The following is a 56,339-nucleotide window of genomic DNA, read 5'->3' as shown; positions in this document are numbered from 1 at the left end:
ATGACGCTTAGGCTCAGCTGGCGCTGGGTATCCAGGTTGAACGGCCCCTGCGGCGTCAGGCAGGGCTCTCCGGCCTGTTTGGCCACCACGCGCTGCAGCAGATCCGGCAGCCAGGTTTTCAGGTCGCCGAAGATGCGTTCCAGATCGCTGCTGCGCATGCCCGGTTCGTACAGGTTGAGCAGGGCGTCGTAGCGGCTGGTGCCGGCGGCCTGGGCGCGGATCTGCGCTTCCTGCCGGCTCAATTTGACCACTTCGCGCAGGTTCTCGGCGAAGCCATCCCAGTCGTTGGCCGGGCGTTGGGCACGCCAGGCGTGTTCGCAGCGGGCGCCGGCCAGTGACTTGGCTTCGACCAGCGATTCCGGCACCATCGCCGCGTTGTCGTACTGGCGGCGCATTTCGCGCAGGTTGGCGCGGTCGAGTTCATCCAGGGGTTCCTGCTGCGCGCGATCGAGCAACGCGCCGGTTTTTTCCGCCGTCAGGATCTGGTGCTGCAGTACGCTGAGCTCGGCCAGCGCTTCCGAACGCGCCTTGCTGCCGCCCGGCGGCATCATGGTTTGCATGTCCCAGCCGGCGATGGCGGAGAGGTGGCCGAAACGCGACAGCCTGGTGAACAGGGCGCGCAGCTCGCCGTAGGCGGAGGATGGGGAATGTGCAGATGTCATTGTTCAGCTCCATAGGATAGTGATCCGGACTCGATTACGCCGGGTCCGCTTTTAAATTGAAGGTGGGCTTCAGCGGCCAACAGAAGCGGAAGCCGGCGCCGCCGAGGGGGCTGCCTTCGACAAAAACCTGGCCCTGATAGGCCACGGCGATGGAATGGACGATCGCCAGCCCCAGGCCGCAGCCGCCGGTCGCGCGGTCGCGGCTCGGATCGAGGCGCACGAACGGCTCGAACACTCTCAGGCGCTCTTCCGGCGGAATGCCCGGGCCGTCGTCTTCCACCTGCAGGCAGGCCAGGTCGCCGTCGAACCACAGGCCCACGCGCAGGCGTTGCCGTGAATAACGCAGCGCGTTGTTGACCAGGTTGTCCAGCACTCGCTCCATCAGGCGCAGATCCACGCCGCCGAAGTCGCCGGCGTGCGGGATATCGAGCTGGATCTCGCGCTCCGGGTGGATCAGGCGCATATCCTCGACCTTGTCCTGCAGCCAGGTCGGCAGATCGAGCGGCTCGATGTTCAGCGCGACCTGCGGGCGGTCCAGACGCGCATAGGTCAGCAGCTCATCAATCAGCGATTCCAGCTGGCCGATGTCGCGGTTCAACGCCTGCTGTTCGCTTTCGGCCAGGTTATCGCTCATCGCCAGCCGATAGCGCAGGCGCACCAGCGGGGTGCGCAGCTCGTGGGCGATGCCGTCGATCAGCTGTTTCTTGCTGGCGATCAGCGTATTGACGTTGTCGGCCATTTGGTTGAACGCCACCCCGAGCCGGCTCAGGCTGGAAGTGGGATCGAAATGGGTGCGCTCGTCAAGGTGCCCGGCGCCCAGCCGCTGGGCGGCGTTTTCCAGCTTGAGCAAGTCCTGCCAGTGCGGGCGCATCCACAGAAACACCGGCAGCGCCAGCGACATGCCGATAAACACCAGCAACGCCAGGTCCAGCAGCCGCATCTGGTGCAGGTAGAACAGATAAGGGATCGGACCGACCACCAGCACGTAGTGGCTGCGCGGGATGCGCTGCATGAAGGTGTACTGATCGTCGAGCGCGATGATTTCGCCCAGCCGCAGCCTTTTCTTCAGATCCTCGCTCAGATCCTGCTTGCCGAGCGGCTCGATATGCAGCTTGAACGACAGATTCAAATCCAGCGTGGCGATGGTCTTGTTCCAGTCTTTCAGCGGGATTTCGCGCAGTTCGCTGCGCATCAGGTACAGCGAGCTTTTCATCAGGTCGTCCATCGACTGGCGGCCGGCGCGTTCGGCGGTAACCTTGTACACCAGGCCGACCAGCATCGCCATCACCAGAAAACAGACGAACAGCAGCAGGAAGAACTGCACGAAAAGCTTTCTCATTGCTGCACCGATTCCCAGGCGTTAGGGGCGAACAAATAGCCCTTGTTACGCACGGTTTTGATGCGGAACGGCTCCAGCGCGCTGTCGTACAGTTTGCGGCGCAGGCGCGAAATGGCCACGTCGATGCTGCGGTCGAGGCCGTCGTAGCTCACGCCGCGCAGGTTCTGCAGCAGGGCTTCGCGATCCATGATCTGCCCGGCGTGGGTCGCCAGCTCCCACAGCAAATCAAAGTCGGAGGTGGACAGGGTGACGGTTTCTTCTCCCAGCGTCACCTGGCGGTTGACCGGATCGATGCACAGCAGGCCGAAATGCAAGGCGTTGTGCTGGGTGAGCGGCTGGGAGGACTCTTCCTTCGGCTGCTGGCTGTGCTGGCGAAGATGCAGGCGCAGCCGCGCCAGCAGCACCGCCGGCGGGGTGGTTTTCAGAATGTAGTCGTTGGCGCCCATTTCCAGCGAAAGAATATGGTTCATATCGCTGTCGAGCGAGGTGAGCAGCACGATGGGGCCGGGAAAGGTCGGCCGCAGATCGCGGCACAGCGTCATGCCGTCCTTGCCGGGCAGCATGATGTCCAGCAGCACCAGATCGGGCTGTTCCTGTTCGATGCGCGCCTGCGCGCTGTCGCCGCGCGGCTCGATCAGCACGTCGATATCGTGCTTGCCCAGGTAGGCGGCAATCAGCTTGCCGACCTCTGGGTCGTCTTCTACAAAAACAATTTTATGCATAGGCCAGCGGTTTTATGAGAAAAGCGGAATTCAGCATAGCGCGGCGCCAAGGGATACGCCACGCACATCTGTTCTAGCGCAGCGGGCGCCCGCCGTCTACGCCATGGGTGCGGCCGGTGACGTAGCGGCTTTCCAGCAGATAATCCACCAGATTCACCACTTCGCTCTCGCCGGGGGCGACCTGCATCAGCGATTTCGCCAGCGCCTGCTGGCGGTAGGCCTCGTCGTCGCCGGGATTAAAGATAATCAGCGCCGGCGCGATGGCGTTCACCTTGACCTCCGGCGCCAGCTTGCGGGCGAAGGAGCGGGTCATGTTGTCCAGCGCCGCCTTGCTGGCGGCGTAGGCGATATGTTTGTCGCTGCCTTTTTCCACCACGTAATCGGTCAGGTGGATAATGTCGGCGCCGGCCTGGCCCTGGCCCCGCAGGCAGGGCTCAAGCAACTGATTCAGCAGGTAAGGGGTGTAAACATGGATTTGCAGCATTGCCGCCATAACCTGCTCCGGCGGCACCGCCGGCGATTCCGCCTGCCAGGCGCTGGCGTTGTGGATCACCGCGCGCAGCTTGGGTGCAGTCTGCCGCACCTGTTCGGCAAAGCGGTAGATCCCTTCATGGGTCGAAAAGTCCCCTTGAATGCAACATGCCCCCAGCCCTTTCAGCTCGGCCAGCGCCGGATAATCGCTGCGGTAGGCGATGATCACCGGCACGCCGCGCTGCAAAAATGACCTGGCGAGCGCCAGCCCGATCCGCCGCGCGCCGCCGGTGATCAGCACCGGGGCTGAGTTGTGATGTTCCATCGATTAAAGCTCCTGGACAGACTGGCAAACAATAGGGGAATTATGCCATTATACGGCGGAAAGTCGTTAAGGCTTCGCATCGATTATCCATTTCCGGATGTAAGATCCCCAATGAATTTCAGGTTGCCGGGCATCGGCAGGTTGAAATACCACGGGTTAACACTGGCCATGAGAGGAATGAGGGGATGAACAGCAGTCACCTTGCATCCATCGCGCGCAGTGAGAAAATCTGTTTCGATTACATGGATTTTCTGTCCGCATCGTGCAGAAAGCACTGGCGCTTTGTAGATGCTATTTATGGTGTGATGCCGATCTTCGGCATGGTGTTGAAATCACGGGTGACCACGTCACAAACGCGCAAAGAGCAGTTGAAGGAGTTGGCGCTGCAGGTGGTGTCTACCCAGGTCAGCGACGAAACCAATATTGTGCGCCTGATCGACCTGGCGCAGCAGCAGGGATTGGCGGTGTTCGACATTCAGCTGCCGTACGCGCTGGATGCGGAACAGCTGGCGGCGATCCGAAAAGAGTGTGTAGAAGGTGTGGAGATCGCACTGGAGGGAGAACGCATGACCATCACTCTCCCGCACGGAAACTGACCGGGTGTTTCCACCCGGCCGTCTCTCAATTACTGCAACATAAACCATCCGGCCGGCACCGTGGCCGCCAGCAGCAGAAAGATGCTGCCTTTCTCCAGTCGGTTCAGCAGCGCGATGTCCTGATGCCCGTGACGGGCGTAGATAAACACCAGCAGGCCCGGCGCATACAGCAGCACCGACATCAGCAGGTGCATCAAACCTGACGCATACAGCAGCCAAATCCCATACAGGCAGGCGCCGGTGGCGGCGAAGATCAGCCGTTTGTCCCGGCGGCGTAGCGCCACCTTGAACAGGAAAGCGCCGACCAGGAAGTAAGGCACCAGGATCATTTCCGAGGCGATGGTCAGCAGCGAATTGTAGTTGCTGCCGGTCAGCCAAATCAGCACCAGCGCCAGCTGCACCGCAATATTGGTCAGCCACAGCGAAGCCGAAGGGGCGTGATGCCGGTTCTGTTTGCGGAACATGCGCGGGAAGGCGCCGTGCTGGGCGGCCAATAGCGGCACTTCGGCCGCCATGATGGTCCAGCTCAGGTAGGCGCCGCAGACGGAAATAATCAGGCCGGCGGCGATGATCACGTCGCCCCAGGGGCCGATCAGATCCACCATCAGCACCGCCATCGACGGGTTGCGCATCTCGGCCAGCTCGGTGCGCGGTACCACGCCCAATGACAACAGCGTAACCAGCAGATACACCGCCAGCGCCGACAGCACCGCCAGCATGGTGGCGCGCCCCACGTCTTTCTTGTTGCGCGCGCGGGCCGAAACCACCACCGCGCCCTCTACGCCGATAAACACCCACAGGGTGATCAGCATGGTGTCTTTCACCTGCTCCCACACCGGTTTGCCGAGCGCGATGCCCTGGAAATCGAGGGTGAACACTTCCATTTTAAAGGCGATGGCCGCCAGCACGGCGAACAGCCCGAGCGGCAGCAGCTTGGCCAGCGTGGCCGCCAGATTGATGCTGGCGGCGGTTTGCACGCCGCGCAGCACCAGCGCGTGCACCACCCACAGCAGCAGCGATTCGGCGATCAGGGCCTGCCAGGTGTTGCCGTCACCCAGAATGACCTGGCCGCCGCGGTCGGTGAAGATGCTCAGCGCGGCAAAGACGATCACCAGATAAGAGACGTTGGCGATCACCGCGCACAGCCAATAGCCCCAGGCCGAGCAGAAGCCCACCAGCTCGCCGAAGCCTTCCTTGGCGTAGGTGAATATGCCGCCGTCCAGATCGGGACGCAGGCGGGTCAGCAGCAGCATGGCGAAGGCCAGAAACAAAATGCCGACGCCGGTAATCGCCCAGCCCAGCAGCAGCGCGGCGGGGCTGGCCACCTGCGCCATGTTTTGCGGCAGGCTGAAAACCCCGGCGCCCAGCATCGAGCTCAGCACCAATGCGGTTAACGCGGTAAGACCTAGTTTTTTTTCCAATGACGGGTCCTGAACACAGAATAAACAACTGGAAGGGAACTGCTTGGCAGCAACAACGTGGCGACAATCACCGCGCGTATAGACAATAGCCCTAAAAATTGGCGCAAATTCTACGGAGGGATGATTGCAGATGCAATGATTGAATATGCGGTATTTACAAAAAACTATTCAACCGGCGGGCGCGGCGGGGCAAATAAAAACGGGCAGCTCAAAGGCTGCCCGATGGTAAACCCTTTTGGGGCAAATACGATTATTTGAACAGGTCGGCGCTGACGGTCAGGTTGCCGCCGCTTTTGTTCTGCCACTGACGGGTCACGTGGTAGTACTTGGCGCCTTTCTCTGCCGCGCGTTTCGCCACTTCGCTGGAAACGTCGGTCATGCTGTTGAAGTGGCCGGTGAAGGTCACAGAATCGAACGGCACCATCTGCGCGGCGGTCACGTTGTTCACTTCCTGGATCTTGGTGCCGTTAGGCAGCGTGACGGTATAGCGTTGGCCGGTGGAGGACTGGGTTTCGAAGAAACGGCCAACCTCGCGGCTTGGCGAACCGGAAGAGGCGACGCCAGGAATTTCCACTTTAGCGGCGGCGGCGCCGCCGGCGGCCAGCGCGGCCTTACCGGCTTCGGAGTCGGCCGGAATGGCGTCTGGGCTCTGCACGCGGCGTTTTGGCGCATCGGCTTTGTAGACGTAAGCGGTGATGAACTGGTTGCCGCCCTGGTTGGCATCAACCTGACGCACGATAAAGAACGAGGCGGCGCCTTTCTTCTTCGCTTCTTTGGAGATGGCGTCGTTGATGTCCGGCTGGCTGCGGTAGAACCCGCTGACGCTGACGGTATCGTAAGGCTCAAGCAGGTAAGCCTGGTCTTTTGGCAGTTCGTTCACGCCGTTAAATACGCGGTATTTTTGCTCTTTGCTCACTTCCGGCGCATCTTTATGGTAAAGGTCTGCGGTGACGCGCCAGTTGCCGCCGTTGTTGCTGTTATTGCTGTCCTGGATGTAGAAGGAATCTGCGCCCAGTTTGTCTGCACGGCGGGATACGGCATCGACGGCTTCATTGATGGCATTAAAGCGGCCGGTAATCGTGATGCGATCAAACGGCTTCAGCGCCGCCGCTTTTTCAGGAGTTAACTCTTGCGCCGCATGAGCAGACAGCGCAGTGAGTGATAACAAGGCTGATGCGATGATCGTGGTCTTCAGCTTCATAAAAAATCCTTTCGCCTAGCGCATTAACGTTTATAACGTGCTGAACTGTTTAAGTGTAATTCAGCCGTCGATTATTACATGTAATCCCGGAAACTGTCTCAGCATTTTATGTTATCCCTGACGACAAATCGCCTGAGGAAACGCTCAGCGCCCGCCGGGTTCAAACGCCATAAGTTTCAATAATAAAGGCTTTGGTGTCATTAGTGTTAATTATTCACAATTTACTAACTTTTATTCCCGTTCGCCGCATGGCTGCAGAAAATGCCGCGAGGGCGAAAAACGTAATGTTGCGAAGAAAGCGATGTTCTATATGACTTTTTTCACTGAAAATTGCGTTCTGTCATATCGCCGCCTGCGTTTTTATGTAAAAACTGAGATGAATGCGTAAGCAGTTATGGATCATCGACCTTATTTTCAGTAGGTTATAGATGGCGCCCGAAATTCGGACGGGTAAGCATAAGTAAAAGACCGCCCGAGGGCGCCGGTGCTATGGGCAGGAAGATAATAAACATCATCCAAGACAGGTGAGAAGGGAACATTATGCGTATTGGTGTACCAAGAGAGCGGTTGGCCAATGAAGCCCGGGTCGCAGCAACGCCGAAAACGGTGGAGCAACTGCTGAAACTGGGCTTTACCGTCGCGATTGAAAGCGAGGCGGGCAAACTGGCAAGTTTTGAGGATGTCGCTTATGAAGCCGCTGGGGCGACGATCGCCGACGCCGCCGACGTTTGGCAGTCGGATCTGATATTGAAAGTTAACGCGCCGCAGGACGACGAGATCGCGTTAATGCGCGAGGGCAGCACCCTGGTCAGCTTTATCTGGCCGGCGCAGAACCCCGAGCTGATGGCAAAGCTGGCGGCGCGCAACGTCACCGCGCTGGCGATGGACTCGGTGCCGCGCATTTCCCGCGCCCAGTCGATGGACGCCTTGAGTTCGATGGCCAACATCGCCGGTTATCGGGCGATCGTCGAAGCGGCGCATGAGTTCGGCCGCTTCTTTACCGGCCAGATCACCGCCGCAGGCAAAGTGCCGCCGGCCAAGGTGATGATCATCGGCGCCGGCGTGGCCGGCCTGGCGGCGATTGGCGCCGCCGGCAGCCTGGGCGCCATCGTGCGCGCCTTCGACACCCGCCCCGAAGTGAAGGAGCAGGTGCAGAGCATGGGCGCCGAATTCCTGGAGCTGGACTTCGAGGAAGAGGCGGGCAGCGGCGACGGCTACGCCAAGGTGATGTCCGAAGCCTTCATCAAGGCGGAGATGGCGCTGTTCGCCGCCCAGGCGGCCGAGGTGGACATTATCGTCACCACCGCGCTGATCCCGGGCAAACCTGCGCCGGTGCTGATCACCAAAGAGATGGTGGCGTCGATGAAGCCGGGCAGCGTGATCGTCGATCTGGCGGCGCAAACCGGCGGCAACTGCGAGCTGACCGTGGCCGATCGCATTACGCTGACCGACAACGGCGTGAAAATTATCGGCTATACCGATCTGCCCAGCCGTTTGCCGACCCAGTCCTCGCAGCTGTACGGCACCAACCTGGTCAACCTGCTGAAGCTGCTGTCGAAAGAGAAAAACGGCGAAATCGACATCGATTTCGAGGACGCGGTGATCCGCGGCGTGACCGTGGTGCGCAGCGGCGAAGTCACCTGGCCGGCACCGCCGATCCAGGTCTCCGCGCAGCCAAAACCGGCGCAGTCGGCGGCCCCGGTCGCCAAGCCGGCGGCCAAACCGGTGTCGCCGTGGCTGAAATACGGCCTGATAGCGCTGGCGATCCTGCTGTTCGGCTGGCTGGCCGATGCGGCGCCGAAAGAGTTCCTGTCACACTTTACCGTCTTTGCGCTGGCCTGCGTGGTGGGTTACTACGTGGTGTGGAACGTCAGCCATGCGCTGCATACCCCGTTGATGTCGGTGACCAATGCGATCTCAGGGATTATCGTGGTCGGTGCGTTACTGCAGATTGGCCACGGCGGCTGGGTGAGCTTCCTCTCCTTTATCGCCGTGCTGATCGCCAGCATCAACATTTTTGGTGGATTCACCGTCACTCAGCGCATGCTGAAGATGTTCCGCAAGAACTAAGGGGTAACACATGTCTGGAGGATTAGTTACAGCTGCATACATTGTTGCCGCTATTCTGTTTATTTTCAGCCTGGCGGGCCTGTCGCGCCACGAAACGTCGAAGCAGGGCAACCTGTTCGGCGTCGCGGGGATGGCGATTGCGCTGATCGCCACCATCCTGGGGCCGGATTCCGGCAACGTGGGCTGGATCATCATCGCCATGATCATCGGCGGCTCGATCGGCATCTATCTGGCGAAAAAGGTCGAAATGACCGAGATGCCGGAGCTGGTGGCGGTGCTGCACAGCTTCGTCGGCCTGGCCGCGGTGCTGGTGGGCTTCAACAGCTACCTGGACCACGGCGCGCCGATGGAACCGGTGATGGAGAACATCCATCTGACCGAAGTGTTCCTCGGCATCTTTATCGGTGCGGTGACCTTCACCGGGTCGATCGTCGCCTTCGGCAAGCTGCGCGGCATCATCTCGTCCAAACCGCTGATGCTGCCGAACCGCCACAAGCTGAATCTGGCGGCGCTGGTGGTTTCCTTCCTGCTGCTGGTGGTGTTCGTGCGCGCCGACAGCCTGGGCTGGCAGGCGGTGGCGCTGCTGCTGATGACGCTGATTGCGCTGGCCTTCGGCTGGCACCTGGTGGCTTCTATCGGCGGCGCCGACATGCCGGTGGTGGTGTCGATGCTCAACTCTTATTCGGGCTGGGCGGCGGCGGCGGCGGGCTTTATGCTGAGCAACGATTTGCTGATCGTCACCGGCGCGCTGGTCGGCTCTTCGGGCGCCATTCTGTCCTACATCATGTGCAAGGCGATGAACCGTTCGTTCATCAGCGTGATCGCCGGCGGCTTCGGCACCGACGGGTCTTCCACCGGTGACGCCGAAGAGATGGGCGAGTACCGCGAAACCACCGCGGAAGAGGTGGCCGAACAGCTGAAGAACTCCACGTCGGTGATCATCACCCCGGGCTACGGCATGGCGGTGGCGCAGGCGCAGTATCCGGTGGCGGAAATCACCGAGAAGCTGCGCGCGCGCGGCATCAAGGTGCGTTTCGGCATTCACCCGGTCGCCGGGCGCCTGCCGGGCCATATGAACGTGCTGTTGGCGGAGGCCAAGGTGCCGTACGACGTGGTGTTGGAGATGGACGAAATCAACGAAGATTTCCCGGACACCGACACCGTGCTGGTGATTGGCGCCAACGACACGGTAAACCCGGCGGCGCTGGAGGATCCGCGCAGCCCGATCGCCGGCATGCCGGTGCTGGAGGTATGGAAAGCGCAGAACGTGATCGCCTTCAAGCGTTCGATGAATACCGGCTACGCCGGCGTGCAGAACCCGCTGTTCTTCAAGGAGAACACCCAGATGCTGTTTGGCGACGCCAAAGAGAGTGTGGAAGCGATCCTGCGGGCGTTGCAGCAGTAACGCCGCCAGATGAAAACACGGGCCAATCGGCCCGTGTTTTTTTATGCGCGGAGCTTAATCTTCGTCGTCGTGCTCATCGTCTTCGTCCGCTTCGATCGGGCAGTTGAAGTTCTCCGGCTTAATCACCAGCAGATCGCATTTCAGATGATCGATCACATGTTCGGCGGTATTGCCGATAAAGGCCGCCGAAATGCCGGTACGGCCGAGGGTGCCCAGCACCACCACGCCGGCCTGCAGATGCTCGGCCAAATCCGGGATCACTTCTTCCGGCAGGCCTTTCTCCACGTGGGTGAACTCTTCTTTAATGCAGAATTTCTGCCTTAACGCCTTCATGGCGATCAGATGCTGCCCGCGGATGGCGTCGTTATAGACGCTGGGGTCAAAATCGGGCAGTTCGATGGCGATGTTGATCGGGGTGACGGGATAGGCGCCCACCAGGTGCACTTCGGTCTGGTTGACGTTTTCCGCCAGCTCGACGGTTTCCTGCACCAGCTTCAGGTTGAGCGGATCGTGATAGGGTTCTTCGCTGGCCAGGTTGACCGCCACCAGCGCCTTGCCGCCTTCCGGCCACGGCTGGTCCTTGACCATCCAGACCGGGCAAGGGCATTTGCGCAGCAGATGCCAGTCGGTCGGGGTGAAAATGACGGATTCCAGACGGTCGTGCTGGTGCGCCATCTTCAGCAGCAGGTCGTGTTGCCCGGTCAGCACTTCCTGGATGATGGCCTCGAAGGGGCGGTTGTGCCAGACCACTTTGATTTCAATAGGCACGCCTTCGTCGAGGTAAAAACGGCATTGCTCGTTGATCCACGCGGCGCGTTGGCTGATAACGCCTTGCCGCATCGCCGTCCGTTCGTCCGGGGAAAGCAGGGTCGTCATCTCGTAAGAGAAGTCATAGATAGGAAGGAAGGCCTTGATGCGCCCGCCGTTCCGCTTTACCAGGTACACCGCCCGGCGCAGCGCCGGTTGATCGTCCTGATTGGGGTCAATAGCCACCAGAAGATTCTGATACTTCGCCATAGGGCCTCCTTACAGCTGAAATCAACAGTCTGTTAATTTACAGAGTAACCCAACATTGAAAAACAGAACAGCGACAGAAGCGTGCCGGATCAACAATTTCGCGAATTGTCGATCCGGCGGGGGATCAGGCATTGACGCTGACGTTGATGCGCGGCGTGCCGGCCAGCGCCGACAGGGCGTCGGCGTTTTCGATGGTGATGTATTTGCCTTTTACGCTGAGGATCTCGCTTTTCTGGAAGCGGCCCAGCAGGCGGCTGATGGTTTCCACCGTCAGGCCGAGGTAGTTGCCGATGTCGCCGCGGGTCATGGTCAGGCGGAACTCGCGCGGCGAAAAGCCGCGTTCGGCGAAGCGGCGCGACAGGTTGTAAACGAACGCCGCCAGGCGTTCTTCGGCGTTTTTCTTCGACAGCAGCAGGATCATGTCCTGATCGCCCTTAATCTCGCCGCTCATCAGGCGCATGATTTGCTGGCGCAGGTTCGGCATTTTGCCGGACAGATCGTCGAGGGTTTCGAACGGGATCTCGCACACCATCGCGGTTTCCAGCGCCTGAGCGAAGCTGGGGTGCTTCAGGCCGCCGATGGCGTCGAAGCCGACCAAATCGCCCGCCAGATGGAAGCCGGTGATTTGCTCATCGCCCTGTTCGGTAATGGTGTAGCTCTTGATGGTCCCGGAGCGGATTGCGTACAGCGACTTCAGTTCGTCGCCGGCCTTGAACAGGGTCTGGCCTTTCTGGATCGGCTTTTTCCTTTCGATAATGTTGTCGAGCTGGTCCAGCTCGTGAGCATTAAGGGTAAAAGGAATGCACAGCTGGCTGATGCTGCAGTCCTGACAATGGATCGCACAACCACCAGACTGGATACGACGAATCACGCGTTTTTCCGGGATCATAGATTACGCTCATTCAATAATTGATATGAGTCAATTTTAACATCTTTTGCCGCAGCTGATAAGGGTAGCATTAATAAGATCAGGGGCATTGTGTGCGAATTTTGCGCACATACGCCGAAGATTATTCGCCGCCCGGTGAAAAACGGATGCGTTATTCTCTACTTGGCGCCGGCGGCGAAGGGGAGTAAACCGCGTTGGCCGCGGTTTATTTCGCTTGGTGTCGCTTGATATTTCACTCTGCGGTTAGCCGCGTTCGGAGCGCTCGGCCAGCGCTTCGGCGCCGGCAACATAGCGCGGCGCCGCGGCGTGCCCGGGCTGGTCGACCTTGACTATCAGCGTCAGCACCGCCGCCACCAGGTAGAGCGCGGTATATACCCACACCACGCCGACGATGTCGAAAAACGGCAGCACCAGGGAGGCGATCGCCGGGGCGGCGAAGTTGCTCAGGCCGGCGGAAAGGTTGTAAATGGACACCGCCGCGCCCTTGTGATTCGGCTCCAGCACCGGGAAGACCGCGGTCATCGGCACGAAGGCCGCCACCGTGATGCCCAGCATCACCGCCGGAATCAACGCCGCCCAAAAATTGTGGCCGAAGTGGACCGGCAGGTAGTAAAACGCCAGGCTGGAGATAGCGCAGCCGATGCAGCCAAACCAGCGCACCTGGCGCATCCAGCCAATCTTTTCGCCCAGAATGCCCCACATCACGTTGGTGAAAATGGTGACGAAGAAGAATACCGCCCAGATCTGCAGCCACTCGGACATGCTGAAGCCCAGCCGGCCGACGAACAGCATCGGCATGATCACCGCGAAGCCGAACAGCGACAGGGTATTGATGATGCGGATCAGGCAAGACAGGAAAATATTGCGGTTGGTGAACAGAATGGTGACCGCGCGCGACAGCTCCTTCAGCTTCTCCTTCGGCGTCAGATCGGTTTTGCTGCCGGCCGTGCCGACGCGGCGCAGCAGCACCAGCGCCATCAGCCCGCCAACCGCCACCCAAACGATGGCGAACCACAGCGTGCCGGTCTCGCCGATCAGCGGAATGGTGAAGCTCGGCAGGTAGCTGCCGATACAGCCGATGCCAATCGAGTACATCGCCCAGAACCAGCCCATCGCCGACGAAAGCTGATGTTTCGGCACGTTCTGCACCACCAGCATCACGAACGAGTAGATAAACAGCGGATAGGCCAGGCCGCGCACCCCGTAGAACAGCAGCATCAGCGGGTAATTTTTCATGCCGAGCCCGAACAGCATAAACAGCGCATGCATCACCACCCAGAGAATGAAGCCGATGCACATGGCTTTCTGCGGCGTGATGATCTCGGCCACCACGCCGGAGCTCCAGGCGGCGAGCGCGGCGGCGAGCCCATACAGGGTAAACACCAGCGCCGACTGCGTCGGAGAAAAGCCCATATCGGTGATGTGCTTGGACAGGAAGGCCATTTCAAAGCCGTCGCCGCTCATGAACACGGCGATGGCGATATAGCCCCACAGCAGGTTCATCGGCAGCCCGAACCAGTGTTTGTGCGGTTGTTGCATAGCAAACTCCTAGGCCGGCCTCAGCCGGCGGATGTAGGGACAGCGGTTTTATTGTTATTGGTGCCCGGCCTGGCGCAGCGCGAGCTGCTGTTGGTACAGCCGGCGATAGGTCGCCAGACGCGCGTCGAGCATCGGCTGCACGGCGCCGTCCGGCAGGAAACGCCGTTCGATCGGCGGCCGGCGGCACACCTCGGCTTCGGCGCCGCCGTCCGCCAGCTGGCCCAGCCGCGCCGCGCCCAGGGCGCCGCCGGCTTCGCCGCCCTGATGGGTGACGATCGGCAAATGGAGCGCGTCGGCCAACAGCTGCGCCCAGCGCTCGCTGCGGGCGCCGCCGCCAATCAGCGAGCATTGTTCCAGCCGGGTGCCGGCCTGTTGCATGACCGACAGCCCGTCCGCCATGCCGAACGCCACGCCTTCCAACACCGCATAGCCGAGCGCCGCCCGACGATGGGCATGCGTCAGGCCGTGAAACGCGCCGCTGGCCTGCGGATCGTTGTGCGGCGTGCGCTCGCCGGAAAGGTAGGGCAGAAACAGCGGCGCCTGGCGTTGTTCGGCCTGATCCAGCTGGGCGATTTCCGCCAGCAGCTGGATTTCGCTGCTGCCGGTCAGTTGGCAGAACCAGCGCAGGGCGCTGGCGGCGGTCAGCATGACGCTCATCTGGTGCCAGCGGTTCGGCAGCGTATGGCAGAATGCGTGCAGCGCCGAGTGCGGGTTGGGGCGGAAGCGATCGTTGACGGCGAACAGCACGCCCGAGGTGCCGAGCGAGATAAAGGCGTCGCCGGGATTGACCGCGCCGATGCCGACCGCGCTGGCGGCGTTGTCGCCGCCGCCGCCGGCGATGATCACGTCGTCGCTCAGCCCCCAGGCGCGGGCGATGTCGCCTTTCAATACCCCGGCCACCCGGCTGCCTTCTTCCAGCCGCGGCATCTGATCGCGCGTCAGGCCGCAGGCGGCCAGCAGGCTGTCGGACCAGTCGCGCTGCGCCACGTCCAGCCACAGGGTGCCGGCGGCGTCTGACATATCGGAAATTTTCTCGCCGCTCATCATCCAGCGCAGGTAATCCTTCGGCAGCAGCACGCAGGCGGTTTGCGCGAAAATTTCCGGCTCATGGCGCGCCACCCACAGCAGTTTCGGGGCGGTAAAGCCGGGCATCGCCAGATTGCCGGCGACGGCATGCAGATGGGGGGCGCTGCGCGTCAGCTGCAGGCACTGTTCCGCGCAGCGCCCGTCGTTCCATAAAATCGCCGGGCGCAGCACCCGGTTTTCGCTGTCCATCAGCACCGCGCCGTGCATCTGGCCAGACAGCCCGATAGCGCGGATGTGCGGCCAGCGCTGCGGGATTTTGGCGCGCAGCCGGGCGATCGCGCTCTGCGTCGCCCGCCACCAGTCCGCCGGGTTTTGTTCGGCCCACAGCGGATGGGGACGTTGCACCTCCAGCGTTTCACCGGCGCTGGCCAGCGGCGTGCCGCGTTCATCCACCACCATCGCTTTAATTTCCGAGGTGCCCAGATCGATTCCCAGATACATAACGTTCTCCGTCACTCGCCCAGCCAGCGGTTGACCCGCTCTACGGCGTGGCGCAGCAGTTGGGTAAACCCGGCGTTGTGGGCCAGTGCGCCGAACAGCGCCTCATCGGCGGCGTAAACCGCAAGCGGGTCGGCGGCCTCGAACATCCGCTGCACCGCCGGGGCATCCAGCATGCCGTCCTGATAGTCGTAAGGCAGGCGCCCCTGATGCCAGCGCCGCATAAAAACAAAGAACAGCGCCGGCAGCATGGCGGTGGCCTGCGGCGTTTCGCCGCGCTGGAAACACTCGCTGAGCGTCGGCACGATAAAACCGGGGATTTTTGAGAAGCCGTCGGCGGCCACGCGCTGGTTGGTGTCGCGGATATCGGGATTGCCAAAGCGTTCCAGAACCCGATCGCGATAGTCGGTCAGGTCGATCGGGCTGGGCGTCAGGCAAGGGATGACGTCCTGGGTGAGGTAGTCGCAGGCCATTTGGCGAATGGCGTCGGTCCGGGTGCTTTCATGAATGAAGCGTTGGCCGATCAGCGTGCCGGCCCAGGCGATGCAGCTGTGGCTGGCGTTGAGGATGCGGATCTTCGCCTCTTCGTAAGGCAGCACCGAATCGACCAGCTCGACGCCAACCTGTTCCAGCGCCGGTCGGCCTGCGGCGAAGTTATCCTCGATCACCCACTGAATGAAGGACTCCGCCATCACCGGCGCCCGGTCCTGAATGCCGGTGGCCTCGGCGACGCGTACCGCCACCTCTGGTGAAGGACGCGGCGTGATGCGATCGACCATGGTGTTGGGGCAGCGGGTGCAGCGTTCGATCCAGTCGATCAGCGCATCCTCGCGGCGCAGCTGAAGAAACTGCATCAGCCCCCGGCGGAAGCGGTCGCCGTTGTGCCGCAGGTTATCGCAGTTCAGCAAGGTGACGGGGTCACCATTGAGCTGCATTCTGCGCTGCAGCAGCTGGGTGAGCGCGCCATAAATGGTGCGGCAGGCGCCGTGCAGGTCGGCCTGGATATCGGCATGCTGCCGGTCGAGATTGAACTGATTGTCCAGGTAATAGCCGGCTTCGGTCACGGTGAAAGAGATCACCCGGGTTTCGGGCCGCGCGCCTTCGGCGGTCAGGGCCGCCAGTTCGGCATCCCAGGGGACGATGGTTTGAATCGAGGTGATGGTTTCATAGCTGCGTTCCCCGTGCGGCGTCACCGTTTCCAGCACGTACTCGCCGTGCTGGGCCTCAAGGGCCGCCAACAGCGGCGCGGCGTCGTCGCGGATATTGGCCAGCGTGATCGACCAGCGCCGATCGCCGGCGAGCCGCAGGCGATGCAGGTACCAGGCCTGATGCGCGCGGTGGAACGAGCCGGCGCCGATGTGCAGCCAGACGGCAGGGGTGGAATGGGTTTGCGGCATAAAGATTCTCCGTGGATCCAAGATTATTTGGGCAAAGGCCCTTTTGTTGGGCAAATGCTCGGTCGATGCGCTGTAGCCTAATCAAACTTTTGCCCATTAAATGGGCTTTAGCTCACAAAAGTGTAAATTGGCACGCCACCGGGCCGGTGATGGCAGTAACATGGCGGCATGAGGCTTCATGGGCGAACGGCAGATGAGTAAACACGACAGGAAATTGGATCAGGCGGCGCGCGCCGCCTGGATGTATTACGTTGCGGGGCAGACCCAGCACGAGATCGCCGAGGCGCTTGGCGTCTCGCGGCAGGTGGCGCAGCGGTTGGTGGCCTGCGCCATCGACAACGGCCTGGTCAGCGTCAGCATCGCTCATCCGGTGGGCCGCAGTATGGAATTGGCCGCGCAGCTCGGCGCGCGTTATGGTCTGGCGCTCTGTCAGGTGGTGCCGAGCCAGGGCATGGACGGCGCCGGCATCAATCGGGCGGTGGCGGTGGCGGGCGCCGAGGTGATGGCGCAGTTTATCCGCAGCGAAGCGCCGCTGATTATCGGCGTGGGATCGGGGCGCAGCCTGAAGGCGGCGATCGACGAGTTGGCGGAGTATCAACGGCCGCAGCACAGCTGTGTTTCGCTGATCGGCGCCATTGCTTCGGACGGTTCCTGTACGCGTTACGACGTGCCGCTATGGATGGCGGAAAAAACCCAGGGGCGCTATTTCATCCTACCGGCGCCGCTGTTCGCCGACAGCGAGCAGGATCGCGCGCTGTGGTGCAACCACCGCATTTACCGCACGGTGAACGACAAGGCCAGCCAGGCGGACGTCACCTTTATCGGCATCGGCACCATCGGCGAACGCTGTCCGCTGCACCAGGATGGGTTTATCTCGTTGGAGGATGTGCAGCGGTTGACGGCGGCCAATGCGGTGGCGGAAATGCTGGGCCACTTTATCGACGCCGAGGGCGCGCGCGTCGCCAGCGATCTGGATGCGCGTCTGACCAGCGTCGGCCTGCGCCAGCGGCCGGAAAAGCCGGTGATCGCCTTGGCCGGCGGGCCGGAAAAACACCGCGCCATTCGCGCCGCGCTGGCCGGCCGCTGGATCAACGGGCTGGTGACCGACGAAGACAGCGCCCTGGCGCTGCTGGCGGATTAAAGCAGCGCTTTTGGCAGATAGCCTTCATGCTGCAGCAGCCATTGCTTGCGCTGCACGCCGCCGGCATAGCCGGTCAGGGCGCCCTGCGAACCGATCACCCGGTGGCAGGGCACCACGATGCTGATCGGGTTGGAGCCGTTGGCCATGCCGACCGCGCGCGAGGCGGTTGGCCGGCCGATGCGCTTGGCCAGCTCGCCGTAGGTGAGGATTTCGCCGCAGGGGATCTGGCGCAGCTGTTGCCAAACGGTGCGCTGGAATTCGGTGCCCGCGGTCATCACCGGCAGCCGGTCGATCACCGCCAGCTCCCCGGAAAAATAGCGCTGCATGGCCTCCGTCAGGCCGCCGGGATTACGCCGTTCGCGCAGTTGGAAACGGTCCGCCCGGTAATGGGTATTCAGCAGCTTCATCAGGCGCGCTTGGTGATCGGTCCAGTCGATAGCGCGCAGGCGGTCCTGCTCATCGGCGATCAGCACCAGTTCGCCCACCGGCGTGGCCATACGGTCAATTAAAAAAGTCTGCATCTGGATCACTCCTCTGTTCGATAGACCGATTATTGCATGAAACGCGGCGAAACGATGGCGGATTTCGGACATGCAGATGGGCGGCGCCGGGCTGCCCGCGCGTCGATCAATCGTTCGAAGTCCAGCCTGGGTTCGCCGTGGTACAGGCCGTGCGCTGAGCCGATCGCCACCGCCAGCGAGTCGATGCCGGTGGCGGCGACGAATTCGCGCGCCGCATCCGGATCGGTATCGCACGTGGTCAATCGGCAGCGAAAGTTCGGCTTTCGCTGCCTAATTCACCATTATTTGCTATACCTGATAGTCGAGGGATTTCATTTTTTTGTCATGTAACTGACACGTTAGAGTCATGCCTCTAGCTTAAGTTTGCAGCGACTAAGTCAGGAGATAACGCGATGTTCAGCCTGGATTCTCTGTTGCAAGACGCCTTTCCACACCGCAATACCCCCGCCTGGCAGCGTAGCCTGCTGAGAAGCCTTCTCTTCGAAAAAGAATTCAAACAGTTCGCCGTCGATTATCCCCATCTGAAAGGGTTGGACCTGATAGAACAGGTGGTGGTCCATTTCAACCTCAGCTGCGAGCTGGTGGACGGTGACCTGGAAAACATTCCCAGCCAGGGGCCGGTGGTGCTGGTGGCCAACCACCCGATCGGCTCGCTGGACGGGCTGGTGCTGCTGCGCGCCGTCGCCGCGGTGCGGCCGGACGTCAAAGTGGTCGCCAGCCAGCTGCTGACCTACATCGAACCGCTGCGCAGCCTGTTTGTGCCGGTGGACAACGTGGCGAACAAAACCAACCGCAAGCAAATCGAAGGCATGCAGCGCCAGTTGGATAACCAGGGCGCGCTGATCCTGTTCCCGGCCGGCGAAGTGTCGCGCATGAGCCCGAAAGGCATCCGCGACGGCCACTGGCATACCGGTTTCCTGCGCCTGGCCGCCAAGGCGCGCGCGCCGATCGTGCCGATCCACATCAGCGCGCGCAACAGCAATCTGTTCTACTTTACCTCGTTGGTTTATCGGCCGCTGTCGACGCTGCTGTTAGTGCGCGAAATGTTCCAGCAGCAGGGCGGGCGCATCAAAATCCGCATCGGCGGCCGCGTGCCGTTCGCCAACTGGCACGACGGCCACACCAGCGCCAAGGATCTGGCCGAACGCTTCCGTCGCCACGTGTATCGCCTGGGCCAGGGCAAACCGGGCCTGTTCGCCAGCGAGTCGCCAATCGCGCTGCCGGAGGATCGTCTGGAGCTGAAGAAAGCGCTGAGCCACTGCGAACGCTTGGGGGTGACGCCGGACGGAAAAACCATCTTCCTGTATCGCCGGCAGGATGAAGCGCGCACCCCGATCCTGCGCGAGCTGGGGCGGCTGCGGGAAATCGCCTTCCGCGCGGTGGGGGAAGGCTCCGGCCGCCGCCGCGATCTGGACAGCTATGACGACGACTATTATCACCTGGTGCTGTGGGACGAAGACGAGCTGGAAATCGTCGGCGCCTATCGGTTTATCCCGACCGCCGAACAGCTCGAGCGCAAGGGGCTGGAAAGCATCTACAGCAACAGCCTGTTTCACTACGATCGCGATATGGCGCCGATCCTGGCGCAGGGCATCGAGCTGGGGCGCAGCTTCATTCAGCCGGCCTACTGGGGCAAGCGCGGCCTGGACTACCTGTGGCTGGGCATCGGTGCCTACCTGGCGAAATACCCGCAGTACCGCTATCTGTTCGGTCCGGTGTCGATCTCCGGCGGCATGCCGCTGGCGGCGCGCGACCTGTTGATCGCCTTCTATCGCCTGTATTTCTCGCCGGATCAGGCGTTCGCGCAGTCGCGCCAGCCTTATCCCGCTTCGCTGCCGCAGGTGCTGGCGCAGTTCGCCGGCGACAACTACCAGGAAGATCTGGTGCGGTTGAAAAGCCTGCTCAGCAATATCGGCTGTTCGATCCCGACGTTGTACAAGCAGTACACCGAATTGTGCGAGCCGGGCGGGGTGCAGTTTATCGATTTCGGCACGGATCCGGCGTTCAACAACTGCATCGACGGGCTGGTGCTGGTGGATACCACGCGCCTCAAACCGGCGCGCTACCAGCGTTACATTGCGGTGCATCAGCCGCAGGCGGCGGACGCAGTGTGACCGGCCGCACACTCATGCCTTTTTGATCTAAGCCCCGGCTTGGGGCCGGCGGCGAGATAGCGCTACGATAGACGTTTTGTTATCGAGCCGCCGGAGCTTGCCATGTCGCAGTCATTTATCCCGCCACTGTTATCCGCCGAGGAACCGCCTGCGGTGGCCGTTGAAACTCCGCAGGGCGCGGCGCCGTTTTTGTTGCTGTGCGATCACGCCGGCCAGGCGATACCTCGGCGGTTGGGCGGTCTGGGCCTGCCGCCGGGCGAGATCGACCGCCATATCGGCTGGGACATCGGCGCGTTGAGCGTTTCCCGTCATCTGAGCCGCCATCTGGACGCCACGCTGATACACCAGCGCTACTCCCGGCTGGTGATCGACTGCAACCGCGCGCCGGGCATCGCCAGTTCGATCCCGCAGCTGTCCGAGCTGACGCCGATCCCCGGCAATATCGGCATCGACGCCGAGCACGCGCTGGCGCGTGAGCGCGAAATCTTCCTGCCTTACCACCGCGCCATCGACGATCACCTCGGCGAGCGCCACATGCGCCAACGTCCCACCGCCATTATCGCCATGCACAGCTTTACGCCGGTCTTCAAAGGCGACGCGCGGCCCTGGCCGGTGGGGCTGCTGTTCAACCGCCAGCCCGAGTTTGCGCATTTGCTGGCCGAACTGCTGCGGGAGGAAGGGGATCTGCAGGTCGGCGTCAACCAACCTTACGCCATGACCGATGCCACCGACTATACGCTGCCGGTCCACGCGGAACGCCGCGGTTTGCCTTACGTGGGCATTGAAATTCGCCAGGATCTGATCGTCGACGAGCGGGGCCAGCAGGCCTGGGCGAAGCGCCTGGCGCGCCTGCTGCCGCAGGCTTGGCTGCGCTGGCAAATTTGACTTTAGGAATATTCCCAGAGATGATATCCGTAAGGATTTTGTCATCCCCCAGTGGGAATAGGTCAGGAGAGACGTGTGGAACACAGCGATAGCGGACTGTTTATCAAACGGGAGCGTTTTGAGGTTCTGGCGATTTTGCGCGAAATTTGCAAACAACGCACGCCGCTGCGTGTGGAGAGCCAGCAACAGCGGTTTCAGAGTCTGCTATTGAGCGTCGGGGCGGACAACATCGTATTCAGCGGCGACGAGAACCAGCCGACGATCGACGGCGAATTCACCATCGTGATTGAAAGCCACGACGCCAAAATTGAGTTTGCGGTCGGCCAGCCGCAGATGACCGAACATCAGGGCGTCGCCGCCTGTTCGACCCGCCTGCCGCAGGAGCTGGTCTATATTCAGCGCCGGCGTCAGTTCCGCATTACCACGCCGCACTGGCGCGAGTTTCTGTGCACCGGCGAATACCCGGACGGCACGCCGTATCAACTGCGCATACATGATCTTTCCGCCGGCGGCGTCGGCCTGCGTTTCGACGGCGAGGTGCCGGCGTTTCTCCAGCCGGGTTTGCTGCTGCAAAAAGCGCAGCTGGATCTCGGCAGCTACGGCAGCTTCAAGGTAAATATGGAGCTGGTGGTGGTTAATGCCGATCGGGAAGTGGACGACCACGACCAGGTGGTGCATTTTTCGCGTCTGTCGTGCCGTTTTCTCAAGCTCGGGCTGGCGACGGAAAGGAAAATCCAGAGCGCGGTGTTTGCCTTCGAACTGGATTTCAACAAGAAAAAGAAACGCTGATCTTCCGCTGGGGCAGCGGGCTGCCCCGATGCTTCACTTCAACGCGCGCAGGCTGCCAATTTCTTCCCAGCCAAAATGCGCCGCCTCGGCCAACACCTCACAGACTTCATCGCCGGCGATCGCGATCGCCTCGCTGAGGCTTTTGCCCAGCAGCAGGTGGCTGACCAGCAGCGCGGTGAACAGGTCGCCGGTGCCCTTGGCCGCCGATGCGATCTTCGGATGGCTGTAGCTTCGCACCTCATCCCGGCTGACCAGCAGCAAACCCACCCGACTCTCGTTTTCCGCCACGCCCGGCGCGCTGGTGACCAGCACCCATTCGGTGGTGTCGTTCAGCAACGCCTGCGCGGCGCGTTGGGTCTGTTCGCGGCTGGACAGGCTGTGCCCGCACAGCTGCTCCAGCTCGAAGCCGTTCGGCGTCAGGCCGTTGGCCAGGTGCAAAAACGGCGAACGATAGCAGTCGACGAGGCGCCGATCGACGTAAATGCCTTCGCCGTAGTCGCCCATCACCGGATCGATATAGATTTTTATCTGCGGATTGATCGCGCGCACGCGTTGCAGCCAGTCGGCCAGAATATGGCACTGCATCACCTCGCCTAAATAGCCGACGATCACCGCCCGGGTGCGTTCCATCACCCCGCGTTCAATCAGGTCATCGAGAAAGCCGGCGAACCATTCCTGCGGAATGGCGCCGCCGTGCGGCCGGCCGTAATAGGGCGGGCAACCGAACAGCACGCTGGGCACCTGCAGCGCTTCCAGCCCCTTTTTCAGCAGGGTGCGGTAGGCGATGCCGTTGCCGACGCTGCCATACACCACCTGGGACTGAATGCTGATCACGTCGATCGGCGGCGAACGCCGTTGAGAAGCCTGTTGCATGGTCACTTCCTTTGTTCGTATTTATCCAGCCAGCGCTGGAACACCTGCCGGGCGCGCTGCTCCAGCCGCGGACCGTGCCGTTCGGCCTGATCGCGCAGATCCTGCGGATCGATGCCGGCCTGCGCCAGCTCGCAGGCATGGCCGATCAGCCAGCGTTCGATATCGCGATAGTCGGCTTCCAGATGGAACTGCAGGCCCAGAGCGAAGTCCTGATAGTCAAACGCCTGATGCGGGCAGACTGCGGTACCCGCCAGGCGGCGGGCGCCGGCGGGGATCATGAACATATCGCCATGCCAGTGCAGCACCGGCGTGTCCGCCAGCGGCGCCAGCACCGAGTCGCCGTCTGCCGCCAGCGTCAGCGGCGCATAGCCGATCTCTTTGACCCCCAGCGAAACCACGTCGGCGCCCAGCGCCTGGGCTACCACCTGCGCGCCCAGGCATACGCCGAGGGTGGCCTGTCGCCGTGCCATACGCTGTTGCACCAGCGCCAGCTGATGATCGAGAAAGTCGTAGCGCAGCTCGCCGGAAAAATGCTGCGCGGCGCTGATCGGCCCGCCGAGCACCACCAGCAGATCGACGTTCTCATTATTGATAGCACGGATATCATCCCGGCCTGCATCATAATAATCAATCTGATAACCGCGCAGCGACAGCAGCGAGCCTAAAATGCCCAAATTTTCGAAATTGACGTGCCGAATGGCGACCACTTTCTTCATGGTTGTTCCTCCTCAACGGCGGGGCAAGGCGCCAGCACCCACGATTCTCCCAGGACGACAATGCCCTGATTGCCGCTCTGATAGAGCATTTTGCGTTCGCTAACCTGGCTGATTTGCAGCTGGTAGCCCTGGGTTGCCGGGAACAGCGCGCGGGCCTGCTCCAGTTGGCCGGCGGCCCAGGGGGTGAACATCTGCAGGCGGCCGAAGGCCTTTCCTGCATACTGAATGTCGAGCACGTAATGTTTATCCACAATGACCCTTACCTTTAGCCGCAGAAGCTGATATTCTGATTTGAACTAGTACAAAAAGGTTTTATGTATGAGTTTATTGTATGCAAAAGGCGGCGGCGCTGTCCAGATTGCTGAACAGATCGGCGCACGCATCAAAAGCGGCGAGCTGCGGCCGGGCGAACTGTTGCCGCCGGTGCGGCAGCTGGCGGCGGAGCTGGCGGTGAACCCCAACACCGTCGCCAGCGCCTACGCCAGGCTGCGCGACGCCGGGTTGGTCGCCACCCGCGGGCGCGCCGGAACGCGGGTGCTGGAACGGCCGCTGACGGCGGTGAACCCGGCGCCGCAGGTGCCGCCGGGGCTGCGCGACCTGGCCAGCGGCAATCTGGATGCCGCGCTGCTGCCGGCGCTGGGCGTGCAGGACGTTTTTCCGCAGCAAAGCGGTTATGACATCAGCGGCGATCTGCCGGCGCTTTGCACGCTGACCGCTGACTGGCTGCAGGCGCAGGGCGTGGCGTTGTCCGAGCCGGCGGTGTTTTCCGGCGCGCTGAGCGCGATTGAGAAAGCGCTGCGCAGCCATGCCCAGCCGGGTGAGGCGGTGTGGGTGGAAGATCCCTGCTGGCCGCCGCTGCTGACGCTGCTGCGGCATTTGCGCCTGCGGCCGCTGCCGCTGGCGATGGATCGGCAAGGCTGCCGGCTGCCGGAGAACCAGGCGGCATGCGCGGTGATCCTGACGCCGCGGGCGCAAAATCCGACCGGCATTTCTCTCAGCGCCGGGCGGGCGCAGGAGTGGCGCGCATTTCTGGCGCGCCACAGCGGCTGTCTGGCGATCGTCGACGATTTTTGGGGCCCGCTGTCGCAACAGCCGCTGCATCTGCCGTTCGACGGCGATCGCGGGCTGTACCTGCTGTCGCTGAGCAAGTTTCTCAGCCCGGACCTGCGCATTGCGCTGGCCTGCGGCAATCCGCAGCTGTTGCAGGCGATGCGCGCCGACCGCTACATCAGCGAACGCTGGGTCAGCCACATTCTGCAGCAGATTGCCGCCAGGCTCTGGGAGCAGGCGCAGCGGGATGGGGGGCTGCTGCGGGCGCGGCAGGCGTATCAGGCCCGGCGCGAAGCGCTGACCCAGCGGTTGAATGTCTTGAGCCCGCTGAGCGTGCCGGTGGGAGAAGGGTTGCATCTGTGGCTGCCGGTGCGCTCGGAAACCGCCGCCGCCCAGCTGATGGCGCAGCGCGGCTGGTTGGTGCAGGGCGGGGAGCCTTTCCGCCTGAAGAGCGGCCCGGCGATCCGCGTCAGCCTGGCCAACGTCGGCCTGGAACGATTGGCGCAGCTGGCGCAGGATTTGACCGATGCGTTGAGCGCCGGCGTGGCGGTCAACTAGGCCGGCGTCAGGTTTTCCTGCGCCAACAGCCGCAGAGAGGCCAAACGGGCGGCGGGCTCGCCGATCGGGGTATCGATGATGAATTCGTCCACGGCGTATTGCCGCTGCAGCTGGTCCAGCTGTTGACGCACCTGCCGCGCGGTGCCCAGCAGAATATGGCTCTCGCGCGGTTCGATGCGATATTCGGTCGCGCCGGCCTGCTGCACAAAGCTTTCCGCCTGTTCCAGACTGCCGACGGTCACGCTTTGCGCGCCGGTGACGTGTACCCGATATTGCTGGATCCCCGCCGCCAGCGTTGCCGCCTGTTCGGCGCTTTCCGCGACAATCACCGCCACCGCCAGCAGCGCTTTGCGTCCGCCGCTCAGCGCCGCGTACTGCGCCAGCGCGCGTTGGATATCCTGCGGATTGCCGTTCAGATGGGCGGCGAACACAAAGGCCCAGCCCTGTTCCGCCGCCAGCCGGGCGCTTTCTTCGCTGGCGCCGAGCAGAAAACGTTGAGCGGGCTGCGGCGGCAGCGGGGTGGCGCTCAGGCCCGGCTGCGCATCGTCATTCAGATGAGCGGTAAGCTGGGCCAGCTGCTCGGGAAAGCCCGGCTTGCGCTGCCGATCGTGGGCGGCCTGCAGCGCCTGGGTGGCAAGCGGCAGGCCGCCCGGCGCCTTGCCCACCCCGAGATCGACCCGGCCCGGCGCCAGCGCCGCCAGCAGATTGAAGTTTTCCGCCACTTTATAGGCGCTGTAATGCTGCAGCATCACGCCGCCGGAGCCGATGCGAATGTGCGAGGTTTGCCCCAGCAGGTAGGCGATTAGCACCTCCGGCGACGGGCAGGCGAGCTGCGGGGTATTGTGGTGTTCCGCCAGCCAGAAACGGCGATAGCCCCAGCTTTCCGCCTGCTGCGCCAGATGCCGCGTGCGCGCCAACGCCTGCGCGGCGCTTTCTCCTTCGGCAATCGGACTTTTTTCCAATATGCTCAGGGCATAAGCCATTTTCCCGCTCCTTTGTCATCAGTTATCCATGACAAATACCATGGGCATCGCCGGCGGCTTAATACTGATTGGAGATAGGATATTCCATTGATACAAAACGAATTTAGATATGCGGCTGGCGGTAAAGGGCGCGCCATCAGCGCGCCCCGGGCGCTCAGGACGCCAGCCAGGCCTTCAGGCGAACGGCGTCGCTGTAGTGGCCGTAGCGCTGCGGCGAGCCGAGCAGGATCATCACCACCGGCTGGCCGTTGATCACCGTGCGCATCACCAGACAGTGGCCGGCTTCGTCGGTAAAGCCGGTCTTTTGCAACTGAATTTTCCAGGCCGGGTTGTTGATCAGCCCGTTGGAGCTGCGGTACACCAGTTGGCCGCGGCCCGGCCGCACGATCTGCTGTTTGTCGGTGCTGAAGCGGCGAATGGTCTGGTAGCGGTAGGCGTGATTGACCATCTGCAGCAGATCCCTGGCGCTGGCGACGTTGCGCGGCGTCAGACCGGTCGGATCGTAGAAGCGGGCGCGCTTCATGCCGATGGCGCGCGCCTTGCGGTTCATTTTCGCCACAAAGGCCTTGCGCCCGCCGGGATAGTTGCGGCTCAGCGCCGAAGCGGCGCGGTTTTCCGACGACATCAGCGCGATATGCAACATATCGCGGCGGCTGAGGGTGGAACCTATGGTCAACCGCGAATGGGTTTTCTTCAGCAGGTCGCGATCGGCGGGGGTGACCCGCATCTTGTTGCCCAACGGGCGTTTGGCGTCGAGCGTTACCATGGCGGTCATCAGCTTGGTCAGCGAAGCGATGGGCAGCACGCGGTTGGCTTGTTTTTGATAGAGGACTTTACCGGTACGTGGGTTGACCACCAGCGCGGCCTTGGAATTCAGCACCGGCGGCGCGGCGGCGTGGGCCTGAGACAGGGCGGCCAACAGGCCGAGGAACAGCACGAGAACACGAGAAAAAGGTTTGGATAAAAACATGGCGACCGCAACTATGACCCTAAGTGATTAATAAATATCGGTAAGAGTCTGAGCAGTAAATGTGGAGAAAATAGGGGGATGGCCCTTCAATCTGTTAACAGGCGTTACAGCAACCCTGTTGCCGCAGGGTCCGGCTGAGCGAGGGGCGGTTGCCCGCCCCTGTGCGGCACTCAATAGACTTCCGGCACCACCATTTCGTCCGGCATCGGGCTGCGGCTGTATTCGGGGCTGCGCTTGCGCGGCGGCAGGGTAATGACGTTGCCAGCGCTTTCCTCATACGGCACCTGCTGCAGCAGATGGCTGATGCAGTTCAGCCGCGCCTTTTTTTTGTCGACGCCCTGAACCACCCACCATGGCGCTTCCGCAATGTTAGTGCGTGCTAACATGACCTCTTTGGCTTCGGTATAGTCTTCCCAGCGCCGGCGGCTCTCCAGATCCATCGGGCTGAGCTTCCACTGTTTGAGCGGATCGTGGATGCGGCTGAGAAAGCGCAGCTCCTGTTCGTCATCGGTGATCGAGAACCAATACTTGACGATCTGAATGCCGCTGCGGGTCAGCATTTTTTCGAACTCCGGCACGCTGCGGAAAAACTCTTCGTACTCTTCATCGTTGCAAAAGCCCATCACCCGCTCCACGCCGGCGCGGTTGTACCAGCTGCGGTCGAACAGCACCATCTCGCCGGCGGCGGGCAGGTGGGCGATATAGCGCTGAAAATACCACTGGGTGCGTTCGCGGTCGTTCGGCGCCGGCAGCGCCGCCACGCGGCAGGTGCGCGGGTTCAGACGCTGAGTGATGCGTTTGATCACGCCGCCTTTGCCGGCGGCGTCGCGCCCTTCGAAGATGATCACCAAACGGTGGCCGGTGCGCATCACCCAGTCCTGCAGCTTCACCAGCTCGCCCTGCAGGCGCAGCAGTTCGCGGAAGTACTGCTTGCGCCAGGCCTTTTTCTGATCGCTGTCCACTTCGGCGGCGTCGAAACGCAGGTCGTCCAACTCCATCTCCAGCTCTTCGTCGTAGCTGTCGTAAAATTCCTGCAGCAGGCGCTGGTTGAAGCTGTCGTCGCGGTTAAATTCATGCATAGACATAATAGTTTTCTCCGTGTTAGCCCGGTTTTAGATATGGGTGAAGATCCAGTACAGCACCGCCGAAAGCAGTATCGAGACCGGCAGCGTCAGCACCCAGGCCATCAGCAGGTTGCGCAGCGTGGACATCTGCAGGCCGGAACGGTTGGCCGCCATGGTGCCGGCGATGCCGGAGGACAGCACGTGAGTGGTGGATACCGGCAGGCCGAAGGCGTCCGCCGCGCCGATGGTGGTCATCGCCACCAGTTCGGCGCTGGCGCCCTGGGCGTAGGTCAGGTGCGATTTGCCGATTTTCTCGCCGACGGTCACCACGATGCGCCGCCAGCCGACCATGGTGCCGAGGCCCAGGGCGATCGCCACCACCACCTTGACCCAGAACGGGATAAAGCGGGTGGCGCTGTCCAGCTCGCCTTTCAGCGCGTCGAGGTTGCGCTGCGAGCCGGCGGCAATCTGCAGCAGCTTCTCCGACTTCAGATGCTTGATGGTTTCCGACGCCAGGTACATGTCGTTACGGGTGTTGGAGACCGCCTGCGCCGGGATCTTGTCGACCGAACCGTACTGGCGGATCTGGTCGCCGATGGCGCCGGTCAGCTGCGCCAGGGCCGGCACCACGTCCGGGGTCAGTTCGCTGGTGCGCACATAGCCGGTCAACACCTCGCGTGCCGGCGTCTGGCTCCGCGCCGGGAACTGCCGCAGCAAATCATTCTTGGTCACTTCCGCCAGCGCCGCCACGCGCGGGATTTGATCCGGCGGCATCGAGCGGTTCAGGGCGTAGGCGATCGGCATGGTGCCCACCAGGATCAGCATGATCAGCCCCATGCCTTTCTGGCCGTCGTTGGAGCCGTGGGCGAAGGAAACGCCGGTGCAGGTGAGGATCAGCAGGCCGCGGATCCACAGCGGCGGCGGCGCATCGCCCTTGGGGGCGGTATACAGCTGGCGGTTTTTAACCAGCGCTTTCAGCGCCAGCAGCAGCAGGGCGGCGCACGCGAAGCCGATCACCGGCGACAGCAGCAGCGCGTAGCCCACCTTAATCGCCTGGCCCCAGTCCACGCCGCTGGTGCCGGTGCGGCCGTGGATCAGCGCGTTGGCCACGCCGACGCCGATAATCGAGCCGATCAGCGTGTGCGACGACGACGCCGGCAGCCCGAGCCACCAGGTGCCGAGGTTCCAGATAATCGCCGAGAACAGCAGGGCGTACACCATGGCGAAGCCGTTGCCGGTTCCGGCCTGCAGGATCAGCTCCACCGGCAGCAGCGAAATGATGCCGAAAGCCACCACGCCGCTGGACAGCAGCACGCCGAGAAAGTTGAAAAAGCCGGACCACACCACCGCCACCATCGGCGACAGCGAGTGGGTATAAATCACGGTCGCCACCGCGTTGGCGGTATCGTGAAAACCGTTAACGAATTCAAAACCAAGCGCAATAAGTAGCGCCAGGCCTAATAAGAGAAACGGGACGTAACTGGTATAAACCGCACCGGCGTCGGTGACGTCGTTAAATAAGTTCACCCCGGCGAAGGCGATCCCCAGTACCAATGAAAACACAAAAAAAAGAACAGTTAATCGACTGTTCTTTTGGTAGATCTTTGGCAGGCTGGATGCGGCCGGCGCACCCTGTTGAACGGCGCTGTTATCGCTCATAAGGACCTTCCTGAGAAACTGCATTAAAATATTGAACGTGTGCTGGCTATTGCCTGCAAAGTATTCTGAATTACTGTGACTTTTTTATGACGGGAATATTAATCATCGGGAAAGGTGAAAATAATTAACGTTGGCGGATAAAGATTGCTATAAAGGCGAGGTCCGGTTTCTCAGGGTAGCGATATTTATGGCTCAGACGCTTGCGGAAAAAATGCACCAGCTTGATTTCGACGACGAGGTGACCGGCCTGATCTACGGCCACCTATTCCGCCAGGGCGAGCCGCCGCAGCGGCTGACGTCGCAGCGGGTCTGCCAGGCTTACCAGACGCTGCCGCCCGGCGAAGGATTTATCTGGCTGCACCTCAATCTCAACCACGCGGCGGCGGAAAAGTGGCTGAGAAATCATTTCGCCATTTCCGATTTTTTCTTCGACGAAATTCGCCACGGTTCGCACACCACGCGCATCGAGCGGCAGGGCGACGACCTGTTCGCGGTGCTCAACGACGTGATTTTCCATCCCAAAGAGAACAACCCCGAAACCGCGACGCTGTGGCTGTACTGCTGCAGCGGGCTGGTGGTGACCGTGCGGCATAAGCCGCTGCGCCTGATCGAACGGCTGCTCGGCCGGCTGGGGCCGCTGCAGCTGGCGTCTTCGACCGAACTGCTGGCGCACTTGCTCGAAGAGCAGGAGGAGGTGCTGGAGCAGGTGGTGCGCCAGGCCAACCACTATGTCGATACCATCGAAGATCGCCTGTTGAGCAACCACGTCAAGCGCAACCGCACCGAGTTGGGGCGCATGCGCCGCATGCTGCTGCGCTTTCAGCGCCTGTTGGCGCCGGAGCCGGCGGCGCTGTTCCGCCTGCTGAATCGCCCGCCGAACTGGCTGAGCCGCGAGGTGGTGCAGGACCTGCGCCAGTTCACCGAGGAATTCACCGTGGTGCTGAACGATCTCGCCAGCCTCACCGAGCGCATCCGGCTGCTGCAGGAGGAAATTGGCGCCAAGCAGATGGAGCAGAACAACCGCACGCTGTACACCCTGACGGTGATCACCGTGCTGGCGCTGCCGATCAACATCGTCGCCGGCTTTTTCGGTATGAACGTCGGGGGGATCCCGCTGGCCAGCAATCACCACGGTTTTATCCTGCTGGTGTTGCTGGTCGGCAGTTTTACGCTGATCGCCGGTTATCTGGCGTTCAGGCGCAGGGACGACGGCTGATCACAGCCTGGCGCGGTATTCCTCTTCCAGCCTGGCGTGGGTGCTCCAGAACGGCCGTGGCTGGCGGTCATGCAGCCGGTCCACCAGGATATCCAGGTGGGTGTGCCAGCCGCCGGCCACGCTGAGCATGTCGTCGCGGTTGGCCAACCGGCGATGGGTCACCGTCAGCAGCACCGCCTGACCTTGCTCGGTCAGCTCGAAAGTCACTTCGGAAGGGCGGCCCTGATCCTGTTCGGCCCAGGTAAAGCTCAGCAGGCGCGGCGGGAAAAGGCAGGTAATGTGCCCGCGGTTGCTGACGCAGCCGCCGTGCTGTTTGTATTTGGCCGGCGGCTGTTCGTGCTCGCCCGCCAGATCGGAATTGCGGAAATTCAGCTCCAGCGCCGCGCCGCTTTCCAGCGTCATCTCACCGGCCGCCAGCCAGGTGGCGCGCTTGTCGGATTCGGTCAGGTAGGCCCAGACCCGTTCGATCGGGCCGGGCAGCAACCGCTGGATGCGCAGCGTGCCGGGTTCGATAATCATGCCGTAGTCATTCATGGTTCACTCCTTGGGAGGATGCTGTTCGGCCTGGCGCAGCGCCAGTTCCAGCGCGTCCAGCCGTTCAGTCCAGAAATGTTCATAGGTTTGCAGCCATTGCATGGCCTGCGCCATCGGCTCGGGTTCGAGCCGGCAAATATGGTTTCTTCCCTGCACGGTTCGCTGCACCAGGCCCGCATGTTCCAGTGCTTTAACGTGCTTGGAGGCGCCGGCGAACGACATCTGCAGCGGCGCGGCCAGTTCGCCGATGCTGCGTTCGCCGTCGGCCAGCGCGCGCAGCATGGAGCGCCGGGTCGGGTCGGACAGCGCGTGGAAAATGGCGTCCAGCTGAGAGGAAGATAATTTAACCATATGGTTGAATATAGAACAGTCAGGCTAATATTCAACCATCTTGTTGAATATTTTTTTGCGCCCCGAGCGGCTGCCGGGGGCGCAAAGGGATCAGGCGTCGGCGTGCGCCAGCAGCGCGTGCAACAGCACGTTGGCGCCGGCGGCGGCCCAGCCCGGCGTGATGTTTTCCCGTTCGTTGTGGCTGATACCGTCCACGCAGGGGATGAAAATCATCGCGGTCGGCGCCACCCGGCTCAGATAACAGGCGTCGTGGCCGGCACCGGAGATCATGTCGCGATGGCTGTAGCCCAGCGTCTGCGCCGCCTGGCGCACGCTGGCGATGCAGGCGGCGTCGAAGCGGATCGGCCGATACTGGAAGATGCGCTCGGCGCGGGCGCTCAAGGCGTCGCCATTCACCGCGCCGACCGCCGCCAGCAGGCGCTGCTCCATTTGTTCCAGCACCGCTTCCTGCGGATGGCGAAACTCGACGCTGAAGAACACCTTGCCCGGCACCACGTTGCGCGAATTGGGGGTGATTTGCGCCATGCCGACGGTGGCGCGCGCGTCCGGCGCAAAGTCCAGGCCAATCCGGTTGACCGCCGTGACCAGCTCGGCAAAGCCGAGCAGGGCGTCGCGGCGGCGATCCATCGGCGTGGTGCCGGCGTGGGCGCTGAAACCGACGATCTCCAGTTCATACCAGCGCTGCCCTTGCGCGGCGGTCACCACGCCGATCGCGATGTTTTCCGCCTCGAGGATCGGCCCTTGCTCGATATGCAACTCGAAGGCCGCGTGGATCGGCAGGCCGCCCACCGGCCGTTCGCCGTCATAGCCGATTTCCCGCAATGCCTCGCCGATGCTGACGCCCTGCGCATCGCGGCGCGACAGGCCGTATTCCAGGCTGAACTCGCCGGAGAAGACCCCGGAGGAAATCATCGCCGGCGCAAAACGCGCGCCTTCTTCGTTGGTCCAGTTGATCACCTCGATCGCCCGTTCGGTGGCGATCTGGCGATCGTTGAGGGTGCGCAGCACCTCCAGGCCGGCCAGCACGCCGTAAATGCCGTCGAAACGGCCGCCGTTGGGCTGGGAATCGCCGTGCGAACCGGTCACCACCGGCGCCAGCTCGGGGCGCGCGCCTTCGCGGCGCAGGAACATATTGCCCATGCGGTCGACCCGCACGCTGCAGCCGGCCTGCAGCGCCCAGTCGCGCAGCTGGTCGCGCGCCCGCCGGTCTTCTTCGCTCAGCGCCAGCCTGGTGACGCCGTTGTTGGCGATGGCGCCGAACTGCGCCATCTCATGCAGGCTGCGCCACAGGCGCTCGCCGTCGATCTGCAGAGTCATTTTTTCTCTTCCCGAGTTTTGGCGGTGTAGCGGAAGTCGCAGCAGGGCGCGCCGGACATGATGGTCTGGCTGCGCTGCAGTTCGACGTCCGGCGCGTAGCCGACGATGAACTGGCTGTCGCGGGCGCACGACAGCAGGTGGCCGATCTCGCCCAGCCCCATTTCGTGGTACATCTCGGCGTAGCGGCAGCGGGTGACGTTATAGTCGAAGTGCCGGTCGTCCAGGTTGACCACTTCGACCCGCAGCGCGTCGTCTTTTTCCCACAGGTATTGCAGCGCGGCGAAGCTTTGCAAATCCGCGCCCGCCGGCTCCTGCGCGGCAAACCGCTTGCCGGCGTCGATGGCGGCGTTTTCAATCGCCTCGCCGATCACCGCCTGGGCGCGCGCCTTGCCGATCTCGCGCACCAGGATTTGATAGATTGGTTTGATGATCTCCGCCTCAATCCTGCGGCGGGCCAGAATGCCCAATTCGTTTTTTGCACAGCTCATCGACATGCTCCTCATGGCTTTCTTATTGTGGTGTGGCGCCGCCCAGTACGGTCTGCGGCTGCCATTTGCCGTCGACCACCTTGTACAGGGTGAAGCTCGGCCGCTGCAGGTTGCCCTGGGCGTCGAAGGCGATGGTGCCGGTTACGCCCCGATAGCGGATGGCGCGCAGCTTCGGCAGGTAGTCGGCCGGGTCGGCGGAGCCGGCCTGCTCGATGGCGGCGATCAACACCCGGGTGGCGTCGTAGGCGAAGGGCGCATGCAGCTCGATATGGGTTTTGTAGCGGTCGCGGTAAGCCTGCTCAAAGGCCTTGCCGCCCGGCATCTGCTCCAGCGGCAGGCCGGGCTCCAGCGCCACCACGCCGTCGCCTTCTTTTTGCGCCAGCGTCAGAAACGTTTGGCTGACAAAGCCGCCGGCGCCCATCAATTGAGCGCTCATGCCCAGCTGTTTCAGACGGCGGGCCAGCGGCGCCGCCTGCGAATCCACGCCGCCAAAGAAAATCAGGTCGGCGTTTTTGCTGCGAATGGTGGTCAGCACCGCGCTGAAGTCGACGGTTTTGTCGTCGACGTATTCGCGGGTGACCGGCTGCACGCCCTGTGCCTGCAGCGACTTGACGAATTCATCCGCCAGCCCCTGGCCGAAAGCGGTGCGATCGTCGATGACCGCGATGCGTTTGGCCTTCAGCTCTTTCACCGCGTACTGCCCGGCATAGTTGCCGCCGTCGTCGTCATGGCCCATCACGCGGAAGCTGGTGTCGAATCCTTGCTGCGTATAGCCGTGGCCGGTGGCCACCGGCGCCACCTGGGCGATGCCGGCGTCGTGGTAGATGCGCGCCGCCGGGATGCTGGTGCCGGTGTTCCAGTGGCCGACCACGCCGACCACGCCTTCGTCCACCAGGCGCTGGGCCACCGCCACGGCGGTGCGCGGATCGGACTGATCGTCTTCGGACAGCAATTTGAAGGTGACCGGCTTGCCGTTCAGCGTCGGCTTTTGGGCATTGGCATCGGCGATCGCCAGCTGCGCGCCGTTTTCCAAATCCTTGCCGATGCGCGCGGAAGGGCCGGTCAGCGGCCCGGCCAGGCCGATCAGCAGGGTTTGGTCGGCCAGCGCGGGGGCGCTGAGGCCGATCGTCACGGCGGCGGCCAGCGCCAAGCGGGTAAAGCGAGTTGTCTGATTCATGCAAAGCTCCCGGTGCGGTTAACAGTAACAGGGTTATTCGCCTAAGTAGGCCCGTTTGATTTTTTCATCGTCCAGCATGCCGGCAGAGGGGCCGCTGTGGCTCAGGCTGCCGCTGTCCAGCACATAGGCGCGGTCGGTCGACTCCAGCGCCAGCCGGGCGTTTTGTTCCACCAACAACAGCGTGACGCCGTCATTGGCCAGCTGTTTGATCACCTCGAAGATCGCCTCCACCACGATCGGCGCCAGCCCCATCGAGGGTTCATCCAACACCAGCAGGCGCGGGCGGCTCAGCAGGGCGCGGCCCATCGCCACCATCTGCTGCTCGCCGCCGGAAAGCAGCCCGGCCTGCTGGTCAAGCCGCTCGCGCAGGCGCGGGAAGGTGGCGTAAATCCGCGCCAGATCTTGCCGCACCGCAGCGCGATCTCGCCGGGCATAGGCGCCGAGCTGCAGGTTCTCCCGCACCGTCATGCGGGCGAAAATGCCGCGCCCCTCGGGCACCATCACCAGCCCTTGCTGCAGCAGGCGGTGCGGCGGCACGCCGCGAATCGAACGGCCGTCGAACAGGATCTCGCCGTCGAACGGCAGCAGGCCGGTCAATGCGCGCAGGCTGGAGGTTTTGCCTGCGCCGTTGGCGCCGATCAACGTCACCTGTTCGCCGCTGTTTACCGTGAAATCTATGCCCTTAACCGCATGAATGCCGCCATAGGACACTTTGAGCCGTTTTACGCTCAGCAGGGGTTCAGACATGCGCCGCGCCTCCCAAATAGGCCCGTATCACCGCCGGTTCACGGCGGATCTCGGCCGGTTTGCCCTCGGCGATCGCCTTGCCGTAATCCAGCACCGTCAGGCGATCGCACAGGCCCATCACCAGCTTGACGTCGTGCTCGATCAGCAGCAGGCTGGTGCCGCCGTCGCGAATGCGCAGCAGCAGTTCGCGCAGCGCCACCTTTTCTCCGGCGTTCATGCCGGCCGCCGGCTCATCCAGCGCCAACAGCTGCGGTTCGGTGGCCAGCGCCCGGGCGATTTCCAGTCGCCGTTGGTGGCCATAGGAAAGATCGCCGGCGCGATAGTGGGCGAACCGGCCGATGCCGACGTACTCCAGCAGCGCCTGGGATTTTTCGCGCACCGCCCGTTCCTCCTCGCGGGCGCGGCGGTGGCGAGAGATCGCCGCCCACAGGCCGTTGCGGGTGCGCACGTGGCAGCCGACCATCACGTTTTCCAGCACGCTCATGTCGTTGAACAGCCGCAGGTTCTGGAAGGTGCGCGCAATGCCGGCCTGCACCACCTTGTCGATCGCCTGCGGCCGGTAGCGCCGGCCCTGCAGGCTGAACTCGCCGCCGTCGGCGCGGTACAGGCCGGTGATCAGGTTGAAGCAGGTGGTCTTGCCGGCGCCGTTGGGTCCGATCAAACCGTAAATTTCGCCTCGATGGATGCTCATGCTGACGTCATCCACCGCCGTCAGCCCGCCGAAGCGTTTGCTGACGTGGCTTAAGCACAGCAGCGGCGTCATGAGGCGGCTCCCCGTGAATGGCGGGCCGGCCATAAACCGGCCGGGCGATACAGCATCACCAGGATCAGCGCCAGCCCGTAGAACAGCTGGCGGACGATCTCCGGATCGATCCACACCTGGCCGAACAGCGCCTGCTGCAGCGGCCCCATGCTGCTGCGCAGCAGCTCCGGCAGGGCGGCCAGCAGCAACGCGCCGAGGATCACCCCCGGTATGTGCCCCATGCCGCCCAGCACCACCATCGCCAGCACCGCGATCGACTCCTGCAGGGTGAAAGACTCGGGCGAGACGAATCCTTGGAAGGCGGCGAACAATGCACCGGCGACGCCGCCGAAGGTGGCGCCCATCGCAAAAGCCAGCAGCTTGAAGTTGCGGGTATTGATGCCCATCGCCCGCGCGGCGTCTTCGTCTTCGCGGATCGCCGCCCAGGCGCGGCCCACGCGCGAATGCTGCAGCCGCAGGCAGATAAACAGGATCGCCAGCAGCAGCGCGGCGAACAGGTAGTAGTAGAGATACAGCGACGAAAAGCGTACGCCGAACCACTCATGCATGCCGGAAAACCGCAGGCCGAACAGGCTGACCGGATCGATGGCGGAAATGCCTTTCGGGCCGTTGGTGATGTTGACCGGTCGGTCGAGGTTGCGCATCAGGATGCGCACGATCTCGCCGAAGCCCAGCGTGACGATCGCCAGATAGTCGCCGCGCAGCCGCAGCGTCGGCGCGCCGAGCAGGATGCCGCACAGCGCAGCCAGCACCGCCGACAGCGGGATCAGCAGCAAAATCGACAGGTGCAGCCCGTCCGGAAACCACTGCAACAGCAGCGGAAATTGTTGCGTCAGGTGCGGGGAAGACAGCAGCGCCGTCAGGTAGGCGCCCACCGCATAAAACGCGATGAACCCCATATCCAGCAGGCCGGTGAAGCCGACCACGATGTTCAGCCCCAGCGCCAGCATCAGGTACAGCAGGGCGAAGTCGATCACCCGCACCCAATAGTTGCCGCCGGCGGCGCCCGCCAGCCAGGGGGCCAGCAGCAGGCCCAGCATGAACAGCACCACGCCCAGCCGGAGGCGGCGGGGAGCGGCGGTCTGCAGTGCGGAAGTCAGGATAGTCATGGTTACTCCTCAGGCGCGGGTGGCGACGCGTTCGCCCAGCAGGCCGGATGGGCGGAACACCAGCACCGCGATCAGCACCAGGAAGGCGAACACGTCCTGGTAGTTGCTGCCGAAGGTGCCGCCGGTCAGTTCGCCGAGATAGCCGGTGCCCAGCGATTCGAACAGCCCCAGCAGCAGTCCGCCGAGCATGGCGCCGCGCAGGTTGCCGATGCCGCCCAGCACCGCGGCGGTGAAGGCCTTGATGCCCGGCAAAAAGCCCATCGAAAAACCGGCGTTGCCGTAGTTGCTGGCCATCATGACGCCGGCCACCGCCGCCAGCGCGCCGCCGAGCGCGAAGGTCAGCACGATGATGCGGTTGGGGTTGATGCCCATCAGGCCGGCGACCTGCGGGTTCTCCGCCGTGGCGCGCATGGCGCGGCCAAAGCGGCTGTGTTCCACCAGCAGCAGCAGGCCGGCCATCACCAGCACGGCGACGGCCAGGGTGGCGATCGCCGTGCCGGTGATCACCGCCGGCGCATGTTCCGCACCGCCGCGCGTGAGCGCTATCGGGTCCATCGGCAACAGCTGCGGGAACATCAGCGGGTTGCGCGACCAGATAAGCATCGCCAGCGTCTGCAACAGCAGCGAAACGCCGATGCCGCTGATCAACGGCGCCAGGCGCGGCGCATTGCGCAGGCGGCGATAGGCCAGGCGTTCGATCGCCATCGAGGTCAGCGCGCATACCGCCATGGCGCACAGCGCCGCCAGCAGCAGCACCGCCGCAGGCGGCAAGGACGGGAAGTGGCGTTGCAGCATGCCGATGGCCGACAGGGCGCTCAGCGCGCCGACCATCAGCACGTCGCCGTGGGCAAAGTTGATGATGCGCAGAATGCCGTAAACCATGGTGTAGCCCAGGGCGATCAGCGCGTAAATACTGCCGAGCATCAGTCCGTTGATGGTCTGCTGTACCAGCGTATCCATAGGGGAGTCCCGAAAAATGATGATTCAGGCAGGTCACACTAGAGAATTAAAAAAAATTGTAAAATACGGAAAAATAATTTCTTATACGAAAAATGAGTGTTTTTAATTTATTGATTTATTTGTATATTAATTTCAACGACTGAGCCGATTTTCCATAAAATAGTCAATATATGAAAAAAACAGAACAGTATGATGCGCCGTTGCCGACGCTGCCCAAGGATCCGCCGCTGCGCGCCGTACGGGCCTTCGAGGCGGTCGCCCGGTTGGGCGGCATCGGCGCCGCCGCCAAAGAGCTGGCGATTTCCCCCTCGGCGGTCAGCCATCAGTTGAAAACGCTGGAGGCGTTTCTGCAGATGCCGCTGACCGAACGCCAGGGGCGCACTCTGATCCTGCGCGACGAAGGGCGGGAGTATTACCGCTCCATTCGCGCGGCGTTTAACGTGCTGCGTCAGGCCACCGAACAGGTGCGCGAGCGGTCCGCCTCGCGCCAGGTCACCATCAGCCTGATCCCGCTGTTCGGCATGGGCTGGTTTATCCCGCGTTTGCGCGGTTTTCTGCGTGAAAATCCGGATATCGACATCAACGTGGTGTACGCCAATCACCGAAATTACCTCAGCGACGCCGCCGATCTGTCGATCCGTTTTGGCGTCGGCCAGTGGACCGGCTACCGCAGCGAAAAGCTGATGTCCGGCAAGATGGTGCCGGTGTGCAGCCGCGCCTTCGGCAAGCTGCATGGCCTGCTGGATACGCCGGATCAGCTGGCGTCGCTGCCGCTGCTGCACGACGAAGAACGCAGCGCCTGGATGCAGTGGTTCCAGCAGGCCGGCGTGAAGCGCCCGCCGCGCAGCGCCGGCCCGATGTTTGAAGACGGCTTGCTGACGCTGGCGGCGGTGCAGGCGGGATTGGGCTGTGCGCTGATGCGTGAACCGCTGATCGCGCCTTATCTCCACGGCGGTGAGCTGATCAAACTGTTCGACCTGGCCGTCGACGACGGGCGCGACTATTACCTGTGCGCGCGCCAGGACAGCGAACTGTCGCAGGAGGGGCGGGATCTGCAGCTGTGGCTGCGGCGCGAAGCGGCGGCTCAGAACGCCGAGTCATAACCTGCAACCAAGGGGTATTTCAGCACCGCGCGCGCTCAGGATAGAGTGCAGGCCCACAGGATGACAAACAGGGCACGACGATGCTGTTCGATTTAAACGCGCTGGGCGCCGAACTGCCCGAGGGCTAGGCCAACGCCTTCAGCGCCGTCTGCACCGCCGCCGTCAGGCGCTCTTTCGTGACGCCGTCACGCGCTTGCACCGATAGCCCGTGCAGAAACGCCGCGAAGTAATCGCCCAGGCCCTCGGCATCGGTGGCGGGCGGCAGCTCGCCGTTTTGCACCGCCAGCCGCAGCCGCTCGATAATGTCCTGGGTGCGCTGGCGGCGATGCGTCGCCAGCCAGTCTTTCAGCCCGTCGTTTTCCGCGCTGACGCTGGCGGCGGAGGACACCACCATGCACCCCCGCGGCAGATCCGGCCGACTGTAGAGCTGTACGGCGTCGTTCAGCAGGCGTTCGAGCGCCGCCCGCACGCCGGTTTCTTCGCTAAACGCCCGATCGGCGAAGCCGCCCTCGTGGCTTTCATAGCTGGCGACGGCCTCGCGAAACAGCTGCTCCTTGGAACCGAATGCCTTGTAAATGCGGGCCGAGGCGATGCCCAGCTCGGCCACCAGATCCGACATCGAGGTGCCTTCATAGCCCTGGCGCCAGAATAAATCCCGCGCTTTCACTAACGCCTGTTCGCGATCGAACTCGCGTGGTCTGCCTGCCATCAGCGTGCTCCAATTTGCCTTTCATTCAGCGGCATAGCATTGCCTAAACCGATCAATTTGTAAATTCCGCTTGCCGCCGCGCAGATTCGGTCCTATTGTTTGTCAATCGACAACCAATAGGAGTCTAGGATGAAAACCCTCAAAGGTCCAAGCCTGCATCTCGCCCAATTTAGCGATGACGCCGCGCCGTTCAACAGCCTGCCGGCCATTGCCCAATGGGCCGCCGCCACCGGTTTTAAAGCCCTGCAAATCCCGGCCTGGGATCGGCGGCTGTTTGACTTGGCCACCGCGGCGGAAAGCCAAACCTACTGCGACGATCTGCGCGGCATGCTGGCGGAGCGGGGTTTGGTGGTCAGCGAGTTGACCACGCATATTTTCGGCCAGCTGATGGCGGTGCACCCGGCCTACGATGCGCTGTGCGACAGCTTCGCCCCTGCGCAGCTGCATGGCGACCCGCAGGCGCGCGGCGAATGGGCGCGCGAACGGCTGCTGCTGGCGGCGCGCGCTTCCGCCCGGCTCGGCCTGAGTGAAATGGGCACCTTCTCCGGTTCGCTGGCCTGGCCGTATTTGTTCCCGTTCCCGCAACGCCCGGCGGGGCTGATCGACACCGCGTTCGATGAACTTGCCAAGCGCTGGCTGCCGGTGCTCGACGCCTGCGAGGAGCAGGGGGTGAACCTGTGCTATGAAATCCACCCCAGCGAAGATTTGCACGACGGCGTGACCTTCGAAATGTTCCATCGGCGGGTGGGTGCCCATCCGCGCTGCCAGATGCTGTTCGATCCGAGCCACCTGGTGCTGCAACAGCTTAACTACCTGGATTTTATCGATATCTATAAAGACGTTATCCGCATGTTCCACGTCAAGGACGCCGAGTTCAACCCGAGCGGGCGGCAGGGCATTTATGGCGGGTATCAGTCATGGGCCGATCGCGCCGGCCGTTTCCGTTCGCTCGGCGACGGCCAGGTGGATTTCAGGGCGATTTTTTCGAAGCTGACGCAGTATGGTTACGCGGGCTGGGCGACGCTGGAGTGGGAGTGCTGCCTGAAGCACCCGCAGGATGGCGCGCGCGAAGGCGCGGCATTTATTCGCGATCGCATCATTCACGTCACCGACAAAGTGTTCGACGACTTCGCCGGCGCGCCGGTTAACCAACGGCAAATCAACGCGTTGCTTGGCATCCGCTAAGCCGCCCCTCAACACGGAGAATATCCATGAAACAGCACGAAAACGGGTCCATGCCGTATGGACCTGAGCCGGAGCACGCCTATCTGAAGGTCAATGGCCAGCGCATACACTGCGCGATCCTCGGCGAAGGCGCGCCGGTGCTGCTGATCCCCGGCTGGCCGCAGACCTGGTATACCTGGCGCCATGTGATGCGCGCGCTGGCCTTGGCCGGCTTTCGGGCGATAGCGGTCGATCCGCCGGGCATCGGCGACTCGGACAAACCCCTGAGCGGTTACGACACCGGCAGCGTGGCGGCGACGCTGCACGCGGCGATGGCGCAGCTGGGGCACTCGCGTTACCAACTGGTCGGGCACGATATCGGCATGTGGATCGGCTACGCCATGGCGAGCGATTTCCCGCAGGCCGTGGAGCGGCTGGCGCTGACCGAAGCGGTGATCCCCGGATTGGCGCCGGCGCCGCCAATCTTTGTCGCGCCGGAGGAAAACATCTTCCTGTGGCACTTCATGTTCAACCAGCTGGCGGACCTGCCGGAAACCCTGACCCATGGCCGAGAACGCCAGTATCTGAGCTACATCTTCAACCGCTGGTCGCACCGCCGCGATCGGGTGGCGGCGGAGACCTACATCGCCGCCTATTCGGCGCCCGGCAGCCTGCGCGCGGGGTTTGATTATTATCGCGCCATTCCGGAAACCATTCGGCAGAATCGGCAACGCGCCGCGTCCCCGCTCGACATGCCGGTGATGACCATCGGCGCGGAGCACGCCACCGGCGAAGCGCCTTTCGCCACCCTGCGGGACAATGCGCGTAACCTGCGCGGCGAGACGGTGGCCGACTGCGGCCACTTTATTACCGAAGAGTGCCATGAGGCGTTTAACGCGCTGATTGTGCCGTTTTTGTCGGGAGAGCGCGATGCCACTTGACGCTCAGATAGCCCGCCTGCTGTTCGAGCCGGCGGGTTAAATAAAAAAGCCCCGCACTGCGGGGCTTGGCTGTTTCATCCGGGGCATCAGCGCCCGGCGACGGTCACGAAGCGGGTTTCCAGGTAGGATTCGATCGCCTCGCTGCCGCCTTCGGTGCCGTGGCCGGAGTCTTTCACACCGCCGAACGGCGTCTCCGGCAGGCCGAAGCCGATGTGGTTGATGCTCAGCATGCCGCTTTCCACGTCGCGGCCCAGGGCGTTGACGGTGGCGACGCTGCGGCTGTAGGCATAGGCCGCCAGGCCGTACGGCAGGCGATTGGCTTCGGCGATGGCGTCGTCATAGCTGGCGAACGGCCGCAGCAGGGCGACCGGGCCGAACGGCTCTTCCGACATCGCGCGGGCGCTCAGCGGTACGTCGCGCAGCACCGTCGGCTCGAAGAAGTTGCCTTTGCCCGCCACGCGCTTGCCGCCGGTGCAGGCTTTCGCTCCTTGGGCAATCGCGTCCTGCACGAAGGCCTCGATGGCGTCGACGCTGCGGCCCAATACCATCGGGCCCATGGTGACGCCGTCTTCCTGCCCGTTGCCGAGCTTGATTTCGCGCACCGCAGCGGTGAACTTCTCCACAAAGGCCTCATAGACCCCTTGCTGGATCAGGAAGCGGGTTGGGGCGATGCACACCTGGCCGGCGTTGCGGAACTTGGCCAGCGCCAGCTCTTTGGCGGCCGCGTCGAGGTCTGCGTCGTCAAAAATCAGCACCGGGGCGTGCCCGCCCAGCTCCATGGTGGCCTTTTTCATATGCTGACCGGCCAGCGCCGCCAGATGTTTGCCCACCCGGGTCGAGCCGGTGAAGGAGATCTTGCGGATGGTCGGATGCGGGATCAAATACTCTGAAATTTCCGCCGGGGTGCCGTACACCAGCGCAATCACGCCGGCCGGAACGCCGGCGTCGGCGAAGGCTTTGATCAGCGCGGCCGGGGAGGCCGGGGTTTCTTCCGGGCCCTTGACGATGATCGAGCAGCCGGCGGCCAGCGCGGCGGAAAGTTTGCGCACGATCTGGTTGATCGGGAAGTTCCACGGCGTGAAGGCGGCCACCGGGCCCACCGGCAGTTTCAGGGTTTGCTGCTGAACGTCGCGGGCGCGCGAGGGGATGATTTGGCCGTAGGTGCGGCTGGCCTCGCCGGCGAACCAGTCGATGACGTCGGCGGAGTTGAGGATCTCGACCCTGGCCTGCGCGACGGGTTTGCCCTGTTCCTGGCTCATGGTGGTGGCGATGGCGTCTGCGCGCTCGCGCAGCAAGGCGGCGGCCTTGCGCATCAGGATCGCGCGCTGATAGGCGGAGGTGTCGCGCCAGATCTTGAAGCCGCGTTCGGTGGCGGCCAGCGCCAGATCGAGGTCGGCGGCGGCGGCGTGCGCCACCTGGCCGAGGGTTTCATCGGTCGCGGGGTCGGTGACCGGGATGGTTTTGCCGGCCAGCGCATCGCGCCATTGGCCATCAATATACAGTTGAGTATCCGGATACATGGTTGCCTCTTGCTTACGGGGGATCAGGCGGCGGTTATTCGCGATGACGCCGACCTGAACCGGACAGGGAACAATTACCCTACGCGGAATTAGACCGATCGTCTAGGCGCGGCGCACGAAAGCGCCCGCGCCGCTACTCAATCGCGCAAATTTTGGCTATGCTGGGGGCCGATGAGGCCATGTGACAAAGGTGATGCGGTGCAGGGTGTTCCAGAACAGTTTCCGTTTGAAAAGGACTGCGCGCAGTTTCGGCATTTGCCCCACTTACCGGGTGTAGAACTTTATCAGGCGCATATCGAACGCTACGCCTTCGAACCGCACACCCACGACGCCTTCGCCATCGGCACCGTGAACGCCGGGGCGGAGCGTTTTCGCTACCGCGGCGCGCAGCATCTGGCGGCACCGGGTTCCCTGGTGCTGATGAACCCCGACGAACTGCACACCGGCGAAGCGGAGACCCCCGGAGGCTGGCGCTACCGCATGCTCTATCTGGCGCCCGAGGCGCTGGAACAGCTTTCCGGTGAACGGGGGCAGTGGTTCACCGACGCGGTGCGCGAGGATCCGCTGGCGGCGCAGCGGTTGTCCGCCATTCTCGCCGGGCTGTGGCGGGAACATGACCCGCTGGCCATCGACGGCCTGTTGCTGGAGGCGGTCGGGCTGTTGCGCCCGCACATTCGCGTGGCGCACGGGGAAAAGGCCGAAGCGGCGCACCGCTTTGAGATTGTTAAACAGTATCTGCGCGATAATTTCTCCGAAGCCATTACGCTCAACCAACTGGCTGCGCTGGTATCGCTCAGCCCGTACCATTTTCTGCGTAAATTCAAGGCCGAATACCACGTTTCGCCGCATCAGATGCTGATGGCTATCCGCCTGTCGCAGGCCAAGCGGCTGTTGGAGCGCGGCCTGCCCGCCGCTCAGGTGGCGGCGGCGGCGGGGTTGACCGACCAGGCGCACCTGACGCGCGCCTTCGCTAACCGTTACGGCGTCACGCCGGTGCGTTTTCAAAAACAGGTTAAATTGGGTTAAAACAGCAACCTGCTACAATAATTTCCCCCTGGGTTCCGTTACGCTGCTCCCATGATGATTGCCCGGGGAATGCCGGCTTAGCGTGGGAGTGGTGATGTTTATTGGCGTGTTGTTTGCCCTGATGGCCGGGCTGATGTGGGGGTTGATCTTCGTCGGCCCGCTGTTGGTGCCGGATTATCCCGCTGCGCTGCAGTCCACCGGGCGTTATCTGGCCTTCGGGCTGATCGCCTTGCCGTTGGCCTGGCTCGATCGTCGCCGTTTGCGGCGGCTGCTGCGCAAAGACTGGCTGGAGGCGCTCAAGCTGACCGCCATCGGCAACCTGCTGTATTACCTGTGCCTGGCCAGCGCCATTCAGCGCACCGGCGCGCCGGTTTCCACCATGATCATCGGCACCTTGCCGGTGGTGATTTCCATTACCGCCAATCTGTTTTATGGCCGGCACGACGGGCGCCTGGCCTGGCGCAAGCTGGCGCCGGCGCTGGTATTGATCGGCTGCGGCCTGGCCTGCGTTAACGTCGCCGAGCTGCGGGGCAACGAGGCGCCCCTCGACGGTTGGCGTTATCTCAGCGGCCTGGGGCTGGCGCTGTTGGCGGTGGCTTGCTGGACCTGGTTCCCGCTGCGCAACGCCCGCTGGCTGCGGGAGAACCCGACGCAGCGGCCCGCCACCTGGGCCACGGCGCAGGGGGTAGTGACCTTGCCGCTGGCGCTGTTGGGCTATCTGCTGGTATGCGGCCAACTGGCCATTACCCAGCCTGCGTTCGCATTGCCGTTCGGGCCGCGGCCGGAAGTGTTTATCCTGCTGATGCTGATCATTGGCGTATTCTGCTCCTGGCTGGGCGCGCTGTGTTGGAACGAAGCCAGCCAGCGTTTGCCGACGGTGCTGGTGGGGCCGCTGATCGTGTTCGAAATTCTGGCGGGGCTGGCCTATACCTTCATCTTGCGCCAGGCTTGGCCGCCGTTGTTGACGCTATGCGGCATCGCCTGTTTGATTGTCGGGGTGGTGTATGCCATGCGCATCAAACCGCAGCCGGTGGAGGAAGGGGAATAACGCCCGCCGGCACTGCGGCGGGCGGATGGGGTTAACGCTGGCGGTGATGGATAATCTCTTCGGCCACGTTGCGCGGCGCTTCGGCGTAGTGGCTGAACTCCATGCTGTAGGTGGCGCGCCCCTGCGACATCGAGCGCAGGGTGGTCGAGTAACCGAACATCTCGGACAGCGGCACCTTGGCGTGGATCATCTTGCCGCCGCCGCCCGGGATATCCTCCATGCCCTGCACCAGCCCGCGGCGGGAGGATAAATCGCCCATCACGTTGCCGGCGTAGTCCTCCGGCGTTTCCACCTCGACCGACATGACAGGTTCGAGGAGCGCCGGGTCCGCCAGGCGGCAGGCTTCTTTAAAGCCGAAGATCGCCGCCATGCGGAATGCCTGCTCCGAGGAGTCGACGTCGTGGTAGGAGCCGAAGGTCAGATGCACCTTGACGTCCACCACCTGATAACCCGCCAGCACGCCGTTGTTCAGCGCTTCCAGCACGCCTTTTTTCACCGCCGGGATGAACTCGCCCGGGATCACGCCGCCCTTGATCTCGTCGAAAAATTCGAAGCCTTTACCCGGCTCATTCGGTTCGACGGTGAGCACCACGTGGCCGTACTGACCCTTGCCGCCGGACTGGCGCACGAACTTGCCCTCGACGTCGGTCACCCGCTTGCGGAGGGTTTCCCGATAGGAGACCTGCGGCTTGCCGGTGGCGGTTTCCACGCCGAATTCGCGCCGCATGCGGTCGACGATGATTTCCAGATGCAGTTCGCCCATGCCGTAAATGAGGGTCTGGCCGGACTCTTCGTCGGTGCGCACCCGGAACGAAGGATCTTCCGAAGACAGGCGCTGCAGCGCGATGCCCATTTTTTCCTGGTCGCTCTTGGTTTTCGGCTCGATCGCCTGGGCGATCACCGGCTCGGGAAACGTCATTTTCTCCAGCGTGACGATGGCGTCGGGATCGCACAGGGTGTCGCCGGTGGTGACGTCCTTCAGCCCGACGCAGGCGGCGATATCGCCGGCGTGCAGCTCATCCACGTCCTTGCGGTCGTTGGCGTGCATCTGCACGATGCGGCCGATGCGCTCTTTCTTGCCCTTGATCGGGTTGTAAACGCTGTCGCCTTTCGCCAGCACCCCGGAATAAACCCGCACGAAGGTCAACTGGCCGACGAACGGGTCGGTCATCAGTTTGAACGCCAGCGCCGAGAATTTTTCATTGTCGTCGGCTTTGCGGGTGACTATCTCATCGTGTTCGCCGTGGCCCTCCATCGGCGGCACGTCGAGCGGCGAAGGCATCAGCTCGATCACCGCATCGAGCATGCGCTGCACGCCCTTGTTGCGGAACGCCGAGCCGCACAGCATCGGCTGGATTTCGCCGGCCACGGTGCGCACCCGCAGGCCGTGGACGATCTCTTCCTCGCTCAGCGGCACCTGATTGAGATATTTCTCCGTCAGCTCTTCCGAGGCTTCGGCGGCGGCCTCGATCATGTTCTCGCGCCATTCCTGAGCCGATTCGCGCAGCTCGGCCGGGATCTCCTCAAAGCTGAAGCTCATGCCCTGCGAAGCCTCGTCCCACAGGATGGCCTTCATCCGCACCAGATCGACCACGCCGGTGAAATGGTCTTCGGCGCCGATCGGGATGACGATCGGCACCGGATTGGCCTTCAGGCGCTCGATCATCATTTTGCGCACCCGGAAGAAATCGGCGCCGACGCGGTCCATCTTGTTGACGAACGCCAGCCGCGGCACTTTGTACTTGTTGGCCTGGCGCCAGACGGTTTCCGACTGCGGCTGTACGCCGCCGACCGAGTCATAGACCATCACCGCGCCGTCCAGCACGCGCATCGAACGCTCCACCTCAATGGTGAAGTCGACGTGCCCCGGGGTGTCGATGATGTTGATGCGATGCTGCGGGTAATTATGCTGCATGCCGTTCCAGAAGCAGGTGGTGGCCGCCGAGGTAATGGTGATGCCGCGCTCCTGCTCCTGCGCCATCCAGTCCATGGTCGCCGCGCCGTCGTGAACTTCGCCCAGCTTGTGACTGACCCCGGTGTAAAACAGGACGCGCTCGGTGGTGGTGGTCTTGCCGGCGTCGATATGCGCGGAGATGCCGATGTTGCGGTAGCGTTCGATAGGGGTAGTGCGTGCCATAATCAACCTTTCTTAGCCGCGAGAAGGGCGTGCGGCTTAAACAGCATGAATATTGATGATAATCCTCAATGGGTTATCTGCCGGACCGCGCCGCCTCGGCGGTGGTCACAAAGTAATCGTAGTTGATGGCGGGGGGTTTATTAACCGATGGCTGCGATAGGCGGGAAATAAAAAGGGCCCGTAACGGGCCCCTTGTCTGGCTGGCGTAAAAGGTCTATTTACGGCCCAGCAGGAAGCCGAACACGATGCCCACCGCCGCGGCAATGGCCACGCCGGCCAGCGGATTTGATTCCACCTGGGTTCTTACGCTGTCGGCCGCATCTCGGGCGGCATAGCTGGCCTGCGAGGCGTATTTGCGCGCCGCGCCGCGAACCTGATGCTCCTGCGAGTCGGTGGCTTTGCCAAACGCTTCTTCTACCGCGCCGGCCGCTTCGTTGGCTTTGTCTTCAGCTTTTCCAAACATATGACTCTCCTGTTCCTTGTTGGATAAACGAACCTTAAGCCTAGCAGAGGAAATGGCCGCGTGACGGATAATCGCGCCTTATGGGAGCAATCCGAGCGCGGGATAGCCACCGCGCGCCTTCACCCGGCAGGTTTTTTATGGTCTATTGGTCAGCTGTTTAACCGGGGCTATTTACCCTGAACAGATTCGCCGAGTTGAAAGGACTCCCCATGTCAGTACTGCGTATTCTGGTGTTGCTTGCCGCCGCCGCCAATCTGCCCGCCCATGCCAAACTGCCGGTCCGCGCCGCCGCGCCGGAAAGCAGCATCCGCTGGCAATCTTGCCTGAACAGCGGATTTCAGCGCTGGTTCGAAGATACGCCGCCGCCCGGCTTGCGCTGCGGCTACGTCGACGCGCCGCTGATCTACCCGGAAAGCGCCGGCCAGGCGTTGTCGGACCGGAGCGAAACCGTGCGTCTGGCGCTGACGCTGCTGCCGGCCACCGGGCCGAAAAAGGGCAGCCTGGTGGTGATCGCCGGCGGGCCGGGGCTGCCGGGCATCAATCCGCAGCTGGCCGCCGACGCCAGCGTCGCCCGCCTGAGAAAATCCTACGACATCATCGGCTACGATCCGCGCGGCGTGGGGCAGTCGACGCCGAAGATCGCCTGCCAGCGCGGCGAAAACGACGAAACGCCGTCGCCGGATGACAATGACCTGGCCGGCGCGGAAAGCCAGGTGCGGGAAATGATCGCCGCCTGCATCAGGCAAACCGGCGCCGAGGCGCTGCAGCATATCGGCACCGATGAGGCGGTCAACGACCTGAACGTTATCCGGCGCGCGCTGGGCGAACCGGGGTTGACCGCGGTGGCCTATTCCTACGGCACCAAGGTGGCGGCGCTGTACGCCGAGCGCTACCCGAAGAAAACCCGCGCGCTGGTGCTGGATGGCGTGGTGGACCTGGCCGAAGACGACTTTGCCCAGCGGGTGAATCAGGAACGGGCTTACCAGCAGAGCTTCCAGCGCTTTGCGGCCTACTGCGGCAAAACCGGCAGCTGCCCGTTGTCCGCCGACGCCAATCAGGCGCTGCAAAGCTACCATGCGATGCTGCGCCAACTGCACGAACGCCCGTTCGTGACGCAGGACGGCTACGAGATTTCCGCCGATGACGTCATTACCGCAACCCGCTCGCTGCTGCCATGGCCGGAGCGTTGGCATGAACTGGCTACCCTGGTGCGGCAAATCAACGCCGGCATCGCCGGCCGGCAGGTCGCCGATCTGATTGACGAAAGCTACTCGCCGGACGCCGATGACGCCCTGAACGTCATTACCTGCGCCGATGTCGCCGACCCGGGCGCCGATCCGCAGCGGCTGCGGCGGCAGCGTCAGGAGGTCAACACCGCCGCGCTGTTCAGCCATTATCTGCCGCTGCACGAGTATCCGCTGGAAATGTGTGACCTGTGGCCGTACCGCGGCAAGGATCGGCCGCATGCGGCGGTAGCGTCGCCGTCGCTGCCGCCGCTGCTGTTTGTCGGCCAGCGTTACGATCCGGCCACGCCATACCGCAACGCGCAGGCGATGGCCGCCAGGTTCAAAAGCCCGCTGATCACCCGCGAACGGGACGGACACACGCTGGTGCTGAACGGGATCGATCGCTGCGTGGATGAAAGCGTGGTGGATTACCTGCTGGCGCCGAAAAAGCCGCGGCGCGACAAGGTGTGCCGCTGAGGTGGCCGGGCGGAGGCCCGGCTTTTTTGTGGCAACCGGTTTTACGCCGGTGTATTACAAAGCCAACGCCACGCCGATTCAAAAAATAAAGAAGGCCGAATAATATCGGCCTTCTTTATGATTTATTCCATTAATAACAGTTTCCTAAATACTCCATCAACGGCGGAGGTTATTTTCTTCCCGCCGGCGAAAACACCGCCTATACTGCGCCGGTAGTTTATATGCAGTATCTCGTTTGGCGAGGCTCCTATACAAACACAGGTTACTGATCTGACGACATCGAGAGATGCCCAAGGTTAAGACAGGCTTTATCGAATTAAGGTTCAGCCCAAAGTAACTTCTGAGTAACACTTCAGATACGTTGTATAGTGCTAAAACCTGGACGCGGAGATAGGCCGTCTGCACTCCCTCTTTGGTTGCGCCCCTATGCGATTCGCTGTTGAAGTTCAAACAGAAATAGGGACTGACAATGACTCAATCACTTAAAAATCATTCCTCTGCGGCGCTGGCCAATGCTGAAGTTCTCGATGAATCTTCGGTTGCCGGCTATATGAGCGCCGATTGATTATTTATTTCAAAATCGCCCAGTACGCATTGGGCATTTAACCATCACCCCGCGCCGGCCCGGGCGGGGATGTTATTTATCACCAGGAGGACGTAGAACGCAATGGACACCGACCAACCCCGCTTTTTAATTAAAGAGGTTTTTATCGATAACGGTTAACTGAGGACGAGATAATGGGAAATATGACGGTTTTTGTAGGATTCCTGGCAATAATCAGCTCTCTGGGCCTGTTGGCGGCCTATATGAGCACCAAATGGGATGATTGATGAACGCTAAAGATCCGCCTGGATGCATCCTCCCCATAATGGTTTTATTTTTTATGGGGAGGATTTAACGGCGCGCTGAACGCCGCCTGAGAAACGGAGTATAACGATAATGATGATATTAATTCTGGGGTTGCTCTACGCCATTTTGATGATTGCCGTGGGCGTTAATGAAATTTACTTTTACACCACCGGAAAATCCGAATTCCTCACCAGTTTAACGCTGACATTTTCCGGCAGCATGCTGCTGGTCGCCTTTGTCTGGCAACTCTCCGCGAAAGTAAAAAAATAAATCACCTAAGCCCGGCGTTTGCATCAGCCCGCGGAGGTAAACGCCAGTCGCCAGTGCGGCCGCTCGCCGGGCGTATCAATCCAGGCGCGGTAGGCGTCGGGCGGCATCAGCGACAGCCAAAAGGCCAGCGCGCCCGGGTTATCCGCCAACACCGACAGCTGCCAGCGGCCGGGGTGCAGGGCGAACAGCGCCCGGGCGGCGCTTTGGCCGACGCCGTATTTTCGCCATGGCCGAGTGACGTAGAATTCGGCCATTTCCCGCACCTCAGGATCCCGCATTCTGACCAGGGCAAATCCCACCGGTTGGCGTTCGTTGAAAATCAGATAGGGGTAGCGCCCGGCTTCCCGCCAGTAGAGCGGCAGATGGGGGTAGTCGATGTCGGCGCCGAGCTCGCCAAGATAGTCGGGCAGCATGGCGGCCAGCAGCGGCTGCTGCGCACGGGATGCGGCCTGGAGCAGAATATTCATCTCACCTCCGAAAGCTGAAAACGGCCGCCGCAGGGCGGCCTGTGAAAGGTTAGCCCAGATTCAGCCGGGCGCTAATCGCCGCAATCTCGCGTCGCCAGCGCGCCTGCAGCTCGGGTTTCTGATGCCGGGGCTTGCGCGCCAGATCCTCCTGCAGCTTGCTTTCCAACGACAACAGGGCGGCAAGCAGCGCGTCCTCGTCATCATCCTGCGGCGCGGCGGCCGGGCGGTTCAGCGCGCTTTGGCCGTCGCCATCGCCATCACCGCCGAGGCGGGCATAAACCGGCGCCAGATCGTGCCATTCCGTCAACCGTTGCCGGTCGATCAGCCAAAAGCGGTTGCAGCTCTGCTCGATCAGCATCCGATCGTGGGTCACCAGCATCACCGCGCCGGGAAACCGCCGCAGCGTTTCCGCCAGCTGTTCTTTGCCCGCCATATCCAGGTGGTTGGTGGGTTCGTCCAGCAACAGCAGCGAGTAATTGGCTAACGTCAGGCCGACGAACAACAGCCGCGAACGTTCGCCGCCGCTCAGCGAACGCACCGGCTGCTGATGGCGAAGGTAGGGGAAGCCGGCGCCGATCAGCGCCATTTTCCGCTGTTCTTCGGTCAGCGGCGCAAACGGCGTCAGCGCTTCGCTCAGCGTATCCCCGTCGCGCAGCTGCCGCAGGCTCTGATCGTAATAGCCGATCCGCACCCGCGGGTGGAAGGTCACCCGCTGCGGATCCTGCCGCAGAGACTCGCGCCACAGCTGCCGCAACAGCGAGGATTTGCCGCAGCCGTTGCGGCCGACGACGGCGATGCGATCGCCGCTCTTCACCTGCAGCGGCTCCAGGCGAAACAGCGCCGGCGCATCCGCCGCCGGGCGAACCTCCAGCTGCGGCAGCGCCAGCAGGCGATCGGCGTCCAGCGCCTCGCCCTGCAGCCGCAGCCGCCACTGGCTGCCGGCGGTCAGCTCGGTCTGAGCTTCTTTCAGCCGGTCGACGCGCTTTTCCATTTGCTTGGCCTTGCGCGCCAGATCTTCGTTGTCGTACACCCGGCCCCAAATCGCCAGCCGCCGGGCGCTGTTCTCCACCCGGTCGATCTCCTTTTGCTCGGCCTGGCGGCGATGCGCGTCCGCCGCATCCCGCTCCTCAAGCGCCTGGCGCGCGGCGGAACAGGGCAAACGGAAGAACTGCAGGGTGCCGTCGCGCAGGATCCAGGTGCAGTTGGTGACCTGATCCAGCAAATAGCGGTCGTGGGACACCAGCACAAAGCTGCCGCCCCAGGTCTGCAGAAATTGTTCCAGCCACAGCAGCGTGGGCAGGTCCAGATGGTTGCTGGGTTCGTCGAGCAGCAGCAGGTCCGGTTGGCCAATCAGCGCGCGCGCCAGCAGCAGCCGGGTATGCTGGCCGCCGCTGAGCGTGCCGGCGGTCAGCGGCCAGCTCTCGGGGGCGAACCCCAGGCGGGTCAACAGCGCCTCGCAGCGCCAGCGTTCGCTCAGATGCTGGCTGTGCGGCAGGCGCGCCAGCACCGTATCCAGCAGGGTGCTGGCGCGCAGCGCTTCCGGCAGCCGCTGTTCCACCAGGGCCATCAGACATTTCTGTGACGACGTCACGCTGCCGGCGCCGGCGGGCAGGTCGCCGCTGAGGATTTTCAACAGGGTGCTTTTGCCGCAGCCGTTGTGGCCGATTAAGCCGATGCGATCGCCTTTTTTCAGGCTGAAGGAAACCTCGCTCAGCAGGGGGCCGAACGCGTTGTCGTAACCGACGGATTGTGCAGAAAGTAATGTGCTCATTGCTTACTCAAGATTAACGGCATAGTCATGCCTATCGTCAAACATCGCTGACGACAACCCGGTAAGCCGGAGGGAAGGAACTCAGATTTTAGTAAGCTTCGCTCAAGCTGGGTTATCGCAGCACGATACCGGTAACGCTTGAGCGGCGGCAATTACTGTAGAAGTGTGAGTAAATAAACAATTCACACATCGGCATAGTAATCCTCCTTTTATAATTTTGATTAATAGGTGAGCTGAGTATAGGCGGCTTTTTCAGCCTGCGCCAGATCAAAACCATCAGGATATCATAGGGCTAGCCTGCAGCGCCGTTTCGGCCGGCGGGCCGCGGCGCGGAATGGGAATAATTCCGGTATTTCGGCTTACATTAAGCAGCTATTATAATTGCCGTTTATGATTAAGTTGCGGGACTTCGCTCCCGCCTGTTCGCCTGGCTTTCAGGTTAATGCTGAGCACTGAATTTATGTTAAAGCCCCGTCAACTCTTTTTTTGCCTGTTCCTGTTGTTCGGCCTGCAGGCGGCGCCGCTGGCCTTCGCCGCGGAGCAGGATGATGCCGCCGCCGCCGAGAGCGCGCCGATAGACAGCGCCACCCAGCTGAAAAACGCCCAAAAGCAGCTGGACAGCATCAAGCAGCAGGTGTCCAAAGCCAGCACCGATAACCAGCTCAGCAAACTGCGGCTGGCCACCGACGATCTCGCCGCCGGGTTGGACAAGCTGGCGACCGATCTGCAGCCGGCGCAGGAAAAGCTGCAGGCGCAGCTCGACGTGTTGGGGCCGCCGCCGGCCGCCGGCGCTCAGCCTGAAACACCGGCGGTGGTGCAGCAGCGCAACGCGCTCAACAACAGTAAAAAACAGTTGGACGACGCGGTGAAGCGCGCGCAGGCGATCCACACCGGCGCGCTCGATCTGGGGCAGCAAATTGGCGATCTGCGCCGGGTGGCGTTCAAAACCCAGCTGGCGTTGAATACCGGCAGCATTCTGGGCGCCAAGTTCTGGTCGCCGATCGCGCATCCCTCGGATGAAGACGCGCAGCGTTTGGCCCAGTTCAACGCCGAGATGAAAGGCGCCTGGGACGCCAGCTGGCAGGAGGAGTGGCGCTACGGCACGCTCGCCTTGCTGGCGCTGGCGGTGATCATCTGGTCCTGGGGCCGCTACTACTCCGAGCGTTTTTTGGCCTGGGTCAGCATTCGTTTTCTGCCGGACGGCCGCCTGCGCCGCAGCTTTATGGCCATCGCCACCGTGGCGCTCACCGTGATCACCACCGGCATCTCGTTGAATCTGCTGAATCAGATCTTCACCCGCGTGCAGCCGTTGCCGGTGATGCTGCAGGACTTTTCCGAAGGCTTTGGCAAACTGGCGATTTTTTGCGCGTTGATCGCCGGCCTGGGCCGCGCGGCGCTGTCGCTCAACCGACCTTCATGGCGCCTGGCGTCGCTGGATGACGCGGTGGCCACCGGCCTGCGCTACTTCTCGCCGCTGCTGGCCGCGCTGGCGTTGGCGTTCGGCACCATCGAGCTGATCAACAACGTGGTGAGCGCCAGCCTGAGCACCACCATTTTCGGCAACGGGTTGGTGGCCGGGCTTATCGGCATGGTGTTGCTGGCGATCCCGCTGCGCGCCCAGCGCATCCGCCGCCGGCTGGAGCAGCAGGGCGAACATATCGAAAAGCGTTCCACCCTCAGCGGCCTGGTGCATATGGCCACGCTGGCGTGTTCGCTGATCATTCTGCTTTCGCTGCTGGTCGGTTACATCGCCTTCGCCCGCTTCCTGACTTATCAGGTGATCTGGATCGTTCTGGTTCTGATGACCTTCTATTTTACCGTGCTGTTCGCCACCGACCTGTGCGCCGCCATCTTCTCGTCGCAGACCACCAGCGGCAAAACGCTGAAGAAATCGTTCAACTTTAAAGATCGCCATCTGGAACAGATGTCGATCATCACCACCGCGGTGGCCAAATGTACGTTGCTGCTGCTGACCATCGTCTCGCTGTTCAACGGCTCCTTCGGCACCACCACGCCGAATACGCTGCTGGAAAAGATCGCCGCCATCCTGACCGGCGAAGGGCTGGAAAAGCTGAACATCGTGCCAGGCAACCTGATCAACGCGTTGATTTGCCTGGCGATCGGCATCTATATCCTGCGGGTGACCCAGCGTTGGCTGAGCAATGAGCTGCTGCCGAAAACCATTTCGGACGTCGGCATCCGCGCCTCGCTGGTCACGCTGTTCAGCAACGTCGGCTATGTGCTGCTGATCCTGATCACGCTGGCGGCGCTGGGCATTCAGTGGAATAACCTGGCGTGGATCGTCAGCGCCCTGTCGGTGGGTATCGGTTTCGGCCTGCAGGAGATTGTGAAAAACTTCATTTCCGGCCTGATCCTGCTGACCGAACGGCCGGTGAAGGTAGGGGATATGATCGGCATCGGCGGCGTGGAGGGCGATGTGCGCCGCATCAACGTGCGCGCCACCGAAATCCAGCTCAGCGACCGTTCGACCATGATCGTGCCGAATTCGCAGCTGATCTCGCAGAACGTGCGCAACGCCACCATGGGCAATGCCCAGGGCGTGGTCACCATTGCGCTGACGTTCCCGACCGACATCGATCCGGA

The 56,339-nt window shown here is 62.5% G+C and carries 53 protein-coding genes, 1 pseudogene and 1 riboswitch (2 of these 55 cut by a window edge); of the genes and pseudogenes, 19 read left to right on the top strand and 35 right to left on the bottom strand.

Annotated features, from left to right (window positions below):
- From CKW09_RS13135 to folM, 4 genes are all read right to left on the bottom strand, one after another.
- Positions 1–662: the 5' portion of a carboxypeptidase M32 gene (locus CKW09_RS13135; protein WP_061795167.1), read on the bottom strand. Its footprint begins 838 nt before the window's first position; the window shows 662 of its 1,500 coding nt (coding positions 1–662); the start codon lies at positions 660–662; its stop codon lies beyond the left edge, outside the window.
- Between the two features lie 34 nt (positions 663–696).
- On the bottom strand, positions 697–2,001 hold the full coding sequence (gene rstB, locus CKW09_RS13130; RefSeq protein WP_061795168.1) for a two-component system sensor histidine kinase RstB: 1,305 nt from the start codon (positions 1,999–2,001) through the stop codon (positions 697–699).
- On the bottom strand, positions 1,998–2,723 hold the full coding sequence (rstA, locus tag CKW09_RS13125; RefSeq protein ID WP_061795169.1) for a two-component system response regulator RstA: 726 nt from the start codon (positions 2,721–2,723) through the stop codon (positions 1,998–2,000). Before rstA ends, rstB begins: the two co-directional genes overlap by 4 nt.
- 73 nt (positions 2,724–2,796) lie before the next feature.
- Positions 2,797–3,519 carry a dihydromonapterin reductase gene (gene folM / locus CKW09_RS13120; protein WP_061795170.1) on the bottom strand — a complete coding sequence of 241 codons (723 nt, stop codon included), beginning with the start codon at positions 3,517–3,519 and terminating at the stop codon, positions 2,797–2,799.
- Positions 3,520–3,704: 185 nt separating this feature from the next.
- Between folM and CKW09_RS13115 the strand changes: the two genes are divergently transcribed.
- Positions 3,705–4,115 carry a hypothetical protein gene (locus CKW09_RS13115; protein WP_095097713.1) on the top strand — a complete coding sequence of 137 codons (411 nt, stop codon included), beginning with the start codon at positions 3,705–3,707 and terminating at the stop codon, positions 4,113–4,115.
- A gap of 29 nt (positions 4,116–4,144) precedes the next feature.
- On the opposite strand, the gene CKW09_RS13110 is transcribed toward CKW09_RS13115, so the two are convergent.
- Positions 4,145–5,536 carry an amino acid permease gene (locus CKW09_RS13110; RefSeq protein ID WP_095097710.1) on the bottom strand — a complete coding sequence of 464 codons (1,392 nt, stop codon included), beginning with the start codon at positions 5,534–5,536 and terminating at the stop codon, positions 4,145–4,147.
- Positions 5,537–5,593: 57 nt separating this feature from the next.
- Here CKW09_RS13110 and CKW09_RS24560 point away from each other — a divergent pair, with 57 nt between their 5' ends.
- A complete protein-coding gene (locus tag CKW09_RS24560; protein ID WP_129544293.1) occupies positions 5,594–5,794 on the top strand; it encodes a hypothetical protein in 201 nt (66 codons plus the stop codon).
- On the opposite strand, the gene ydgH is transcribed toward CKW09_RS24560, so the two are convergent.
- On the bottom strand, positions 5,787–6,737 hold the full coding sequence (gene ydgH, locus CKW09_RS13105) for a DUF1471 family protein YdgH (RefSeq protein ID WP_061795173.1): 951 nt from the start codon (positions 6,735–6,737) through the stop codon (positions 5,787–5,789). The two genes, CKW09_RS24560 and ydgH, sit on opposite strands and share 8 nt — an antisense overlap.
- Before the next feature lie 540 nt (positions 6,738–7,277).
- On the opposite strand from ydgH, the gene pntA reads away from it, so the two are divergent.
- A complete protein-coding gene (gene pntA / locus CKW09_RS13100) occupies positions 7,278–8,807 on the top strand; it encodes a Re/Si-specific NAD(P)(+) transhydrogenase subunit alpha (RefSeq protein WP_095097707.1) in 1,530 nt (509 codons plus the stop codon).
- Positions 8,808–8,817: 10 nt separating this feature from the next.
- A complete protein-coding gene (gene pntB / locus CKW09_RS13095; protein WP_095097704.1) occupies positions 8,818–10,212 on the top strand; it encodes a Re/Si-specific NAD(P)(+) transhydrogenase subunit beta in 1,395 nt (464 codons plus the stop codon).
- 54 nt (positions 10,213–10,266) lie between these two features.
- Here the strand turns inward: pntB and uspE are convergent, their stop codons facing one another.
- The 5 genes from uspE to dalD all read right to left on the bottom strand — a co-directional run bounded on the left by uspE (position 10,267) and on the right by dalD (position 16,578).
- Positions 10,267–11,229 carry a universal stress protein UspE gene (gene uspE, locus CKW09_RS13090; RefSeq protein WP_061795176.1) on the bottom strand — a complete coding sequence of 321 codons (963 nt, stop codon included), beginning with the start codon at positions 11,227–11,229 and terminating at the stop codon, positions 10,267–10,269.
- A gap of 124 nt (positions 11,230–11,353) precedes the next feature.
- Positions 11,354–12,118, bottom strand: coding sequence for an FNR family transcription factor (locus CKW09_RS13085; protein WP_061795177.1), 765 nt, complete (start codon positions 12,116–12,118; stop codon positions 11,354–11,356).
- Between the two features lie 243 nt (positions 12,119–12,361).
- The gene (locus CKW09_RS13080) at positions 12,362–13,657 is read right to left on the bottom strand and encodes an MFS transporter (RefSeq protein WP_095097701.1); all 1,296 of its coding nucleotides are present in this window, start codon (positions 13,655–13,657) and stop codon (positions 12,362–12,364) included.
- Positions 13,658–13,711: 54 nt separating this feature from the next.
- Positions 13,712–15,184, bottom strand: coding sequence for a xylulokinase (gene xylB / locus CKW09_RS13075; protein WP_061795179.1), 1,473 nt, complete (start codon positions 15,182–15,184; stop codon positions 13,712–13,714).
- A gap of 11 nt (positions 15,185–15,195) precedes the next feature.
- Positions 15,196–16,578, bottom strand: coding sequence for a D-arabinitol 4-dehydrogenase (gene dalD / locus CKW09_RS13070; RefSeq protein WP_095097697.1), 1,383 nt, complete (start codon positions 16,576–16,578; stop codon positions 15,196–15,198).
- 193 nt (positions 16,579–16,771) lie between these two features.
- Between dalD and CKW09_RS13065 the strand changes: the two genes are divergently transcribed.
- Positions 16,772–17,719, top strand: coding sequence for a sugar-binding transcriptional regulator (locus CKW09_RS13065; RefSeq protein WP_061795367.1), 948 nt, complete (start codon positions 16,772–16,774; stop codon positions 17,717–17,719).
- On the opposite strand, the gene ogt is transcribed toward CKW09_RS13065, so the two are convergent.
- Both ogt and CKW09_RS13055 read right to left on the bottom strand, forming a co-directional pair.
- Complete coding sequence (gene ogt / locus CKW09_RS13060) at positions 17,716–18,240, bottom strand: methylated-DNA--[protein]-cysteine S-methyltransferase (RefSeq protein ID WP_061795181.1); 525 nt, start codon at positions 18,238–18,240, stop codon at positions 17,716–17,718. The genes CKW09_RS13065 and ogt overlap by 4 nt on opposite strands.
- Before the next feature lie 107 nt (positions 18,241–18,347).
- A pseudogene (locus CKW09_RS13055) lies at positions 18,348–18,467 on the bottom strand (class II fructose-bisphosphate aldolase); the annotation flags it as partial.
- Positions 18,468–18,632: 165 nt separating this feature from the next.
- Between CKW09_RS13055 and olsF the strand changes: the two are divergent.
- From olsF to CKW09_RS13040, 3 genes are all read left to right on the top strand, one after another.
- Positions 18,633–20,354 carry an ornithine lipid synthase OlsF gene (gene olsF, locus CKW09_RS13050; RefSeq protein ID WP_095097694.1) on the top strand — a complete coding sequence of 574 codons (1,722 nt, stop codon included), beginning with the start codon at positions 18,633–18,635 and terminating at the stop codon, positions 20,352–20,354.
- 102 nt (positions 20,355–20,456) lie between these two features.
- A complete protein-coding gene (locus CKW09_RS13045) occupies positions 20,457–21,239 on the top strand; it encodes an N-formylglutamate amidohydrolase (RefSeq protein ID WP_061795184.1) in 783 nt (260 codons plus the stop codon).
- A 75-nt stretch (positions 21,240–21,314) separates the two neighbouring features.
- A complete protein-coding gene (locus tag CKW09_RS13040) occupies positions 21,315–22,028 on the top strand; it encodes a flagellar brake protein (RefSeq protein ID WP_061795185.1) in 714 nt (237 codons plus the stop codon).
- Positions 22,029–22,061: 33 nt separating this feature from the next.
- On the opposite strand, the gene CKW09_RS13035 is transcribed toward CKW09_RS13040, so the two are convergent.
- Genes CKW09_RS13035 through CKW09_RS13025 form a run of 3 tightly spaced genes read right to left on the bottom strand, consistent with a single transcriptional unit; the run spans position 22,062 to position 23,868 of the window.
- Complete coding sequence (locus CKW09_RS13035; protein WP_095097691.1) at positions 22,062–22,901, bottom strand: PfkB family carbohydrate kinase; 840 nt, start codon at positions 22,899–22,901, stop codon at positions 22,062–22,064.
- A gap of 2 nt (positions 22,902–22,903) precedes the next feature.
- Positions 22,904–23,617, bottom strand: a complete 714-nt coding sequence (locus CKW09_RS13030; RefSeq protein ID WP_061795187.1) for a glutamine amidotransferase — start codon at positions 23,615–23,617, stop codon at positions 22,904–22,906.
- Positions 23,614–23,868: a hypothetical protein gene (locus CKW09_RS13025; protein ID WP_061795188.1), complete on the bottom strand. Its 255-nt coding sequence runs from the start codon at positions 23,866–23,868 to the stop codon at positions 23,614–23,616. The genes CKW09_RS13030 and CKW09_RS13025 overlap by 4 nt, the downstream gene beginning before the upstream one ends.
- 67 nt (positions 23,869–23,935) lie before the next feature.
- On the opposite strand from CKW09_RS13025, the gene CKW09_RS13020 reads away from it, so the two are divergent.
- Complete coding sequence (locus CKW09_RS13020; RefSeq protein WP_095097688.1) at positions 23,936–25,225, top strand: aminotransferase class I/II-fold pyridoxal phosphate-dependent enzyme; 1,290 nt, start codon at positions 23,936–23,938, stop codon at positions 25,223–25,225.
- Here CKW09_RS13020 and CKW09_RS13015 read toward each other — a convergent pair.
- The 4 genes from CKW09_RS13015 to CKW09_RS13000 form a co-directional block, all read right to left on the bottom strand.
- Complete coding sequence (locus CKW09_RS13015) at positions 25,222–26,208, bottom strand: LLM class flavin-dependent oxidoreductase (RefSeq protein ID WP_095097685.1); 987 nt, start codon at positions 26,206–26,208, stop codon at positions 25,222–25,224. The genes CKW09_RS13020 and CKW09_RS13015 overlap by 4 nt on opposite strands.
- A 154-nt stretch (positions 26,209–26,362) precedes the next feature.
- A complete protein-coding gene (gene pbpG / locus CKW09_RS13010; RefSeq protein ID WP_095097682.1) occupies positions 26,363–27,178 on the bottom strand; it encodes a D-alanyl-D-alanine endopeptidase in 816 nt (271 codons plus the stop codon).
- A gap of 170 nt (positions 27,179–27,348) precedes the next feature.
- Entirely contained in the window at positions 27,349–28,263 is a 915-nt protein-coding gene (ppk2, locus tag CKW09_RS13005) for a polyphosphate kinase 2 (RefSeq protein WP_095097679.1), read from the bottom strand.
- A gap of 27 nt (positions 28,264–28,290) precedes the next feature.
- On the bottom strand, positions 28,291–29,901 hold the full coding sequence (locus CKW09_RS13000; protein WP_061795193.1) for an inorganic phosphate transporter: 1,611 nt from the start codon (positions 29,899–29,901) through the stop codon (positions 28,291–28,293).
- Positions 29,902–30,088: 187 nt separating this feature from the next.
- On the opposite strand from CKW09_RS13000, the gene CKW09_RS12995 reads away from it, so the two are divergent.
- Positions 30,089–31,117: a transporter gene (locus CKW09_RS12995; protein WP_061795194.1), complete on the top strand. Its 1,029-nt coding sequence runs from the start codon at positions 30,089–30,091 to the stop codon at positions 31,115–31,117.
- On the opposite strand, the gene CKW09_RS12990 is transcribed toward CKW09_RS12995, so the two are convergent.
- The 9 genes from CKW09_RS12990 to CKW09_RS12950 all read right to left on the bottom strand — a co-directional run bounded on the left by CKW09_RS12990 (position 31,118) and on the right by CKW09_RS12950 (position 38,563).
- Complete coding sequence (locus tag CKW09_RS12990) at positions 31,118–31,651, bottom strand: SRPBCC family protein (protein ID WP_061795195.1); 534 nt, start codon at positions 31,649–31,651, stop codon at positions 31,118–31,120.
- A 3-nt stretch (positions 31,652–31,654) separates the two neighbouring features.
- The gene (locus CKW09_RS12985) at positions 31,655–32,002 is read right to left on the bottom strand and encodes an ArsR/SmtB family transcription factor (RefSeq protein WP_061795196.1); all 348 of its coding nucleotides are present in this window, start codon (positions 32,000–32,002) and stop codon (positions 31,655–31,657) included.
- 90 nt (positions 32,003–32,092) lie between these two features.
- A complete protein-coding gene (locus CKW09_RS12980) occupies positions 32,093–33,319 on the bottom strand; it encodes a Zn-dependent hydrolase (protein WP_061795197.1) in 1,227 nt (408 codons plus the stop codon).
- Entirely contained in the window at positions 33,316–33,807 is a 492-nt protein-coding gene (locus CKW09_RS12975) for an L-2-amino-thiazoline-4-carboxylic acid hydrolase (protein ID WP_061795198.1), read from the bottom strand. Before CKW09_RS12975 ends, CKW09_RS12980 begins: the two co-directional genes overlap by 4 nt.
- A 22-nt stretch (positions 33,808–33,829) precedes the next feature.
- Positions 33,830–34,984 (bottom strand): branched-chain amino acid ABC transporter substrate-binding protein, encoded by a 1,155-nt coding sequence (locus CKW09_RS12970; protein WP_061795199.1) that lies wholly within the window; start codon positions 34,982–34,984, stop codon positions 33,830–33,832.
- 33 nt (positions 34,985–35,017) lie between these two features.
- Positions 35,018–35,731, bottom strand: a complete 714-nt coding sequence (locus CKW09_RS12965) for an ABC transporter ATP-binding protein (protein WP_061795200.1) — start codon at positions 35,729–35,731, stop codon at positions 35,018–35,020.
- On the bottom strand, positions 35,724–36,494 hold the full coding sequence (locus CKW09_RS12960; protein ID WP_095097676.1) for an ABC transporter ATP-binding protein: 771 nt from the start codon (positions 36,492–36,494) through the stop codon (positions 35,724–35,726). Before CKW09_RS12960 ends, CKW09_RS12965 begins: the two co-directional genes overlap by 8 nt.
- Positions 36,491–37,603 (bottom strand): ABC transporter permease subunit, encoded by a 1,113-nt coding sequence (locus tag CKW09_RS12955; RefSeq protein ID WP_095097673.1) that lies wholly within the window; start codon positions 37,601–37,603, stop codon positions 36,491–36,493. Before CKW09_RS12955 ends, CKW09_RS12960 begins: the two co-directional genes overlap by 4 nt.
- 9 nt (positions 37,604–37,612) lie before the next feature.
- Positions 37,613–38,563 carry a branched-chain amino acid ABC transporter permease gene (locus CKW09_RS12950; protein ID WP_061795203.1) on the bottom strand — a complete coding sequence of 317 codons (951 nt, stop codon included), beginning with the start codon at positions 38,561–38,563 and terminating at the stop codon, positions 37,613–37,615.
- Positions 38,564–38,733: 170 nt separating this feature from the next.
- On the opposite strand from CKW09_RS12950, the gene CKW09_RS12945 reads away from it, so the two are divergent.
- Positions 38,734–39,666, top strand: a complete 933-nt coding sequence (locus CKW09_RS12945; RefSeq protein ID WP_095097671.1) for a LysR substrate-binding domain-containing protein — start codon at positions 38,734–38,736, stop codon at positions 39,664–39,666.
- A 124-nt stretch (positions 39,667–39,790) separates the two neighbouring features.
- On the opposite strand, the gene CKW09_RS12940 is transcribed toward CKW09_RS12945, so the two are convergent.
- Complete coding sequence (locus CKW09_RS12940) at positions 39,791–40,375, bottom strand: TetR/AcrR family transcriptional regulator (protein ID WP_061795204.1); 585 nt, start codon at positions 40,373–40,375, stop codon at positions 39,791–39,793.
- 129 nt (positions 40,376–40,504) lie between these two features.
- Between CKW09_RS12940 and CKW09_RS12935 the strand changes: the two genes are divergently transcribed.
- Both CKW09_RS12935 and CKW09_RS12930 read left to right on the top strand, forming a co-directional pair.
- Positions 40,505–41,560, top strand: a complete 1,056-nt coding sequence (locus tag CKW09_RS12935) for a sugar phosphate isomerase/epimerase family protein (RefSeq protein WP_061795205.1) — start codon at positions 40,505–40,507, stop codon at positions 41,558–41,560.
- Between the two features lie 26 nt (positions 41,561–41,586).
- The gene (locus CKW09_RS12930) at positions 41,587–42,480 is read left to right on the top strand and encodes an alpha/beta fold hydrolase (RefSeq protein ID WP_095097669.1); all 894 of its coding nucleotides are present in this window, start codon (positions 41,587–41,589) and stop codon (positions 42,478–42,480) included.
- 86 nt (positions 42,481–42,566) lie between these two features.
- Here the strand turns inward: CKW09_RS12930 and CKW09_RS12925 are convergent, their stop codons facing one another.
- Positions 42,567–44,000, bottom strand: coding sequence for an NAD-dependent succinate-semialdehyde dehydrogenase (locus tag CKW09_RS12925; protein ID WP_061795207.1), 1,434 nt, complete (start codon positions 43,998–44,000; stop codon positions 42,567–42,569).
- Between the two features lie 198 nt (positions 44,001–44,198).
- Here CKW09_RS12925 and CKW09_RS12920 point away from each other — a divergent pair, with 198 nt between their 5' ends.
- Both CKW09_RS12920 and CKW09_RS12915 read left to right on the top strand, forming a co-directional pair.
- Positions 44,199–45,026 (top strand): AraC family transcriptional regulator, encoded by an 828-nt coding sequence (locus CKW09_RS12920; RefSeq protein WP_095097667.1) that lies wholly within the window; start codon positions 44,199–44,201, stop codon positions 45,024–45,026.
- Positions 45,027–45,120: 94 nt separating this feature from the next.
- A complete protein-coding gene (locus CKW09_RS12915; protein WP_061795209.1) occupies positions 45,121–46,074 on the top strand; it encodes a DMT family transporter in 954 nt (317 codons plus the stop codon).
- Positions 46,075–46,105: 31 nt separating this feature from the next.
- On the opposite strand, the gene fusA is transcribed toward CKW09_RS12915, so the two are convergent.
- On the bottom strand, positions 46,106–48,211 hold the full coding sequence (gene fusA, locus CKW09_RS12910; RefSeq protein WP_095097665.1) for an elongation factor G: 2,106 nt from the start codon (positions 48,209–48,211) through the stop codon (positions 46,106–46,108).
- 214 nt (positions 48,212–48,425) lie between these two features.
- A complete protein-coding gene (locus CKW09_RS12905) occupies positions 48,426–48,674 on the bottom strand; it encodes a glycine zipper domain-containing protein (protein ID WP_061795210.1) in 249 nt (82 codons plus the stop codon).
- 209 nt (positions 48,675–48,883) lie between these two features.
- Here CKW09_RS12905 and CKW09_RS12900 point away from each other — a divergent pair, with 209 nt between their 5' ends.
- The 3 genes from CKW09_RS12900 to CKW09_RS12895 all read left to right on the top strand — a co-directional run bounded on the left by CKW09_RS12900 (position 48,884) and on the right by CKW09_RS12895 (position 51,497).
- The gene (locus CKW09_RS12900; RefSeq protein WP_095097663.1) at positions 48,884–50,377 is read left to right on the top strand and encodes an alpha/beta hydrolase; all 1,494 of its coding nucleotides are present in this window, start codon (positions 48,884–48,886) and stop codon (positions 50,375–50,377) included.
- A 223-nt stretch (positions 50,378–50,600) separates the two neighbouring features.
- Positions 50,601–50,774: riboswitch (M-box (ykoK) riboswitch) on the top strand.
- Between the two features lie 341 nt (positions 50,775–51,115).
- Positions 51,116–51,208, top strand: a complete 93-nt coding sequence (gene mgtS, locus CKW09_RS24555; RefSeq protein WP_145957250.1) for a protein MgtS — start codon at positions 51,116–51,118, stop codon at positions 51,206–51,208.
- A 109-nt stretch (positions 51,209–51,317) separates the two neighbouring features.
- Complete coding sequence (locus CKW09_RS12895; protein ID WP_061795212.1) at positions 51,318–51,497, top strand: hypothetical protein; 180 nt, start codon at positions 51,318–51,320, stop codon at positions 51,495–51,497.
- Positions 51,498–51,520: 23 nt separating this feature from the next.
- Here CKW09_RS12895 and CKW09_RS12890 read toward each other — a convergent pair whose 3' ends face one another.
- Positions 51,521–51,964 (bottom strand): GNAT family N-acetyltransferase, encoded by a 444-nt coding sequence (locus CKW09_RS12890; protein ID WP_115939797.1) that lies wholly within the window; start codon positions 51,962–51,964, stop codon positions 51,521–51,523.
- 49 nt (positions 51,965–52,013) lie between these two features.
- Positions 52,014–53,735 carry an ABC-F family ATP-binding cassette domain-containing protein gene (locus CKW09_RS12885; RefSeq protein WP_061795214.1) on the bottom strand — a complete coding sequence of 574 codons (1,722 nt, stop codon included), beginning with the start codon at positions 53,733–53,735 and terminating at the stop codon, positions 52,014–52,016.
- Between the two features lie 460 nt (positions 53,736–54,195).
- On the opposite strand from CKW09_RS12885, the gene CKW09_RS12880 reads away from it, so the two are divergent.
- Positions 54,196–56,339, top strand: the 5' portion of a protein-coding gene (locus CKW09_RS12880) for a DUF3772 domain-containing protein (protein WP_095100151.1). Its footprint extends 286 nt past the window's final position; 2,144 of the gene's 2,430 nt are visible here — the first part of the coding sequence; the start codon lies at positions 54,196–54,198; its stop codon lies beyond the right edge, outside the window.

This window comes from Serratia ficaria (genome assembly GCF_900187015.1).
In the GTDB taxonomy this organism is placed as follows: Bacteria; Pseudomonadota; Gammaproteobacteria; order Enterobacterales; family Enterobacteriaceae; genus Serratia; species Serratia ficaria.
Note: the sequence above shows the minus strand (reverse complement) of the source record. Positions and strands in the feature narration are given on the sequence as shown.

Coding starts and splice junctions, on each gene's coding strand:
- rstB (WP_061795168.1), bottom strand. CDS start 2,001: ATGAGAAAGCTTTTCGTGCAGTTCTTCCTGCTGCTGTTCGTCTGTTTT.
- rstA (WP_061795169.1), bottom strand. CDS start 2,723: ATGCATAAAATTGTTTTTGTAGAAGACGACCCAGAGGTCGGCAAGCTG.
- folM (WP_061795170.1), bottom strand. CDS start 3,519: ATGGAACATCACAACTCAGCCCCGGTGCTGATCACCGGCGGCGCGCGG.
- CKW09_RS13115 (WP_095097713.1), top strand. CDS start 3,705: ATGAACAGCAGTCACCTTGCATCCATCGCGCGCAGTGAGAAAATCTGT.
- ydgH (WP_061795173.1), bottom strand. CDS start 6,737: ATGAAGCTGAAGACCACGATCATCGCATCAGCCTTGTTATCACTCACT.
- pntA (WP_095097707.1), top strand. CDS start 7,278: ATGCGTATTGGTGTACCAAGAGAGCGGTTGGCCAATGAAGCCCGGGTC.
- pntB (WP_095097704.1), top strand. CDS start 8,818: ATGTCTGGAGGATTAGTTACAGCTGCATACATTGTTGCCGCTATTCTG.
- uspE (WP_061795176.1), bottom strand. CDS start 11,229: ATGGCGAAGTATCAGAATCTTCTGGTGGCTATTGACCCCAATCAGGAC.
- CKW09_RS13085 (WP_061795177.1), bottom strand. CDS start 12,118: ATGATCCCGGAAAAACGCGTGATTCGTCGTATCCAGTCTGGTGGTTGT.
- CKW09_RS13080 (WP_095097701.1), bottom strand. CDS start 13,657: ATGCAACAACCGCACAAACACTGGTTCGGGCTGCCGATGAACCTGCTG.
- xylB (WP_061795179.1), bottom strand. CDS start 15,184: ATGTATCTGGGAATCGATCTGGGCACCTCGGAAATTAAAGCGATGGTG.
- dalD (WP_095097697.1), bottom strand. CDS start 16,578: ATGCCGCAAACCCATTCCACCCCTGCCGTCTGGCTGCACATCGGCGCC.
- CKW09_RS13065 (WP_061795367.1), top strand. CDS start 16,772: ATGAGTAAACACGACAGGAAATTGGATCAGGCGGCGCGCGCCGCCTGG.
- ogt (WP_061795181.1), bottom strand. CDS start 18,240: ATGCAGACTTTTTTAATTGACCGTATGGCCACGCCGGTGGGCGAACTG.
- olsF (WP_095097694.1), top strand. CDS start 18,633: ATGTTCAGCCTGGATTCTCTGTTGCAAGACGCCTTTCCACACCGCAAT.
- CKW09_RS13045 (WP_061795184.1), top strand. CDS start 20,457: ATGTCGCAGTCATTTATCCCGCCACTGTTATCCGCCGAGGAACCGCCT.
- CKW09_RS13035 (WP_095097691.1), bottom strand. CDS start 22,901: ATGCAACAGGCTTCTCAACGGCGTTCGCCGCCGATCGACGTGATCAGC.
- CKW09_RS13030 (WP_061795187.1), bottom strand. CDS start 23,617: ATGAAGAAAGTGGTCGCCATTCGGCACGTCAATTTCGAAAATTTGGGC.
- CKW09_RS13020 (WP_095097688.1), top strand. CDS start 23,936: ATGAGTTTATTGTATGCAAAAGGCGGCGGCGCTGTCCAGATTGCTGAA.
- CKW09_RS13015 (WP_095097685.1), bottom strand. CDS start 26,208: ATGGCTTATGCCCTGAGCATATTGGAAAAAAGTCCGATTGCCGAAGGA.
- pbpG (WP_095097682.1), bottom strand. CDS start 27,178: ATGTTTTTATCCAAACCTTTTTCTCGTGTTCTCGTGCTGTTCCTCGGC.
- ppk2 (WP_095097679.1), bottom strand. CDS start 28,263: ATGTCTATGCATGAATTTAACCGCGACGACAGCTTCAACCAGCGCCTG.
- CKW09_RS13000 (WP_061795193.1), bottom strand. CDS start 29,901: ATGAGCGATAACAGCGCCGTTCAACAGGGTGCGCCGGCCGCATCCAGC.
- CKW09_RS12995 (WP_061795194.1), top strand. CDS start 30,089: ATGGCTCAGACGCTTGCGGAAAAAATGCACCAGCTTGATTTCGACGAC.
- CKW09_RS12990 (WP_061795195.1), bottom strand. CDS start 31,651: ATGAATGACTACGGCATGATTATCGAACCCGGCACGCTGCGCATCCAG.
- CKW09_RS12985 (WP_061795196.1), bottom strand. CDS start 32,002: ATGGTTAAATTATCTTCCTCTCAGCTGGACGCCATTTTCCACGCGCTG.
- CKW09_RS12980 (WP_061795197.1), bottom strand. CDS start 33,319: ATGACTCTGCAGATCGACGGCGAGCGCCTGTGGCGCAGCCTGCATGAG.
- CKW09_RS12975 (WP_061795198.1), bottom strand. CDS start 33,807: ATGAGCTGTGCAAAAAACGAATTGGGCATTCTGGCCCGCCGCAGGATT.
- CKW09_RS12970 (WP_061795199.1), bottom strand. CDS start 34,984: ATGAATCAGACAACTCGCTTTACCCGCTTGGCGCTGGCCGCCGCCGTG.
- CKW09_RS12965 (WP_061795200.1), bottom strand. CDS start 35,731: ATGTCTGAACCCCTGCTGAGCGTAAAACGGCTCAAAGTGTCCTATGGC.
- CKW09_RS12960 (WP_095097676.1), bottom strand. CDS start 36,494: ATGACGCCGCTGCTGTGCTTAAGCCACGTCAGCAAACGCTTCGGCGGG.
- CKW09_RS12955 (WP_095097673.1), bottom strand. CDS start 37,603: ATGACTATCCTGACTTCCGCACTGCAGACCGCCGCTCCCCGCCGCCTC.
- CKW09_RS12950 (WP_061795203.1), bottom strand. CDS start 38,563: ATGGATACGCTGGTACAGCAGACCATCAACGGACTGATGCTCGGCAGT.
- CKW09_RS12945 (WP_095097671.1), top strand. CDS start 38,734: ATGAAAAAAACAGAACAGTATGATGCGCCGTTGCCGACGCTGCCCAAG.
- CKW09_RS12940 (WP_061795204.1), bottom strand. CDS start 40,375: ATGGCAGGCAGACCACGCGAGTTCGATCGCGAACAGGCGTTAGTGAAA.
- CKW09_RS12935 (WP_061795205.1), top strand. CDS start 40,505: ATGAAAACCCTCAAAGGTCCAAGCCTGCATCTCGCCCAATTTAGCGAT.
- CKW09_RS12930 (WP_095097669.1), top strand. CDS start 41,587: ATGAAACAGCACGAAAACGGGTCCATGCCGTATGGACCTGAGCCGGAG.
- CKW09_RS12925 (WP_061795207.1), bottom strand. CDS start 44,000: ATGTATCCGGATACTCAACTGTATATTGATGGCCAATGGCGCGATGCG.
- CKW09_RS12915 (WP_061795209.1), top strand. CDS start 45,121: ATGTTTATTGGCGTGTTGTTTGCCCTGATGGCCGGGCTGATGTGGGGG.
- fusA (WP_095097665.1), bottom strand. CDS start 48,211: ATGGCACGCACTACCCCTATCGAACGCTACCGCAACATCGGCATCTCC.
- CKW09_RS12905 (WP_061795210.1), bottom strand. CDS start 48,674: ATGTTTGGAAAAGCTGAAGACAAAGCCAACGAAGCGGCCGGCGCGGTA.
- CKW09_RS12900 (WP_095097663.1), top strand. CDS start 48,884: ATGTCAGTACTGCGTATTCTGGTGTTGCTTGCCGCCGCCGCCAATCTG.
- mgtS (WP_145957250.1), top strand. CDS start 51,116: ATGGGAAATATGACGGTTTTTGTAGGATTCCTGGCAATAATCAGCTCT.
- CKW09_RS12895 (WP_061795212.1), top strand. CDS start 51,318: ATGATGATATTAATTCTGGGGTTGCTCTACGCCATTTTGATGATTGCC.
- CKW09_RS12890 (WP_115939797.1), bottom strand. CDS start 51,964: ATGAATATTCTGCTCCAGGCCGCATCCCGTGCGCAGCAGCCGCTGCTG.
- CKW09_RS12885 (WP_061795214.1), bottom strand. CDS start 53,735: ATGAGCACATTACTTTCTGCACAATCCGTCGGTTACGACAACGCGTTC.